Source organism: Paenibacillus xylanilyticus, from assembly GCF_009664365.1.
Lineage (GTDB): Bacteria > Bacillota > Bacilli > Paenibacillales > Paenibacillaceae > Paenibacillus > Paenibacillus xylanilyticus_A.
Genome location: NZ_CP044310.1, coordinates 4,152,672 through 4,210,342, shown reverse-complemented (window position 1 = coordinate 4,210,342; position 57,671 = coordinate 4,152,672). Strand labels below are relative to the sequence as shown.

Genomic DNA, 57,671 nt, shown 5'->3' with positions numbered 1-57,671 from the left:
GCTGGGAATTGGTACCTTTGATGTGTGCACTGGAAGTACCCGTTAAGGGTGCCCTGCCGCAATGCATTCGTTTCATGGTGCATGTGAACACAACCAAAGACCAACATGAAATCAATCATGTGTACCTGAATGGTGCACAATCCCTGCGGCCTGATTTGGCTGCACCTTCGAATTCATAATAAATAGAGTGGTTGTCAAACCATTCTGAATGCTGTATAGTGAGAACCAGTTGAGTAGAGTATGAGTTGAGCTGAGAGCAGCTGAGATAGTGGAGTATATAGCAGAGTCCAGCGGGTGGTAGCCGGAGTAACAAGGTCGGCCAACTGATTCGCGGTACGTCGTGCTACAGGATTGATTAGAACAGGAACCTCATATTGTGAAACGTGTCCAGTGACACCGTTTTGTTTTGGTATATGCTCATTTTTGTTTGCTGAGATCCCATTTTGTTTCTGTGATGGTATGTGCAAGCGGAAGAGCTGGTGAGCCACTATTCAAGACGTGCAGGTTGGTGGATGTAGGACGTTCATTCATGAGACTGGTCTGATGATCCAGCATGGAAGTATAGGGACTTGTTATTTATGAAGCACCAAACTGTTGATTACAGCTTATAAACCCAGAACCTCTACCTGATGGTAGAGGTTTTTTTGTTATATATAACCCATGACTTTCTTCTACCTAATCTGAAAGGACGTGATCTGATGATAACGCCAAACGTTAATCAAGTACTGAAAATGTCGAATGAATATAATCTGATTCCGGTAGTCAAACGGATTTTGGCTGATATGGAAACGCCTATCCGAATTTTCCGCCGTTATGCTGAGAATGACCGGGCATTCCTGCTGGAGAGTGTGGAGGGCGGTATTCAGTGGGCAAGGTATTCTTTCATTGGTACGGATCCGTTTCTGATGATTTCGGCCAAAAAGGGTCGGATGGAAGTGGAAGAAGCTGGCCAGAAGCGCGAGCTGCCAGGCAAACCTATTGAAGAACTAAAAGCGCTGCTGCGCAAGTACCGTAGTCCCAAAGACGACGAACTGCCGCCATTTACAGGCGGAGCGATTGGTTTTTTTGGATATGATCTGCTGCAATATTATGAGAAGCTTCCAGCTCATGCGCTGGATGATCTGAATATGGATGATATTCGTTTCATGTTCTGTGACCAGATTATTGTGTTTGACCACGTGAAACAGCAGATGCTGCTTGTCGGCAACGTTCATGTCAAAGAAGGGGCAACGGATGAAGACATCCGGAAAGCTTATGAAGTGACATCAGAGAAGCTTGAGCAGGCCGCTGAGCGCTTGCAGCAGCAGGGACCCGGGGAAAACCTGAATCCGCGATCCATTCCGGGAGACGTTGATCTGGGGGATATTCGTTCCAACCTAACGAAGGAACAATTTATCGGCAATGTGGAGCAAGCCAAGGAATATATCCGTGCAGGTGATATTTTTCAGGTCGTGCTGTCGCAGCGCTTCCACATCGATACTGAGGTTTCCCCGCTTCATGTGTATCGTGTACTTCGGACCCTGAACCCATCGCCCTATATGTATTATTTGAAAATGGATGATGAAATCATTGTCGGGACCTCGCCGGAGGCTCTGGTAAAGGTGGACGGCAATCGTGTGGAGACAAGGCCAATTGCCGGCACACGTCCAAGAGGTGCAACGGAAGCGGAGGATCGAGCGCTTGCAGCCGATCTGCTGCAGGATGAGAAGGAGCGGGCGGAACATCTCATGCTGGTTGATCTGGGCCGCAACGATCTCGGCCGTGTATCGAAATTTGGCAGTGTGAAGTGTGACATGTTCATGGAGATTGAGCGTTATTCTCACGTCATGCACATGGTATCGAATGTGACGGGCGAGCTCAGAGAAGACAAGGATTTCTTCGATGCATTCCTCTCGTGTCTCCCGGCTGGAACGGTATCGGGTGCGCCGAAGCTGCGTGCGATGGAGATTATTGCCGAACTGGAAAAAGAAGCGCGCGGTGCTTACGCAGGCGCGATCGGATATCTCGGGTTCTCCGGTAACATGGATGCCTGCATTACGATTCGGACCATCATTTTCAAAAAAGGAAAAGCGTACGTGCAGGCCGGAGCAGGCATTGTATGGGACTCGGTCCCTGAAAGTGAATACGAGGAAACCGTCAACAAGGCGAAAGCATTACTTAAAGCAATCCGTACAGCGGAGGCCATGTTCCCTCCCAAAGAAAAAGATAACCACCTGACACTTGCGAATGCAGATTATTTTGTAACGCCAGCCACGGCTGTACAGAACTGAAAGAGGAGAGACCGGATATGAATATGAACCCTGTGATGAATGAAGATTCCAAGAGATCCGCATCTGCCCTAAGCCAGAACGAAGGAATGAAGGACGGACTTGCCAAAATTTTGGAGGGTAACCATCTCGAGCAATCGGAAGCACGTAACTTGATGTACTCCATCATGAGGGGTGAAGCGACTCCGGCCCAGATTGGGGGATTGCTGATGGCTCTCCGAATGAAGGGGGAAACGGTGGACGAAATCACCGGTTTCGCAGAGGCGATGCGTGGGCAGGGCGGCCGGATTCTTACTGATGGCAGCGGGCTGCTCGATACTTGCGGGACTGGCGGATCGGGGATTCACAAGTTCAATATCTCGACAGCCTCAGCCATCATTGCGGCAGCAGTTTCTGTTCGTGTGGCGAAACATGGCAATCGATCTGCTTCAGGTAAAGCTGGCAGTGCGGATGTTCTTGAAGCGTTGGGGGTTAACATTCATCTGGATGGGGAACAGGCAAGACAATGCCTGGATGAGATCGGAATTTGCTTCTGTTTCGCTCAGGTGTACCATCCGTCCATGAAACATGCGGCTGCACCACGCAAAGAGCTTGGTGTACGTACGATCTTCAATATGCTTGGTCCTCTCACTAATCCCGCAGGCGCGGATCGGCAGCTCCTTGGTCTGTATGACCGCAGTCGTACGCCAATGATTGCAGAAGTTCTCAATCGTCTCGGTCTAAAGAGAGCGCTCGTCGTTGCAAGTCATGATGGACTGGATGAGATCAGCATATCCGCACCGACTCAGGTATCTGAACTGCGTAATGGTGAAGTTCAGACGTACGACATTGACCCACGTGATATGGGGTTGTCACTCCATCCGCTGGAGACGGTTCTTGGAGGAGATGCTCTCCAGAATGCCGAAATCATAAAACGAATCTTTCACGGAGAACGGAGCGCGTATCGTGATGTCGTTCTGTTAAATGCTGGAGCGTGCATCTACCTTTCGGGTCTTGCAGAGACCATTGCGGAAGGTGTGACCATGGCCGCGAATGCTGTGGATTCCGGAAAGGCAGCGATGAAATTGGAACAGCTAATACAAACAACGGAGGCGTACAGTCATGTATCTTGATCGAATTGTAGCAACGAAACAGCAAGAGGTTGAAGTATTGGCCCAAACCTTTCAGATGGAAGAGGCATTAAAACAGATTGAAACATTGCCGGTTACCCGTGGGTTTGAACGAGCGTTATCGAAGAATCCTAATCGGAGCCTGGGACTTATTGCTGAAGTGAAAAAAGCATCACCATCCAAAGGGCTTATACGTCCTGACTTTCATCCGGTAGAGATTGCATTAGCCTATGAACGGGCAGGAGCAGATTGTATTTCCGTATTGACGGACGTCTCCTACTTTCAAGGCAGTGGAGAATATTTACAGGCCATTCATCAAGCAGTGAATATTCCTCTGTTGCGTAAGGATTTTATTATCGATGAGCGCCAGATCGCTGAAGCAAGATTGCTCGGTGCAGATGCCATTTTGTTAATTGCAAGCATCCTGTCCCCAGAGCAGATCCGTCAGTATCTGTCATTTGCCAAAAGTATAGGACTGGACGTCTTAATTGAAGTCCATGACCGAACGGAACTGGAGCAGGTACTGGAGATTCCGCAGGCAACTCTGGTTGGAATCAATAACCGTAATCTGAAGACGTTCGAAACCAGCTTAAGTACAACGCTTGATCTGATGAAGCTGATTCCGGATAGTGTAACGTTAATCAGTGAGAGTGGAATTGACGGTCCAGAGCGTTTAGGATCACTAATAGAGGCCGGAGTACAAGGGATCCTCGTCGGTGAGCATCTGATGCGCAAGGATGATGTGGAAGCAGCCGTTTACGAATTGATGGGGCCAAGAGGATGAATAAACTCATGAATGACGGTATAGGCGGCAGAGACAACAGGACGCCTAGAGAATCGGCAGCGGCCGTAAAAATTTGTGGACTTCAGGACGTTGAAGTGCTAAAATCGATGATAAACTTGCCGATTGATTACATTGGTGTTGTCTTTGCCGAGTCCCGTCGCCAAATTGATGCGCATAAGGCTGCCGAGTTAAGAACGGTCCTCATGGACTGGAATACATCTCATCGTCCGAAACTGGCAGGAGTATTTGTGAATCCTTCAATCACAGCGCTGGAGAGTGTCATGGAAGCAGCTCACCTGGATGTTATTCAGCTGCATGGACAGGAGTCTCCGGAATTTTGCGGACTGGTGAAGCAGCGTTTCGGAACCGAGGTGTTCAAGGCTCTTTCTTTTCCCAAAGATGAAACAGCTGCAGAAGTGAACGATACGGCCAAGAAGGCACTTGATCCCTATCAAAACGTTGTGGATGCCATATTACTGGATACCTACGATCCGTTATACGGAGGAGGTTCCGGCAAGACGTTTGCGTGGGATCGTATTCCCGCTTATGCCGAATGGGCCATTCAACATGGAATTGCTCTGTTCGTAGCAGGGGGGCTGCATCCGGATAATGTAGAGCAACTGATACAGACCTATGCACCAGACGGCGTCGATGTATCCAGCGGCGTAGAGTCTGACGGCGTGAAAGATATTGCAAAAATCACAGCATTTATAGAAAGGGTGAAGCAGGCATGACACATCAATTGCCGGATCAAAACGGGCGATTCGGTCCCTTCGGAGGCCGCTTTGTTCCTGAGACATTAATGAACGCTCTAATCGAATTGGAAGAGGCGTATGATCGTTACTCTCAAGACGAGGAATTCAATAAGGAATTAAATTATCTGCTAAGTGAGTATTCCGGACGGGAGACGCCGCTGTATCATGCGGAACAGCTGTCTCGCCATCTGGGAGGACCGAAGATCTATCTGAAGCGGGAAGATTTGAATCATACCGGTGCACATAAAATTAACAATGCGATCGGACAAGGCTTGCTTGCCAAACGTATGGGTAAAAAGAAAGTCATCGCCGAAACGGGTGCCGGACAGCATGGCGTCGCAACGGCAACCGTTGCTGCACTGCTTGGTCTTGAATGTAAAGTGTTCATGGGCGAAGAAGATACAGAGCGTCAACAACTGAACGTATTCCGGATGAAGCTGCTGGGGGCGGAAGTGATTCCGGTGACGTCGGGCACACGGACACTGAAGGATGCAGGGAATGAGGCTCTTCGTTACTGGGTCAGCAACGTGGAGGATACATTCTATGTGCTTGGATCAGTCGTTGGTCCTCATCCATATCCGATGATGGTGCGTAACTTTCAACGAGTCATTGGGGATGAGACGCGCAGACAGATCCAGGAGATCGAAGGGCGTCTTCCTGATGTGATCGTTGCCGCTGTCGGTGGCGGAAGTAATGCAATTGGCATGTTCTACCCGTTTATCGGGGATCAGGATGTGAAGCTGGTTGGTGTTGAAGCTGCCGGCAAAGGTGTGGACACTGAATTCCACGCAGCGACGATGAGTAAAGGGACACATGGTGTATTTCAGGGTTCCATGAGTTATTTGCTTCAGGATGAGTATGGACAGGTCCAACCTGCACATTCCATCTCGGCGGGTCTGGATTACCCAGGCGTTGGTCCGGAGCATTCCTATCTGAAGGACATTGAACGTGCGAAGTATGTACCGATTACGGATCAGGAGGCGCTGGATGCTCTGCAGCTGCTCAGCCGTACAGAAGGTATCATTCCTGCACTGGAATCTGCACATGCTGTGGCTCAAGTCGTTAAGCTTGCACCTGAACTTACAGCAGACGATATTGTTGTCATCTGTCTGTCCGGTCGGGGAGACAAAGATGTTGAATCCATTATGAAATATACAGGAGGGAACTTGTCATGAATCGGATGGACCAGACCTTCCTGCGTTTAAAGGAACAAAATCGTACAGCACTTATTCCGTTTCTGACCGTTGGTGACCCCGATGTGGAGACGACAATTGATATTATCAAGGAGCTTGAACAGGCAGGAGCTGACATCCTGGAGCTTGGGGTTCCCTATTCCGATCCGCTTGCGGATGGCCCTGTCATCCAGCGTGCATCCGAGCGTGCGCTGAAAAGCCAAATATCTATTCGTACCTGCATGGAAACAGCGGCCAAGGCACGCGAGGCTGGGGTACAGCTTCCGTTTGTTCTCTTTACGTACTACAACCCTGTACTGCAAACGGGACTGGATTTGTTCTTTGATGAACTTGTGAAACACGATATTAGCGGCATGATTATTCCGGATCTTCCCATTGAGGAAGCAGAAGAGATGCGCCGCAGGGCGGACGCTGCAGGCGTACATCTGGTTCCGCTGGTAGCTCCTACGTCCAACGCGCGGATTGAGCGTATCGTTAATGGAGCGAGAGGCTTTATCTACTGCGTATCTTCGCTAGGAGTAACGGGGGAAAGAGCCTCCTTCTTTGACGGAGTAGAGCGTTTTATTGAGACTGTGAAAAGTTTGACAGATATTCCGGTAGCCGTAGGATTCGGCATTTCGAGCCATGAGCAAGTAGAGCGTTTTTCCCGCATCTGCGACGGAGTGGTTGTCGGGAGTGCCATTGTTCGCCAGGTGGAAGAAGCCATTCCTCTTCTTGGGAATCCGGATACCCGTGAGGCAGGGCTGTTGCAAATTCGCAACTTTGTGGCACAATTAAAAGGATAGGGAGATAACGACGTGTTATTGCCCTGCATGTTTCGGCATGTAACTTATAACTTAACTACAGGAGGCGGTCGGGTTGAAACCGAAATCCCAGATTGTCAATCTGCCTGTGTACCAACCGGGCAAACCGATTGAAGAAGTGAAACGTGAACTGGGGCTTGAGCAAGTGATCAAGCTGGCCTCCAACGAAAATCCATATGGCAGCTCTCCTGCCGTACTGGAAGCCATTACGAAAGAGGTGGCCCATGTTAGTCTGTATCCTGACGGCAGCGCCGTTGAGCTGACAGGCGTGCTGGCAAAGCATTTGGGCGTGGAACGAAACAACATTATTTTTGGCTGCGGATCAGACGAGATTATTGCATTAATTACCCGTGCCTTCTTCCTTCCAGGCGATGAGACAATCATGGCGGATCAGACGTTCTCCGTGTACAAAAGCAATGCAGACATTGAGGGCGCAGTGACAATTGAAGTTCCGCTTCAAGATGGGACGCATGACCTGTCCTCCATGCTCGCGGAAATTAGTGATAAAACCAAAGTCATCTGGGTATGTAATCCGAATAACCCTACAGGGACTATTATCTCTGAACAGGAACTTGTAGCATTTATGGATCGGGTACCGGCTCATGTAATGGTTGTGGTGGATGAGGCCTATTATGAGTTTGTAACGGATGCGGCTTATCCACAAACCATTTCCATGCTGGATCGTTATCCGAACCTGGTCATTTTACGGACATTCTCCAAAATCTATGGCCTTGCTTCACTGCGAATTGGATATGGCATTGCACGTCCGGAGGTCATCGACCTGATTAACCGTGTGCGTGAACCGTTCAACACATCGCGCTTTGGCCAGGTGGCAGCAACGGCTGCACTTTTGGACCAACCATTTGTTCAGGAATGTGCGAAGCAGAATGCATCTGAACGTGATTACCTGCAAAACGAGTTTACCCGTCTTGGATTGCCGTTCTTCGCGTCGCAAGGAAACTTCATCTTGGTCGATTTGGATATGCCATCTAAGGATGCGTTCCAATCCTTGCTCAAACAAGGGATCATTGTCCGCCCTGGATTCCAGGTCTATCCAACATACATCCGTGTGTCTGTAGGCAAACCAGAACAGAACCGTGCTTTTGTGACGGCATTGGAGAACACGCTGGCTGAGAAGGCGACAACAAGCCACTAAAACCGGCGATGAAAGAGTGAGGTCTCATGAAATTAAAAATTGCAATGATTGGTGTGGGGCTCATTGGAGGTTCTCTCGCGCTTTGCTTCAAAGGCAAGCCGGGAGTAACTGTAATGGGCTATGCACATCTACCTGAATTGAAAGAAAAGTACATAGCGAGTGGTGTAGTGGACGACGCTACACTCTCTCTGGAAGAAGCGGTGCAGGATGCCGACTTTATTTTTTTGTGCGTTCCGGTAGGTTTGCTTGAATCATATTTTCAACAATTGGCGAAGCTGCCCTTGAAAAAGGGATGCATCATCACGGATGTTGGCAGCACCAAAGCTTCGATTGCGGCTTGTGCTGAGCATGTACGCATGACCGATGCCTACTTCATTGGCGGTCATCCGATGGCCGGATCTGAGCGTGCAGGTGTTGACGCGGCTTCGGCAGTACTTTTCGAGAACGCGTACTATGTGCTGACTCCGTCTGCACATGTTCCGGAAGAGGCATATGCCCGATTATCCGAGCTTCTGGCGTATACGCGGGCACAGATCGTCAGAGTTGAGCCATTATTACATGATGATATTGTGGGAGCTATCAGTCATTTGCCACATGTCATCGCGGTAGCGCTCGTGAATCAGGTGCGTGAATATAATGAATCGAATCCCCTGTATAAAATGCTGGCGGCAGGCGGGTTCCGTGATATTACACGTATTGCTTCCAGTGATGCGATTGTATGGCGTGATATCCTGCTGAGCAATCGTGAAGTACTCCTTGGTCTATTGAAGGACTGGAACAGCCAGATGGCTGCTTTTACGGATATGCTGGAGAACGAGAATGGCCCAGGAATCGAAGATGCATTCCGTCAGGCCCGTGAATTCCGCAGCGTATTGCCTGAACGGCGTAAAGGCATGATCTCGCCGCTGTTTGACCTGTATACAGACGTTCAGGATGCTCCAGGAATGATTGGTAAGATTGCAACAGAGCTCGGGACACATGATATCAACTTGAGCAACCTGGAGATTATTGAGAACCGGGTCGATGTGCCAGGCATCATGCGTTTGTCATTCCGACAGGAAGAGGATATGGAACGTGCGAAGTCTTTATTGGACTCCCTGGGATATCAGGTCTGGGTATGAGGGTGAAAAAAAGAGGGCGAGAGCCCTCTTTTTTTGTGTTGATAAACAGTTGTTACGATACGTCCTTAAAGAAGGGCAAAAAAAAGACCGCTTACATAAGCGGCCATTGCTCACGTGGAGCAATACAGTTATTGGATAGGAGTGGAGAGAAACCATACTGTACTTTTATTATATGTATACGTTTTCATTTTGTCAACACTTTATAAAAAAATGTTAAACCAAATTATAACTTACGTAAATTCAGGAAATAAAATCCTCCAAAAAAGAAGCTGAAATAAAAAGATTAAAATTTTGAAACCTTTTTGAATCTCTCTGCGTCTAATGAGTGTGCAATGTGCAATTTTGCCAATTAGATTCTTATGTAGTCATACTCGTGAAATAAGACGCATAAGAATGACAGGTCGGGCTTTTGTAAATCGTAAAGAATTTGCCAGGAGGCTGCTGACCGTTGTACAATAAATACTGTTAATGTAGAAACGTTGGGGAAATTGCCATTACATAGGGGAATTTGGCGTAGAGGCCTGATATGGCTTTACGCTGTTTTATGCGGTGAGAACCGCAACTTTTTTGTGCCTGTTCGGTAATACATGGATAGAGTCGAACGGGGAGAAGCACATGGATGGGCGAGGAGGGGTCGCACTCAAATGACGGATTCCCAGTTGATTCGAGAGATCAAGGAAGGTAAACTGGAGTTATATTCCGAGCTGATGCGTCGTTATCAGCGTAAAATACTGGCTTTCGTATATCATATGTTGAAAAGTTCCAATATGGAGCTGCTTGCGGAAGATCTCTGTTCTGAGACTTTCTATAAGGCGTTCCGCAGTTTACACTCATTCCGCGAGGTGGATGCCTCATTCTCGACGTGGTTATATACCATTGCCAGAAATACGGTACTGAGTGAGCTGCGCAAACAGCGCAGTGGCAGTGTTCCTCTAGAAGAGAGCGGGGTTGTACCTATTGCTCCTTCCGAGAACGCTCCAGAGCATGCTGTACTGCGCAGTGAGCGGGTCATGCTGGTTAGAGATGCCATTAACAACTTACCGGAGAAGCAGCGTTCTGCCATCATACTCCGTGAATATGATCAACTAGACTACCAGGAGATTGCGAATATTCTTGGGCAGAGCGTCAGTTCTGTAAAATCGTTATTGTTCAGAGCAAGATCAAGCGTAAAAACCCAATTGGAACCTTATTTCTTCGAACCGGTGTACGAGCCATATGAAGGGATGAAGAACAGATGAATTGCAATGAAGCCCAGGACTTGTTTGCACTGATCTGGGACTTGCCGGCAAATCATCCGCAGCGGCTTGCTTTTCATGCACATCTGGATGGTTGTGAGGAGTGCTCCCAGCAGTTTGAAGTTTGGGAAGAAGCCCAAGTGCTGCTGCACAGCATACCGGTACCGGTGACAGAGCAGCAGGCAGAGAGAGTCAATCGCAACGTAATGGACCGCATTTATGCGGAGTCCCCGTGGCTTTTGCCTGAAGAGGCAAAAGTGAATCGATTCTCTGCTGCGATCCGCAAACACATGACGTTGTGGATTGCTGCGTTTCTGGCCATTTTTTTATGCAGTTTCTTATACGTGGCGATGTTTAAGTCTGGGGTATCAGAAGCTGAACAGCAAAGCGTCGTTTCTACGGGGATTCTCGAAACAGCCGTTGCTGGAAGCGATCTGACTGCTTCAGGTATGTATCAGTACGACATGCCTGGGGCCGACAGAGGAAGCATTATTGAACCCTTTGTCGTAAGCATGGGACCTACGTATCCGGGATACTGGATGGCCTTGTCACTACTTGCCATTGGCATGGCTTTGTTTTCGCTGGGGCGGATGCATCGAACGACCAACAAACGTAAACAAGGTGCGCGTGCGTAGTTAAACAGACGTTCGCCGTATAGAAAAGAGGGATGAGATGCGAATTGGGCTTATTCGTCATGGTCTTACCGATTGGAACGCTGCAGGGCGTATCCAAGGGCAGACAGACATACCTTTGAATGCCGAAGGGCGTCAGCAGGCAGAACGTCTGGGACACCGTCTGTTGACAGAGGATTATCAATGGGACTATATCATTACCAGTGGTCTATCACGGGCCCAGGAGACAGGAGAGATTATCTCTGGATTGCTGGACGTGCCTATGCTTGAGCCGGATGCGCGTTTGAAAGAAAGAGGTTTCGGTCAGATCGAGGGTTTGACCTCGGAAGAACGAATCACCCGCTGGGGAATGGACTGGGAGACGCTGGATCTGGGGCAGGAGCAGATTATGGATATACAGACTCGCGCTTTAGCGTTTCTCGAAGATTTGTGGGCTGCATATCAGGACAAAAATGTTTTGATTGTAACTCATGGCGCTTTTCTCGCAAACCTGTTGTCTGCCTTGTTCAAAGACCGCTATACGGAACGAATTGGAAACCTGTCACTTACGATCCTGGAAAAAGAACAGGATGACTGGAGTCCCTTGTTATATAATTGCACACGACATCTATCATTGGATGCGGCTAAACAATCTGAGTAATTGGACTCAGGTTGTTTTTTTTGTTTTGAAACAGCGAAACTGTCGTTTGCTATCATTCTGTGCCTCTCATTTTTCTTCTGAGCAGACAAGTTCGGGCATAGGATGAATAAAAAGATAAAAGATTTGGTAAATGAGGTTTAGATCATGGGAATTCCGTCAAACATGTTTACAAAACCAAACTACTCCGGCCCCGAATCAGTAGCCTAATAGTAGTTAACGGCGAGGCGATGGACCCATGAATCTAGCGGATATGCTAACTTTTGCCGATATCGGCCAGCTTAATCGAATAGCGGACTATTACCAGTGTGAGTGCAAACCTAATTCCAAACATGAACTCATCCAGAGTATTCTCACAACGTTGGGCAGTAGACGATTTTTTGAGCAACAGGTCAGCGAACTTAATGTGGCGCATCTGCGTTTCCTGAACAACCTGCTATTTGATCCTCGGCAGTACTTTGGCATGGAGGAGCTTGTCGCCATTGCCCGTCAATCGATGGACAAAAAAGAAAGCGAGTCCGGCGCCAGTCCGCGAGATCTTATCGTTCGGTTCACCAAGAGCGGATGGTTATTCAATGGGACAACTCAGCATACGAAGTACCTGTACCAGGTACCCCAGGATCTGAAAATGAGGTTCCGGGATGTGTTATCCGCTCACCTGAAGGCAGGTATTACAACGACAAATGAACCACCGATGTACCGAGATGAATACCATCTGCTGGTAGACGATCTGAAGTTGTTCCTGCAATTTGTGCAGCAGCATGAAATTACTTTGAACGCAGAAGGCATGATGTACCGACGTTCTCAGCAGCAGGTGATGGACCATCTTCATGTCAGTGAAACATTGGTAGGAAAAGCGGGATGGAGGTTTGGCTACGGTCGTTCCTTCAAGGATTACCCTGACCGGTTTGCATTGCTATATGACTATGCATTCCATCATCGGCTTGTTCAAGAAGAACAGGGGCTGCTGAAATTGACTGCAGCTGGCGAGGAAAAACGGGGTGCAGAGAATACAGCCGAGATGATACAGCTATTTCGGTTTTGGTTAAGACTTTATAAAGGTGCTATTCCAAACTTGTCCTCCATTGTGTATTGGACAGGAGAATGTGCGCCTGGGTGGTCCACCGCAGAGTCCCTGTTCCGACAAATTGGCCCGTTAATCCAGCCGTTTTATTACGACACACCGGAGACGATCTATGAAACGAGAGTTGTAAAAATGATGCTGCATCTGGGGATGCTTCGCATCGGAGAGCAGGAGGGTGAGAGTACCGTGCAAATGACAGCATGGGGCTTGCGGCTCGCTGCAACCTGCCGATCGCTGTCAGGTGACACGACTCCTCTGGTGTTTGACATTTAGGGGACAAGTTGCTAAAATCACTCCCAAATTAAGGAGTGATACTGATATGATAATCCCATTCAAGGGTCAAGAACCACAGCTTCATTCTTCGGTGTATGTAGCTGAAGGGGCCAAACTTATAGGTGACCTGAAGTTAGGTGCAGATTCTACGGTCTGGTTCAATGCCGTATTACGTGCAGATCTGGCGCCAATATGGATCGGACAACGTTGTAACATTCAGGACAATGCTGTTGGACATGTAAATACGAATCAACCTTTGATTCTGGGAGATGACGTTTCAGTGGGACATGCCGCGATTATTCATGGTTGTCACATTGGAACAGGCTCACTGATCGGTATGGGAGCCATCCTTCTCAATGGAGCCGAAATTGGTGAATACACACTGATTGGGGCCGGTTCTGTTGTAACTGAAAATACTAAAATTCCGCCCTATACCCTGGCTCTGGGAACACCAGCCAAAGTGATCCGTGAATTGACGGATGCCGACCTTGAGCGGATGTCGAGGACTTCACTTGGTTATGTTGCCAAAGGTAAGGAATATAGGAGCTCTTAAATCCGTTTTGGAGGTGCATCCTATTGGATAAAATGAAAGTTACGTATGAAGTCATGTTGGGGCTGGCTGCTGAGATGGTGTGGGACGAAGCGCTTCGTAAACAGCGTAGCGAGAAGCTGTATATGGAAATCGACAAGGCGTTGGCTACCGGAGACGAAGTAGCTTTCCGGAGTCTGACGGATGAACTGAAAACCATAAACTGATTAACTGATGATTAAACCATATAAGAAGGAAATGCGTGATTACGCATTTCCTTTTGTGTTTTTACGGAGAGATTTTACGAATAACTCTATAGATTTACATCGTTTGCTCATATATAATATGGGAATAAAATGGATAGAGAGGGGAAATAGGGAATTGAAATTCAGTGAGATGACTCAAGACAGCTGGGCTGAACTGCAACTCTATCTGGATACATGCCTTATTCCATTCACCGGTCTTACGGGAAATCATTCGCCGGCTGAAGCCACGGAAGCACTAGAGAGGCTTAGAGATTTTCTGGATCTAATTGAAGTCCCGTTTAAAGGGAGGGTCATGACATATCCAGCGTTCCATTTCGCTTTTCCGGAAATGTCAATGGCATTAAACACCATATGCGAGCAAATGAAGCGTTCAGGATTCAAATATGTGGTGATAATGACATCAGATGGTTTTTTGGAAAAAGATAAAATCTCATCTGCAGATCTGGTTTTTAATCGTTCTCAACTGGTTGAGGAAATGGATGAAGCGAAAATAGCAGGGTATGTCGGGGAAAAAGTACGCGAGATGTGGAAAAATTAACATCTGGCTGGAAATGTGACAATTTATCAACACTTTTTTAATAACGCTTACAATTGAAGCTTAAAAATGTGTGACAAATTCTTGACGGTGTTCTAGGGCTACTATATGATTATGTATGTTCTAGTAAGTCGTGGAATTTCTGATAATGAAAACGTATGAGAGAGTTGGTTGAAAAGGGGGGTGGAGACAGTATGAGCAGTGAGCATGACCAGCACGAAGCCTCGAACAAACCACCAAGCCGGATGGAGATGTCGCGCAGGCAGTTTTTAACGTATACGCTTGGTGGAGCTACAGCCTATATGGCCGCCGGTGCGATTCTTCCCATGGTCCGTTTTGCGGTGGACCCAATTTTGCAGCACAAGGGAGAAGGCACTTCTGTCAAAGTAGCTGAGATCAGCAAAATTACTAATGAACCTCAAGAGTTCACATTTGAACTGCAGCAGCAAGATGGTTGGTACCTGAGTAATGCTTCGCTTGTGGCATGGATTCGTAAGGATGAGCAGGGTAAAATTTATGCGCTCTCACCGATCTGTAAACATTTGGGTTGTACAGTCGGCTGGAACAGTGACAAAAATTATCCTGATGAGTATCATTGCCCCTGCCATGGCGCGCACTATGACAAGGAAGGAAAAAATCTTGCCGTAGCCCCGAAACCGCTGGATGAATATGTGGTCAAGGAGGAACAGGGCTGGGTATACCTGGGCGAGATTGTTCCGAACACCCGAGTGAAATAGGAGGCGTGAACGCAGATGTTTAAAAATGTCTATGACTGGATTGACGAGCGTCTCGATATCACGCCAATCTGGAGGGACGTTGCGGATCATGAAGTTCCAGAGCACGTAAACCCGGCTCACCACTTTTCCGCATTCGTCTACTGCTTTGGTGGCTTGACGTTCTTTATTACCGTAATTCAGATTCTCTCAGGAATGTTTCTTACGATGTATTACGTACCTGATATTATCAATGCTTATGCCAGTGTCGAGTATCTGCAGACCAAGGTAGCTTTTGGCCAAATTGTGCGCGGCATGCACCACTGGGGAGCCAGTCTGGTAATCGTAATGATGTTTTTACATACGATGCGTGTATTCTTTACAGGCTCTTATAAAGCGCCCCGTGAGATGAACTGGGTTGTCGGCATGTTGATCTTTTTCGTCATGCTGGGTCTTGGATTGACCGGGTACCTGCTGCCATGGGATAACAAAGCCTACTTTGCAACCAAAGTTACCCTGGAAATTGCCAATACCGTCCCATGGCTCGGACCTATTATTAAAGAATTCCTTCAGGGTGGAACCATTGTAGGTGCACAGACGCTAACACGATTCTTTGCCCTGCACGTCTTCTTCCTTCCCGCTGTGCTTCTGGTGCTTCTGGTCGGACACTTCATCATGATCCGCAGACAGGGCATTTCGGGACCACTATAACTTGAGAAGGGAGGAATCGCAATGGCTCACGGACACAAGCCTGATGATCAGGAGAAGATCATTTTTGTCGGTGATTCACGCGTCCGAAAAGGGGCGGGTTTCATTACCCCACCGGACTATACAGCGTATCCAGGCAAATCAGAAGCATTTATACCTAACTTTCTGCTGAAAGAATGGATGGTTGGTGTTGTGGTGCTGGTGGGTATCCTGGTACTGACCATCTCTGAACCTGCGCCGCTTGGTTATCCGGCCAATCCAAGTGCATCCGTTATTCCGATGCCAGACTGGTATTTCCTATTTCTGTATCAATATCTGAAATATCCTTATGCGTCAGGCGACTATGTCCTGCTCGGTGTACTGGGTGTCAGCGGGGTGGCTTTTGGAGCGTTACTGCTTGCCCCGTTCTTGGATACAGGCAAGGAACGACGGTTTTACAAACGTCCAATTGCATCATCACTCATGGTTCTGTCCATCCTTTCTGTATTCTATCTCACGAATGTGGCTTGGACACACTACAAGCACGAGCTTGAAGCGACGGGCCAGAAGCCTGAACACATTCAGCGTGAGGAAGAGGCTCTGGAGAAGCATGAACAAGGTCTGCCGACGTCCAATGCACCGGGCCAACAACAAGAAGTGGCCATCGTTGAGAAGGATGATCCTGCAATGGAAACGTTTAAGAAGGCAGGTTGTGTGGCGTGTCATGCTGCAGATATGAAGGGTGCTGGTGGTCCATCCCTTCGCGGCGTTGGTGACAAACACAGCCAGGAAGAGATCTTAACGATTATCAAAGAAGGATACAACAGCATGCAGCCTCAGTATGACAACGCCATCGCCCAAGGACTGACCGACGACGATATCAATCACCTGGCGGAATGGCTTGCGAAACAGAAGGCAGAACAGTAAAATCAAATTAAGCCAAAAACCTGACTGTTGTTGCGGTCAGGTTTTTTTGAGTGTTTAACCAATTAACGTTTCTTAAAGACAATAGAAAGTATAAGAAGGAAGGGGCAGCGAACGTGTCTTTATCGTTTTTCTGGAGCCGGGAGTTTCTGACCAATCGGTATTTTCTGTGGCTTCTGTTTTGGTGTAATGCAGTGGGTACCGTGTATGGGTACATATGGTACGGAGATCAGCTGAAATTAACACTGGAGGAACAGCCCCTATGGCAGGTTGTATTTGTTCCGGACAGTCCCACAGCGAGTTTGTTTTTTACCCTTGGTCTTCTATGGATTCTATATAAACCTAAGTCTGTGGTGCTCAACCGAATCGGACATGTGATTCAAGCTCTCGCTGTGGTTACATCGGTGAAATATGGGGTCTGGGCTGTTTCCATTATTTTTGCGGGTTGGATGCAGGGTGGTTCCCCGCATTGGCAGGACTGGATGCTGATCGCCTCACACAGTGCCATGGCCATTGAAGCGTTGATTTATGTCAGGTTCTTTGGTTTCAGATGGTTAGCGCTGCTGATTGCCAGTCTATGGACGTTATTGAATGATACGATGGACTATACATATAATATTTTCCCTTGGCTGCCTAGCGCTCTCTACCAGCATCTGGATGGCGTGCGCAATTTCACTTTCGGGCTTACCCTGGTTAGCATTCTGTGCGCGTGGCTGGCATTAAGACAGGCGAAACGAGCCTGACTTTGCAAGCTTGTTCTAAGTGGCCGTGCCCGGCCATACATTGGTATGGGGGGGATGTCCATGAAGAGAATGTTCTGGAACAAAACCGGATTATGGGTAGTATCGTTCATGGCGCTGTTGTTTTGGACGAACTTGTCATACAGTGTATCTGCGCAAAGTGGAGGGAATGAAGGGGAAGCGGATCAACAAGCCCTTGTCAACAGTTCCATTCAGCAGCTTAATCAGGAAGCGACATCGCTCTACAGGCATGCCTTGGATCATAATATCGAAGAAGTCAGAAACGGTATTATGCGGATTAGCGAACGGCTGGAGCATATTTCGTTTGAGGGTCAGACGACGGTCGAAGGCATTCATGCCTTATCCGAAACGATTGTGGAAGTAAAACAAGCAGCCGTTCGCGTCAAAAGTGATGATACCGGTCTTCAGCAGGCTTCTGCCAAACTAAGGCTCGCTGCTGACAGTCTTGCAAATCCAGCCAAACCCTTATGGCTCCAATATTATAAAATTGTAAAAGATGACCTTCAGGCCATATCCACTGCTGTGAGTCAGCATGAGAAAGCTGCAGTACTCACGAACCGATATGCTTTGCTTGAGGAGCATTATGAAACCATTCGACCGGCAGCGATGATTCGTCGTGAACCCTATGAGATTGCTCAGCTGGACGCCTGGTTATCCCATACCAAAGGGTTGACTGGAGCTAAACAGCCAGATATCACACAGCTGCAAAGCATGATATCCCAAGGCGAAGAATTGGTGAATCAATTGTTTGGTCGCGAGAAGGATGAGAGTGCCTTTGTTCCATTTGTTCAGGGGCCGAACCGGAGAGCAGCAGGATTATTCATTACATCTGTGATTGTGGCCGCACTAACGTACGCAGGGTATCGTAAATATCGTGCACAGCAGCAAGGCATCTTTCCATTCCGGCGCTGATCATCAACTTCAAACCAAAGAACCTCTATACCGCAAGGAAGCGAACAGGCTTGTCCTTGGATTAGAGGTTTTTTTTGCATATATTTCAGTTGGTTTTTAGGATTCCTTGAAGCCTTCTCCATGGACGTCATGAACATCGCTGATGATAACAAAGGCACGGGGATCAACAGATCTGACAATGGTTTGCAGTCGCCTGAATTCCTGACGTGAAATAACGCAGTAAGCAACATGTTTGGCTTGTTTGGAGTAGGCGCCAATGGCTGGAATCAGAGTTACACCGCGGTCCATTTCCCGGGTAATCAGGTCGGCAATTTCGGGAGCGTGGTCACTAATAATCATGAATGCCCGAGCCGAATAAGCCCCTTCCTGAATGAAGTCAATGACCTTGGAAGCGATAAAGACAGCAACCAGCGTATAGAGTATTTTTTCTTTTGGAATGTAGATTAGTGAAATGCCGATAATAATAAAATCGATACCGAGCAAAATTCGGCCCATGCTCCATCCATATTTTCGATTGAGAATCCGTGCAATGATATCTGAACCACCTGTCGTACCGCCTGAGCGGAATACGATACCCAAACCAGCCCCGAGAGTGACACCTGCATACAGAGCTGCCAGCAGGAGATCATTCTCCGTGTGCAGAGGCTCAATCCATCCCGAGTGAATCATTTTCTCAAACAACCACAGAAACGCCGTAAGGGCACCAATACCCACCCCTGTATAGACCATCTGCCTGCCGCCCAATATCTTGAGCCCGATCAGAAATAACGGGACGTTGATAACAAGGGTCGTTAGAGACGGAGAGAGGCCAAACGCATAATTGAGCAGTACGGTAACCCCGGTGACGCCGCCCTCCATTAGTTGATTCGGGATAATGAAGTACAGCAGTCCAAAAGCATACAATGCAGTACCTAGCAGAATAGGGAGAACCAGTTTGATTTGAATCCAAGTTTTGGCAGTGCTCATTAGATCCCTCTCCATATGTAAATTAATGATGAAGCAATACTTGCCATCTTAGTATACCTATTTATTGATTCTTTAAAAATGATTTGTGCCTTAGGATGGTGGAAGTCAAACTAAATAACTGATATATTAGGAACAAATACGACACAATTTCAAAAGGAGAATCCGTTCTCATGGAGAAAAGCATCGCAGAAATGCAGCGCGAGGTTGACCTCTACATTTCCCAGTTCAAAGAAGGCTACTTCAGTCCGCTGGCCATGCTGGCGCGTATGTCGGAAGAGGTGGGAGAGCTAGCTCGGGAAGTCAATCACGAGTTCGGTGAAAAGCCGAAGAAGGCTTCTGAAGCAGACAATTCCATTGAGCTGGAGCTTGGGGATATTTTGTTTATCACGATTTGTTTTGCCAACTCGCTCGGGATTGACCTGGCGCAGGCACACGACAAAGTCATGCATAAATTTAATACACGCGATGCAAATCGGTGGACTCCAAAAAACACCGATTAGGCGTAGATTACATATGCTGTACCATCACCCGATTGGGGAGGGACAGCTTGGATGATGAAGCCGGAAGATTATATGCAGCAGGCTTACCGCTGTATTTTGCAAAATGATTTTGAGCAAGCGATCCGTTGGTTTGAATCGGCTATTCTTGCTTACCCGGAACATGCGGAGCTTCACTACCGCTGTTCCATTACACATGCCCGCAGCCAGCACCTTGGTCCGGCACTGGAACATGCCCGCAAGGCAGCTGAGCTGTCCAGTGGCACTGAAGAATATGTTCTGCATCTGCAGACATTGGAAGCCAAACAGCTAAGTACACAGGCGAAGGCTCTGCTGGAACAGGCAGGCAGCGGCTCACACGAACGTTATGTTTCGGCTGCTGCTCTGCTGAATGAAGCGGTTAAGCTTGATCCGCTGTCTGTCGAAGCGCATGTGATGCTTGCACTGGCCTATAGCGATTTGAATGAATTTGATCGTGCAATCAAGGCTATTCGTGATGCGATATCGCTGGATCCGCAGAACGCACAATTGCATCAAATGGACCAACAAATCAAGCAGCGTAAGAATTCTATTCAATAAGAAATTCATTTCATCTGAAGCGAAAGCTGACGAAATGAATTTTCTAGTGACTGAACCAACATACAGTGAGGAGATGCAGCCAAGATGAGTGAAGTAATAAGAGTTGCCGTAATCGGAGCGGCTGGCCGAATGGGCCGGGAAGTGGTGAAGCTGGTTCTTCAAGACCCGGAACTGGAGCTTGCTGCCGCGGTTAACCGCTCCGGCGCAGGTATTGATGCCGGAACCCTGGTCGGTCTTCCGGAATGCGGAGTGCTTGTAACCGACGATATCGAAATGGCTTTTGCAGAGACGAAACCGCAGGTCATGGTTGATTTTACAATACCTCAATATGCTTTTGCTCATACAGAACTTGCGATCCGTTATGGAGTCAGACCCGTTATGGGAGTTACCGGCTTCACGACGGAGCAGATTGAACAACTGGACAAGCAGTGTCAGGACAAAGGGATCGGAGGTCTGATTGCCCCGAACTTCTCCATTGGTGCCATTTTGATGATGAGATTCGCAGCACAAGCGGCCAAACATATGCCTAACGTTGAAATCATTGAGTACCATGGGGATCAAAAACTGGATGCGCCTTCAGGAACAGCAATTAAAACGGCTGAGCTGATTGCAGCCAACCGTGAGGAAATCCGTCAGGGCAACCCTAATGAAGAGGAAACCATTGAAGGCTCCCGCGGAGGCTATTATAACGGCTTCCGGATTCACAGTGTTCGTTTACCAGGCGTATTTGCTCAGCAGGAAGTGGTATTTGGCGATTTTGGCCAAACGCTCAAAATTCGTCATGATTCATACGAACGTGCAGGTTACATGCCCGGTGTAAAAATCGGTGTACAGAAGGTTATGGAATATACAGGACTCATCTATGGATTTGATCACTTTATCGACTAAAGGAGATTGTCATGTTGAAAATTGCATTTATTGCCCATGATCGCAAAAAAGAAGAGATGGTAAACTTTGTTACAGCTTATGAACCGGTGTTTACAGATCACCAATTGTATTCGACAGGCACCACTGGACTTCGTATTATGGAAGGGACTTCCTTGAAGATTCACCGGTTTGAATCAGGTCCGCTTGGAGGAGACCAGCAGATTGGTGCTTTGGTAGCGCAGAATGAGATGGATCTGATTATTTTCCTGCGTGATCCGCTGATGGCTCAGCCACACGAACCGGATATTAATGCATTGCTACGTTTGTGTGATGTACAGGGCATTCCGCTCGCAACCAACATTGCAACGGCTGAAATTCTGGTTAAGGCATTGGATCGCGGCGATTTTGCATGGAGAGAGCTTGTGCATAAATATAAACCAGAAGCTGGAGTCACAACAGGTGATTCCGAATGAGTCTTGATATTCTGATTTTCGGTGCACACGCAGACGATGCAGAGATTGGAATGGCGGGAACAATCGCCAAACATACTGCAGCTGGAATGAAGGTGGGCGTGTGTGATCTGACAAAAGCAGAAATGTCGTCCAACGGGACTGTAGAGCGCAGAGCCGAGGAAGCGGAGGAAGCCTCCCGCGTCCTCGGTCTTTCGTGTCGAACCAATTTGGGCTTGCCAGATCGTGGTTTATACATAACCCCTGAGCATATACAGGCAGTGACGGCCGAGATTCGCAGGCATGCCCCGAAAATTGTATTTGCACCCTATTGGGAAGATCGTCATCCGGATCATGTCATGTGCAGCAAGCTTGTGCAGGAAGCGGTATTCAATGCCAAGCTGCGTAATTATATGCCGGACATGCCTGCCACCCAAGTGAAGGAGCTGTATTTTTACTTCATTAACGATATGGGACCGGTGGATTTGATTGTCGATATTACGGAACACTATGAGCAAAAGGAAAAATCGCTGCTCAGTTATCGTTCCCAATTTGAAATAGGGGCAGGAACGGTGTCTACTCCGTTGAATCAGGGGTATATCGAACGCGTAAGAGCTCGGGACTCCCTGCTGGGTCAGCGGAGTTTGATTTCTTTCGCAGAAGGGTTTGCGAGTATTACACCTTATGTCGTTGGGCAGTTTGGCACAGCAGCTAGGTAATACGTTGCTGTGCAAGCTCTTAGACTAATATTAATAAAATTTCCGTTGCATTACATCAACTCGCACACGCGGGAGATTAAAGGAGCGTCCACCGGATGGATCAAAAGCTAAAGATTGGTATCACCTGTTATCCGTCCCTCGGAGGGTCTGGCGTTGTCGCAACGGAGCTCGGCAAATTGCTTGCCGAACAGGGTCACCAGGTTCATTTTATTGCGAATAGTATTCCGTTCCGACTGGGTACTTTTCAGAAAAATATTTTTTACCATGAAGTTGAAGTGAACGATTATTATGTATTTCGCTATCCACCATACGACCTGTCCTTGGCAACCAAGATGGCTCAAGTGGCCAAAGCCCAGCAGCTTGATTTGCTGCATGTGCATTATGCAGTTCCGCACGCAGTATGTGCTTTCCTGGCCAAACAGATGGTGGGCGACGATCTAAAGGTTGTCACGACTCTGCATGGTACAGACATTACCGTACTGGCACAGGATGAATCCCTGAAAGATCTCATTCGGCTTGCAATCAACGAAAGTGATGCGGTAACCGCGGTTTCACAGGATTTGATTCGAGAAACGGTTGAGCTTCTGGACATTCAGCGTCCCATTGATTTGACATATAATTTTATTGATAAACGAATTTATTATCCTCGGGATGCGGCAAGTCTGCGCAGGGATTTTGCGGCTCCAAACGAGAAAATATTGATGCATATCTCCAACTTCCGCCCGGTGAAGCGGACACAGGACGTTGTTGAAGTTTTCCGTCAGGTTCAGGAGCAGGTTCCAGCCAAATTGCTGTTTGTTGGAGAGGGACCGGATTTGCCTAAAATTCAATGGAAAATTAATGAATTGGGCCTGAATGACAAAGTTCATTTCCTGGGTAAACAGGATGACATTGCACAAGTCATTTCCATGGCAGATATCCTTATGCTTCCTTCGGAGAAAGAGAGCTTCGGACTTGTGGCCCTGGAAGCGATGGCCTGCGGTGTGCCGACCGTTGGATCACAGGCAGGAGGAATTCCTGAACTCGTATTACACGGGAAAACCGGGTATTTATCACCGATCGGCGATACACAGTCCATGGCTGAGAACGCCATTCGCTTGTTGACCGACGATCGACTGGCAGCAGATTTCAGAGAAGCCTGTCTTCATAGGGCACATCATGATTTTTGCAATGATGCCATCCGTCATGAATATGAACAAATATACTATCGCGTACTGGGACGAGAAGTTCCCAATCTAAAACCCGTTTGCGGTTGAACTTCTATTGATTCGATAGAAGCAGCGATACAGAATGATCAAGCAACAGGCAAGCAATGAGGTGATTGGTTTGGTGCAATGGACAAGGGTTGATCTCGAGATGGCTGAGCAGAGTGAACAGGTGCTGCTCAAGTTGAATGAAGAGGGCTATGATGCTTTTTGGGTTGGTGGCTGTGTTCGGGATGAACTGCTGGGTCGCAGTGTAGATGATATGGATATAACAACCTCGGCATCTCCGGAACAAGTGATGGAACTGTTTGCAGACTGTATTCCGACAGGACTCCAGCACGGGACGGTTACTGTACGTTCAGGGGGGTATTACTTCGAAGTCACAACTTTCCGTACGGAATCGGAATACAAAGACAATCGAAGACCGTCTGAAGTCCAGTTCGTCAAGGATATCAAAGAAGATTTGCAGCGTCGCGATTTTACGATGAATGCCTTGGCCATGGATAGAAGAGGGACAATCGTTGATCCTTTTGGTGGACAAGTGGATATTCGTGAAGAACGAGTCAGATGTGTGGGCGCAGCGAGTGAGCGGTTCGGCGAGGATGCGCTTCGCATACTTCGGTGTGTCCGGTTTGCTTCGGTTTTTGACTTCAGCATTGCCTATAACACGTGGAAGGGTCTCATGAGGCAGAGAGACTTGCTGCAGCATATTGCCATGGAGCGTGTCCGTACCGAAATGGTGAAGATGATGGCTGGTCCTCATCCGCTGCGAGGTTTGGATTTGCTGCTGCACAGTAAAATACTGGAATATATCAAGGCTCCGGTGCAAGGCAGCCGATTCAATAGGAATCTACTACTCCGAATCGGGGAACTGAAAGAACATGATGCTTTACTGCGCTGGTCGCTCCTGCTGATTGCAGGTCAATATAAGAAGGATGAAGCTGACGCTTTACTACGCAAATGGACGTTTTCCAACGATGATCGTTTGCGCATTACCGGGGTTTTACAGTTTGATGAGTTAATGAAGACGGTTGTGCAGAACTATAAGGATCAAATGTTATTGCGAGCGGAGTGGATTAGTGCTGAACTGACGTGCGGACGTCAAGCCGCTGCGGATTGGCTCAAGATTCAACGTATACTCCCCGCTGGCCATCTCCTATCCGCTTCAGCAGAGGCTTCATACCAAGCAATTCTTGCTAACGCAGCGGAGTGGAGTCGATCCATGCCGGTTCATGAGCTGAAGGAACTCCATATTACCGGAGAAAATGTTCTAGGACTACTCGAGCGCAAGGGCGGGCCTTGGCTGGGCCGGTTGATGAAGCATTTGTTACGTGAAACAGCGATTGGAAATATAGCGAATCAGCATGAAGCGCTGACCGCTGAAGTGAAACGGGTGGCTGCAGATGACCAAGCATGAAGAACTGTTACATATGCTCATGAATGCAGATGGACGATTTGTATCAGGGGAAGAGATCAGCCGGAACCTGTCCATTAGCAGAACAGCAGTCTGGAAACATGTGAACAAGCTGCGCGATCTCGGATACGAATTTGAGGCTGTCTCCCGCAAAGGGTACCGCCTTCTTACGAGACCTGACAGTATTGATGCAGCAGGCCTTCAACTGGCTCTGCAAACGTCTGTCTTTGGCCGTAAAGCACTCATCCTAAGTTCAACCTTATCTACGCAAGGCGATGTTCAGCAAATGGCCGAGCAGGGTCAGGCAGAAGGTGCGGTAGTTCTTGCCGAGGAACAAACAGGTGGACGGGGAAGATTCGGGCGTAAATGGTTCTCACCTCCTGGCAAAGGGATCTGGATGAGCATACTGCTGCGTCCCGAGCAGCCGCTTCGAAATACGCCACAGCTGACACTACTGACGGGGGTAGCGGTCTGCCGAGCAGTAAGGGCCCATACGGGGGCCGATGCGGGCATCAAATGGCCGAATGATCTTCTGATTAACGGTCGCAAAATGTGTGGCATCCTGCTTGAGTCAGCAGTAGAAGATCATGAACTGCGATACTGCATTGCAGGTATTGGGGTAGATGTGAATTTTGATCTTACGGATTATCCGGAGGATCTGACGTCCATAGCGACTTCAATCAAAGTCGAGACCGGACAGCAGGTGGATCGAACGAAGTTGGCTGCTGCCATATTGAATGAGATGGAACATCTTTACCTTTTGTATCAAAGGGAAGGTTTCGGTGTAATCGCGTCATTGTGGGAAGCTCTATCCGTCTCGATTCATCGGGAAGTGAAGGTTTCGAACCCGCAGGGAGATATTGAAGGAACAGCCATTGGACTAGATCCTTCAGGGGCTTTGATTGTAGAGAAGAGAGATGGCGAGCGCATAACCGTGGTATCGGGAGAAATATCCTTGATCGATTAAGGAAATTGTCGAATTTCCACTAAAATAATGAACATAACACGTGAAGTTTGGGCTGATCTTTGGTATACTGTGTTCGTGAGGCGATATCGGCTATTGCAGACCGAATTGCACTCCGGCAACAGTATGCCTGATTGGCTTGATCATGAACAGATGCATAGCAAAATGGAAAATGTGTTAAGTGAGTTGTTGGATTCTGCTCTGAGCCGAAGAGGACCGAGACAGAAGGGACGATCGCAAGTGACTCTTTTTTGACTTTTCGGGACTTTTTAGTGGAAAACTAAAAGGTTTTTTTGTTGCGTTCTGAATTGAAAAGGAGAAAGGAGCCATAAAGAAAATGGCTAACAAACAAGCATTGAATATTGTGAAAATGAAAAAATACAAGCAGGATGGCGTGCCGCTCAGCATGATTACTGCTTACGATTATCCCACGGCTCTGCTTGCGGAAGAAGCAGGCATTGACATGATTTTGGTCGGGGATTCGCTCGGCAATGTAGTGCTGGGTTATGATTCCACCCTGCCTGTGACGATAGACGATATGGTATATCATACCCGCTCCGTTGTGAGGGGTGCAGGAAGTACATTCATCGTAGCGGATATGCCGTTCATGACCTATCACGGCAGCGTGGATGAAACACTGAAGGGTGTTCGTCGTTTGATGCAGGAAGGTCATGCGCATGCAGTCAAAATGGAAGGCGGCGTGGAGATCGCCGATACCGTTAAGGCTGTAGTGCAAGCCGGCGTACCGGTTCTGGGACACATCGGACTGACACCGCAATCGGTGAATCAGATCGGGGGATATCGGATCCAGGGTAAGGATGCAGCAGATGCCAGAAGACTAATGGATGAAGCGAAGGCACTCGAAGCTGCGGGAGCCTTCGGTATTGTGCTTGAACTCGTTACCGAAGAAGTGGCCAGAGCTATTTCGGAGGAACTGTCCATTCCCACAATTGGTATAGGCGCAGGACGTGGATGTGACGGTCAGGTTTTGGTATTCCATGATGTGGTTCAGTATGCCTCTCCTTACATGCCGAAACGCTTTGTCAAAACATACGGCGATGTGGGTACGCTGATTCGTAATAGTATTGGAGCTTATGTCAAGGAAGTCAAAGACCGTTCCTTCCCTGCGGAGGAGCATGTATTTACTGCTGCAGACGGCGTTGTAGAGCAGCTGTATGGACATCGCAAAGAAAAGGTGGAGAGCAACTCATGAAAGTGATTCGGACCATCACAGAGCTTAGACAGGAAATTGGTTTGAAGCGTCAAGCTGTACAATCCAGAGAGTCTATTGTAGGTTTGGTGCCTACGATGGGTTATCTTCATGATGGTCATGCAAGCCTGATGCATGCCGCCAAACAGCAAAGTGATATTGTCGTATTAAGTATTTTTGTAAATCCGATTCAGTTTGGGCCAAATGAAGACTTTGACAGCTACCCTCGGGATGAAGCCAGGGATGTGGAGACGGCCCGTGCGCAGGGAGTGGATATCGTATTTATTCCCTCGGTTGAAGAGATGTATCCACAGCAGACACAAACAACAGTATCCGTGTCGAGTTTGACTGACCGGCTGTGCGGGGCTTCCCGTCCAGGACACTTTGACGGAGTAACAACAGTGGTATCGAAGTTGTTTAACATCGTGCAGCCACAGCGAGCATTTTTCGGAATGAAAGACGCACAGCAAGTCGCAGTCATCCAGCAAATGGTCAATGATCTGAACATGCCTGTTGAGATTGTTCCATGTCCGATTGTACGTGAGCAGGATGGCTTGGCACTTAGTTCACGTAATGTCTATTTGAGTGCTGAAGATCGCCAGGAAGCTCTGGTCCTGTCCAAGGCGCTGCGTGCAGCTCAAGAAGCAGTGGATACAAGTGCTGACATGACTGCTGCAGATATACGGCGTATTCTGCGTGAGAACATCGGGCGTTCGTCCCGTGCTGTTATTGATTATGCCGAGATTCAAGCTTTTCCAAGTCTGGTGCCGCTTGCTGATCAGGAAAAAGTGCATGGACGAGATGATATCCTGATTGCGTTGGCTGTGAAATTCGGCAAAACGAGACTGATTGATAATACAAGATTGCAAAGAGCGGAGGTACTGTCCCATGTTTAGAACATTGATGAAATCCAAAATTCACCGTGCCACCGTTACGGAAGCCAACCTGAATTATGTGGGGAGCATTACCATTGATGAAGATCTGATGGAAACGTCTGATCTGATGGAAAATGAAAAAGTACAAATTGTAAACAACAACAATGGTGCGCGGCTCGAGACCTATGTCATTCCCGGACCACGCGGCAGCGGAGTAATCTGTCTGAATGGTGCAGCTGCACGGCTTGTGCAGCCAGGAGACACGGTTATTATCATTTCATATGCAATGATGTCTCAGGAAGAAGCAAATACACACAAACCTACGGTGGTCTTTGTGGACGGTCAAAACAAACCTGTGCAGACCATGAAGCAGGAAGTTCACGCGACAATTATGTAATCCGCTGGTAAGGGGAATGAAATCGGTCCACCTTGCAAAAAATGAGTACAGGTCACGCACTAATCCATTTTTTCAAGGGTGGGGATGCATCGATGTTCCAGCATGTTTTCGCCGAAATGAACGACATGTTAGATGAAATTATCAAGCGCTACCCTTCCGCTGAAGGTCTGAACAAACAGGAACTGCTGCAAAAGTGGAACTTGCTGAAGCGGATGAGTGACGGGATGATTGATGAGTGGCTGATGTTTGAGGAGAAGATGAGTCAATTCAGGGATATGGAACAGCCGGTGGCACTCCAACCGGAACAGGAAGCCGTCACGGCTCTGCCTGAGATCCACTTGGAATCCTTTAGTCGTGGTCAGGGATACTTCAAGTTACAGATGTATCCGCAGGCGATTATGCAATTTTCACAAATTATTGCCGAATATCCGGACAGTGCACTGACTCGGTACTATCTGGGACTTGCGCATATGAACCTCAACCAAACCGCGGAAGCGGGAAGTCACCTGCGGCTCATCGTGCACCTGAATGGTTCTCCGAGGCTGAAGGGGTTAGCCTGTAATGCCCTGGGCTGCCTTGAAGCCAAGATGGCGAATCCCAAAGGAGCATGTTCCTTGTTTGCTCAGGCACTCCAGCATGACCCGACGTTGACCGAACCGTTGTATAATATGGAAGCCTGCAGGCTGAACAGCGGACAACTGCAATATGGAATAAGCTGACCGTACTTAAAGTTCAAGTGCAGTGCAGCGGCATCAAGACGGTGTTTTCTCCTTTAAGAACATGGAGGGAACACCGCCTTTTTTGTCAGTTAATTTTCAAATGCCCGTTTTTTTGCTATGCTGTAACATAGACTGGAATGGAAGGGACTTGTACATTGCAATGAAATTTGCCGTATTGGATTTCGAAACAACCGGCACGCAGTCCGACGGTGAGATTATACAAGCCGGACTTGCCATCATAGATCATGACTACAGCATAACTCAAATATATAGTTCTTATGTAAACCCTGGTGTGCCTATTCCTCCGTTTATTACGGGATTAACCGGGATTACTGACGAAGACGTGGCGGACGCTCCTTCACTTGAAGAAATGATGATGGAGATGGTTCCGCTGCTCGACGATGTTGTCCTTGTGGGACACAACGTGGCTTTTGATTTTCATTTCCTTCAGAATGCGCTTGACCGATGCGGCTACCTGCCGTTCACCGGACGTATTCTGGATACCATTGATTTTCTCAAAATCTCATTTCCTTCACTTGGTTCTTATCAATTGGGGTATGTATCTTCCGAATTCGGATTCCAGCATGACCGGCCTCATCAGGCAGACAGTGACGCCCTGGCAACGGCCTATGTGCTCCTGAAGTGTCTGGACGAACTGCGTCAACTGCCATTGATTACGATTCAGCGTCTCAGCGACCTGTTTGCACCTGAGGACAGTGATCTGGGCTGGTTCTTCGACGGCATGCGCAGTGAGAAGGAAGCAGAGCCCATACAGGATCTGGATGGACATACGTATTACCGCCAATTGGCCTTGAATGTAAGTGACTGGACCGAGATCGGTGCTCCGCGCGATGAACGGGAAGCTAACCCACTTGAAGGTGTAAGTTTTGAGCAGTACATGGATCAGGTACGGGCCAATCTGCAGGATACACTGGATCACTATGAAGAACGCGAGGCACAGACACAGATGTTCAGCAGTGTAAGGCAAGCGCTGGACGAGGAAAAGCATTTGTTAATTGAAGCAGGTACGGGTACGGGGAAATCCCTCGGGTACTTGCTGCCCGCCATATATGAAAGTGTGAAGCAGGAACGAAAAGTAATGGTTAGCACGCATACCATCAACCTGCAGGAACAGCTTCGGGAGAGGGATATTCCGCTGCTGACCAAAGTGGTGCCTTTTCCGTTTAAGGCCGCCGTGTTCAAAGGTCGGGGACACTACCTGTGTCTACGGAAGTTTGAGCACAAGATCAACAAGCGTGAGTTTGCTACACCAAAAGAAGATTATTTTACAGCCGCTCAAATGATTGTGTGGCTCACCCAGACAGAGACTGGAGATGACGAGGAGCTTAACCTCAGTGCACGCGGTGGGGACTTCTGGGAAACAGTACAGAGCGAATCGGAATCGTGCCTTGGACGTTCTTGTCCGTGGTTCAGGAAGTGCTTCTACCACCGGGCGAAGCATGAAGCAGGATTGTCCGATATTGTCATTACGAATCATTCCAAATTGTTTACGGATGTAAAAGCCGCTCATCAGCTGCTCCCTGCTTACGAAAGTCTTGTTATTGATGAGGCTCACCATCTCGAGGATGTGGCGGGTAAGCACTTGGGTCTTCACATGAAATACTTCACGTTGGTTCATACCCTGACCCGATTGTTTAAGGATAGTCGGAACGGTCAGCTTCCCATGCTGCGTACACAGCTGGCCGGGCATGAAAATTCGGTGCAGTGGGGCTCGGTCATTGACCAGATGTTCCCGCTTGCTGTTGAAGTCAAAGAGATGTGGGATCGTTTGAGCGATGCCTTGTTTAGCCTTCTGCCTGAGCGGAGTGATGCTTCTCCGGGGGAAACGGGGCAATTTTCCCTCAGACTGAAGCCTTCAATGAAACCGGCGAAGTGGCAGGAGCTGCAGGATTATGAAAACCAGATTTATGTTACACTGGGGGACTTGATCCGCAAGGGAGACAAGCTGCTTCTTGAAGTGAAAGAAGACCAGGACGACTATCAATCGGATAGCTTGATCACGGACATTACAGGTCTGCTTAAGGATTTGGCGACGCTCAAAGAAAACCTTCGTTTCTTCATGCGAATGGATGATGCCAAAACCGTATACTGGATGGAGGCAAGCGGCCAATTCCGCAGCAAATCACTGCAGCTGTATGCCGTTCCTGTCGATGTCAGTGCACAGTTGAAGGACATGTTCTTCGATAAAAAGAAAAGCGTTGTCCTTACTTCGGCTACGCTCTCGGTCGATAAGTCATTTCAGTTCATGATTGAACAGCTTGGCTTGCAGGAAGCAGCCGATAATAACCGTTTGCTGACGTCCATGCTGCCGTCGCCATTCCGTTATAGGGATCAAGCTTTGCTGGTCATCCCTCGTGATTTCCCAAGCGTAAAAGGCAGTGTGGGGGATGCACACTTTGTCGACATGCTTGTACGATCTCTGGCCGAAACGGCTATTGCGACAAGGGGCCGCATGATGGTGCTCTTTACTTCATACCGAATGCTGCGCCAGGTTTACGACCCATTAAAAGAAGCGCTGTCGGGTAACGATATTTCGCTGCTCGGTCAAGGCGTGGATAGTGGCAGTCGTTCCAAGTTAACACGCAGGTTCCAGGATGCAAAAGCAACCGTTCTGCTGGGCACCAGCAGTTTCTGGGAAGGGGTAGATATCCCTGGCGAGGCGCTAACCTGTCTGGCCATTGTGAGATTGCCCTTCCAGCCACCGAATCATCCGCTTGTCGAGGCGAAGAGTGAACTGCTGCAGGAACAGAAAAAGAATCCGTTTATGAAGCTGTCTGTTCCACAGGCCGTCATTCGTTTCAAGCAGGGATTCGGCAGGCTTGTACGTACGGCCAAGGATCGGGGCATTGTCATCGTTTACGATACAAGGGTAATTGAGTCATATTACGGAAAGTATTTCCTATATTCATTACCCGGTCCCAAAATGGAACATATGCTGACTGAACAGATGGTTCCACGGATTAGCGAATGGCTGGAAACACCAGCACAGGATGAAACTACGGCGAATTAGGGATGACTTCGTTGCGTAATAAGGGCTTCTCGCTGTAAACTTTATTAGAGTGTGATTCATTCTTGTAGCACTTTTAACTTTATATTTCATAAGGCATCTTGCATAATTTCATTCGGAGACGAAAACGGTTATGCGGGATGCTACATTTTTATTTATCTATCGTGGCCTTGGTAAGGGGGAGTATGTAATGAAATCAGATAAAATTTCGGAAGCTGTGGTACGCAGATTGCCTGTTTACTTACGTTATTTGAGTGAACTGCATCAACGTGAGGTAGGCACGGTGTCATCACAGGAACTGGGACTACGCCTGGATCTTAATCCTGCGCAGATTCGCAAAGACCTTGCATACTTTGGGGACTTCGGTCGCAAAGGCATTGGATACGACGTCTCGTATCTCATTGAGAAAATCCGTCATATTTTGAAAATTGATCAGCAAATTAATGTTGCTCTGGTCGGGGCTGGTAACTTGGGACATGCATTGTCCAACTACAATGCCTATCTGAAAGACAACATGAAAATTGTTGCTGTTTTCGATGCATACGGTCCTAAGATCGGCAGTCAGATTAACAGCCTGAAGGTTCAGCCCATGAATGAACTAACGGATTCGGTCAAAAAAGATAATATTCGTATTGGCATCATTACCGTTCCGGATACCGAAGCTCAGAACGTAGCCGATCAGCTCGTGGAATCCGGCATTGAAGCGATTCTGAACTTTGCACCAACCATCTTGAAAACACCACCGCACGTCCGTATTCATCATGCTGATTTTACAACGGATCTGCTTAGCCTGGCTTATTATCTGGAGAACGGAAAGGACGACGAGGAAGATGACGACAAATAGATGGGTAATTCATAACGGCAAATTTGCTGTAAACAGTGGTACGGAATGGACTGTGGTTCAAGGGTATATGGTCGTTGAAGACGACAAGATTGTGCATATTGGTGAGACACTGCCGGATGGAGATGAGAGCCTGCCAAAGGTTGATGGCAAAGGACTGGTCTTTTTGCCGGGTCTGATCAATACGCATGGTCACGCAGCCATGTCGCTTCTGAGAGGTCACGGGGACGATCTGGCCCTGCAAGTATGGCTTCAGGAGAAAATGTGGCCTATGGAGGCGAAAATGACGTCTGAGGACGTGTATTGGGGCACATCCCTTTCTGTATTAGAAATGCTGAAAGGCGGAACGACGGCATTCCTGGATATGTATGATCATATGGACCAGGTGGCAAAAGTGGTTGAACAATCCGGTATTCGTGCCGCATTGGCACGTGGTGTCATTGGTCTGTGTTCCGAAGAAGAGCAAATGCGCAAACTGCAGGAATCTGCTTCGTTTGCACGTGAGTGGAACGGACAGGCTGGTGGTCGAATTACGACGATCATCTCACCGCATGCTCCGTATACTTGCCCTCCGGATTACATAGAGAAGCTGGTACAGGTTGCACATGATCTGGATCTGCCGCTGCATACCCATATGTCGGAAACCCTTCGCGAAGTCGAACAGAATGTAACGGATTATGGCCTGCGTCCGGTGGCACATCTGGAAAAGCTCGGTTTCTTCTCTCGTCCTTCTCTCGTAGCTCACGCCGTACATTTGAATGATGAGGAGATTGAAATTCTGGCACGCCATGATGTAGCGGTCTCTCACAATCCGGGAAGCAACCTGAAGCTTGCTTCGGGTGTTGCGCGTGTTCCGGATCTGCTGAAAGCTGGAGTAACCGTATCTCTGGGAACAGACGGGCCTGCAAGCAACAACAACCTGGATATGTTTGAAGAGATGAGACTGGCTGCTTTGATTCATAAGGGCGTATCCGGTGACCCAACAGCGGTTCCAGCGGGAGAGGCACTGCTGCTTGGAACGGGGTATGGTGCCAAATCCATCTTCCTGAACAATACGGGAGCACTTCAAGTAGGCATGAAGGCTGATTTCATTGCGCTAAATATTGAACAAGCACACTTCTATCCGCATACGGATCTGATCTCACATACCATTTACTCGGCTTCGGCCAAGGATGTGGAGCATGTATGGGTTGACGGCCAACAGCTGGTGAAACATGGTGAATGTCTTACTATGGATGAAGAGCGCATTCTGCGCGAGTCTCAACTTGCATTTGACGGACTGCTCGCCCGTTAATTTCAGAATAGCAGCAGCGTCATAGGGGAAAGGAAGTTCGGCTTTTGAAAAGAAAAAAGAAATGGATCTGGATCTCGCTGCTTATCCTGGTTTTGATTTTGTTTGGACTACAGCGATTCTACGTCTATGTTACCCAGGACCAGCGCAACGAAGAAGCGCTAGCTATTCAGGCGGCGCAGGAGCAGCTCGGGATCACTTCTTATGAGGATCTACGAAAATACGTCTGGGGTCAAAAAGAAGGCGAGGATAACATTTACTGGACGATGATGGCCAAAAATAAAGACAATCAGGACATCGCCGTCTGGGTTAAGTTTGATGCAACCAATAAACCGGTCACAGGAAGCAATGCTGTGCACAGTGAATTGCTGCAGAACGGGTTATCGGAAGCACAAGTTCGCAATCGATTCAGCTCAGAAGTACCGGGCGGAGAGATCAAACGAATTATGCCTGGAGTCGTCAATGGTGTCTATGTATGGCAAGTTTATTACAATGATGATACGCACAACTATTATCGATTCTATCGCTTCAGCAATGGAGAACAGGTTGATTTGGTCTATACGATTCCAAACAGTTAAATATATTCAGAGATTCTTTAGGTAAAATCTTCAAAGAACCGGCAGACGGAACCCCGCCTGATCCGGTTTTTTGGCGTATCTCGAAAAATATTCTGGATTTGAATAGTTAAAATTAATAATTTATTCATATTTTCGCCTTCGAAATTGTATATACGATGTGATATACTCAAATATGTATTCAAGGTTACATCAAACAGGAATAAAACCTGTTGGGCAAATCACAGGTCATTCGTACACAATTCATAATATGCCTATAAACCATAGGATGGGCCAAAATTTGGGAGGGGAAACTCACTTGAAGCTAAAAGTATTGCCTATTGCTTTAACTGCCGTCATTTCAGCCGTTGTGTTGTTTGGAGGTTGGTTTGTGTATCGTCAGGTGGCCATGCAGAATCCGATTGAAAAAATGGTAACCCAGTATGAAGGGGTTAATGATGTTCAGTTAACTATTAACCGCAATGATGTACAATTGAAACTTGATTTGCAGCCAAATGTAGATTTGGGCAGATTGGTTCAATATATTCAGAAAGAAGGACAGACCCTGATCGGCTCGCGCTCATTGAAACTTGATGTCGTTGATCATTCGAATGAAGCCCTGGAGAACTGGTGGGGCGATGCGATGTTTACCGTTGCTCAGGCGATGGAGAACAAGCAGTACACCGAAATTACACCAACATTATCCAAGATGGCAACCAATGGTATTCAAGTGAATACAGCCATGGATGACAATAACGTATATGTAAGTCTTAGAGACGGAGATGCCAGCAAGTTTATTATTCTGCCGCGTGTACCCGGCCAGATAGGAGTGTGGCCTAATGCCTAAATGGACGAAGGAAGTTGCCATTGGTTTTGTCCCCGTGTTGATTATCTTTCTCGCTTTTATTGGTGTGAATATCTTTCCGATTCTGATCGCAGCTGCGGTTGTGGGCGGATTGCTGCTTATGATGCAGATGCGTGGTGGCATTACGGTCGGAGCGGGGCAGGAACGTAAGCGTAAGAAAAAAGGACCTACCAAGCTGACGTTTGAAGAAATTGGCGGCCAGGATAGTGCCAAGCAGGAGCTCCGGGAAGCTCTAGATTTTCTCATCAAGCATGAAGAAATTCAGAAGTTCGGGATTCGCCCATTGAAGGGGATCCTGCTTACAGGCCCTCCGGGAACAGGGAAAACCCTGATGGCTAAAGCAGCTGCGCATTATACCGATTCCGTATTCGTTGCCGCTTCAGGCAGTGAGTTTGTAGAAATGTACGTCGGCGTAGGTGCAGGAAGAATCCGTGATTTGTTTCGTGATGCCAGAACACGTGCAGCCAAAGAGAACAAAGAGAACGCCATTATCTTTATCGATGAGATTGATGTTATTGGTGGTAAGCGTGAAGGCGGGCAGCAGCGTGAGTATGACCAGACGCTCAATCAGCTGTTGACGGAAATGGACGGAATTTATACATCCGATACACCTCGCATTCTAGTTATTGCAGCAACAAACCGTAAAGAAATGCTGGACAGCGCCTTAACTCGTCCGGGACGTTTTGACCGTCATATTCAGGTGGACCTGCCTGACAAGAAAGGCAGAAAACATATTCTAGAGCTCCACGCGGTAAATAAACCTCTTATGGAGGGTGTAAGCCTGGAGAAAACAGCAGAGGAATCCTACGGCTTCTCAGGTGCACAGCTGGAAAGTGTAATGAATGAAGCAGCAATCTACGCCATGAGAGATGGACTGCTCAATATTGAACAGCGTCACTTGTCTCTGGCGATTGATAAAGTCATGATGGGTGAGAAGACAGATCGTGAATCCAGTGTTGAAGAGAAAAAACGTGTAGCCATTCACGAATTGGGACATGCCATCATGGCAGAGCTTGTACGTCCTGGCAGCGTAAGCCAGGTTGCTCTCAGCCCGCGTGGACAGGCACTCGGTTATGTACGTCACAATCCGCAGCAGGAGCAATTCCTATACACCAAGCGCTTTCTGGAAGAACAGATCATGATTGCACTTGGCGGTGCAGCAGCCGAAGAAATGTACTATGGCGGTCGCAGTACCGGTTCACGCAATGACTTTGAACAGGCGACCAATGTTGTACAGACCATGATGGCTTCCGGTTTGACCTCGCTTGGTATTGTAAACATGGATATGGTTACAACAGAAGAGCTCATGCGCGAAAATAAAATGATTCTGCAGGATCTGATGGATCAGACCAAACGTCTGCTCGAAGAACAACGGACAATTTTCGACAATTCATTAGATACGCTGATGAGAGAAGAAGTTTTGTCTGGGGAGCAATTTCGTTGTCAATTTCGTGACAGCGCCCTTTTACCGGCATAATTTATTTATGCCGGTTATTTTTTTTTACTTTTCACTCGTGCTAAGATATTATTATATGTTGGGTCGAAATTTGTAATTTTCGGCGAACAGGGTACAATAGAGAAATAGAGAACCGAAAGGATGGAGCAGAACCATGTTTTTTAAAAAAATAGGAGTTGTCGGCGGCGGCACCATGGGACAAGGCATTTCCCAAATGCTTGCAGCCAAAGGACTTGATGTGCTTCTGGTGGAGCACACAGCGGAGAAGCTTAACCATGCATATGACATGATTGAAACAAACCTCGATAAGCAATTAGAGAAATGGGCTATTACCAAAGCCGAGAAAAAATTGATTTTATCCCGTATTACCAAAGTAGCTCATCTGGCAGAACTGGGATCATGCGATATGGTTATCGAAACGATCTCGGAAGACCTGGAAGCCAAAAAGGCGGTATTTAGCCAATTGGATCAGGTTTGTCCAAGCAACGTTATTCTTGCAAGTAACACATCCACGCTGAGTTTGACCGAGCTTGCAAGCTCGACCAAATACCCAGAGCGTGTTATTGGTATGCACTTTATTCACCCGGTTTCCCGGGTTGACCTTGTAGAAATTATTCGTGGTTTGAAAACATCGGATTCCACTTTCGATGAAACAAGAAGATTTGTGGAAGAGGTTGTAGACAAAAAAGGTGTAATGATCTATGAATCCCCTGGATTCGTTACGTCCAGACTGATCTGCTTGCTGATCAATGAAGCTCTTCATGTTCTTCAAGAAGGCGTTGCTTCTGCTGAAGATATTGATGATGCAATGCGTATCGGATACAACTTCCAGCATGGCCCGCTTGAAATGGCTGACCGTTTCGGATTGGACTCCGTTGAAGCTGCACTAGAAAGAATGTTCCGTGAATTCGGAGAGCTCAAATATCGTCCTTCTACTGTATTGAAGAAAATGGTACGTGCAGGACATCTTGGTGTTAAGACGGGCGAAGGATTCTTCAAGTACGACAAGGATGGTGACCGGCTGTGAAAATACTCGTAATCAACGCGGGGAGCTCCTCGCTTAAATATCAATTGTATGACATGACAGATGAGTCCGTACTCGCTAAAGGACTGGTTGAACGGATCGGGATGGATTCCTCCATTCTTACGCACAAACCGACTGGCCGTGAGGATGTTACTGAAGTCAGTGAAATTTTGGAGCATACTACGGCAATTCGTAAAGTTATCGATATTTTGACAGATAAAGAAAATGGCGTGCTTGGTTCAGTCGATGAGATTCAGGCTGTTGGACACCGTGTCGTTCACGGCGGGGAAGCCTTTAAGGAATCCGCACTCGTTGACGATGCAGCGAAGGCTGAAATTCGCCGCTTGTTCGATTTGGCACCACTTCACAACCCAGCAGCAATGATGGGTATTCGTGCGGCTGAGCTTAATATGCCAGGTGTACCTCAGGTCATGGTATTTGATACAGCATTCCATCAGACGATGCCTGAGAAAGCATATCTTTACGCGATTCCGCGTGTACTGTACAAAAAATACAAAGTGCGTCGTTACGGTGCCCATGGTACTTCCCATGACTACGTAAGCAAGACTGCAGCTGAGTATGTAGGCCGTCCAGTAGAAGATCTCAAAATCATCACTTGCCACGTTGGTAATGGTGGTAGCGTAACGGCAGTAAAAGGTGGCGTATCCGTAGATACATCCATGGGTATGACTCCGCTTGAAGGTCTGATGATGGGAACGCGCAGTGGTGACCTTGACCCGGCGATCGTGCCTTACGTAATGAACAAGGAAGAACTGAGCGTAAGCGAAGTGAACTCCATGTTGAACAAACATAGCGGACTGCTTGCCATCTCGGGCATCAGCAGTGACATGCGTGAGATTACGGAAGGAATGGAGAACGGTGATGCGAACTCCACCCTTGCATTCGAAATGTACGAATATCGTTTGCGTAAATACATCGGTTCGTATGCAGCAGCAATGAACGGTGTGGATGTGATTGTATTTACAGCAGGTGTGGGCGAGAACTCCGTCGTTCTTCGTCAAAAAGTATGCGAACAGCTGACTTACCTGGGTGTGGAAGTGGATGAAGCTCTTAATGCCATCCGTTCCGGCGAACCACGCCGAATCACAACAGCAAACTCCAAGGTTGAGGTTCTCGTTGTACCTACCAATGAAGAATTGGTGATTGCACGTGATACACACCGAATCGTATTGAATTCTAAGTAATCTAATTGTAAAGTGAATATAGCATGTCAAGGAAGTGCAGGGGACAGGCTGAGGCCTGCCCGCTGCATTTTCAAATTTAGGAACCAAGGGGAGATATGGGCATGAGTACGGATTGTGTAATTCGTAATGTGAATGAGCATGTGGGCGAAACCGTGAAGATCGGTGCCTGGATTAATAACAAACGTTCCAGCGGTAAAATTCAATTTTTGCAGCTGCGCGATGGAACCGGATATATTCAAGGGGTTGTCGTAAAGAGTGAAGTTAGCGAAGAGGTATGGAATGATGCCAAAAGCCTCACGCAAGAAAGTTCCTTGTATGTAACGGGAATTATTCGTGAAGAACCGCGCAGCGCATCCGGATATGAAATGACGGTTACGGGCGTGGAGATCATTCATTTGACTGAAAACTATCCGATTACACCGAAAGAGCATGGTGTGGATTTCTTGATGGATCATCGTCATCTATGGCTGCGTTCTACGAAGCAGCGTGCTGTGATGGTGATTCGTGCAGAGATTATTCGTGCTGTTCAGCAGTTTTTTGATGGTAACGGATTCACTCAGGTTGACCCTCCGATTCTGACACCTTCATCCGCTGAGGGAACCACTAACCTGTTCCACATCAAATACTTTGATGAGGATGCTTATCTTACTCAAAGTGGTCAATTGTACATGGAAGCTGCGGCAATGGCGCTGGGTAAAGTATATTCCTTCGGACCAACATTCCGTGCCGAGAAATCCAAAACTCGCCGCCATCTGATCGAGTTCTGGATGATTGAGCCGGAAATGGCGTTTGTGGATCACGAAGAAAGCTTGCGAGTACAAGAGAAATTTATTGCACACGTGGTTCAATCTGTCGTGAAAAACTGCCGTGCCGAACTGGAATCCATCGGACGTGACGTATCCAAACTAGAAGGAATCGTAGCTCCATTCCCGCGTATTACGTATGATGAGGCGATTGAGTTCTTGAATGGACAAGGCTTCGATATTCCTTGGGGAGAAGATTTCGGTGCTCCTCACGAGACAGCGATTGCGGAGAAGTATAATACGCCTGTATTCATTACGCATTACCCGGCTGGCATTAAGGCATTTTACATGAAACCGGACCCGAATCGCCCAGAAGTGGTTCTCTGCGCGGACATGATCGCACCTGAGGGTTACGGTGAAATCATTGGCGGATCCCAACGTATCGATGATCCCGAGTTGATGCAGCAGCGCTTTGAAGAGCACAAGCTGTCTGACGAGGCGTATCAATGGTACCTGGATCTGCGTAAATACGGATCGGTACCTCACTCCGGATTCGGTCTGGGATTGGAGCGGACAGTAGCATGGATCTGCGGGTTGGATCATGTACGTGAGACAATTGCATTCCCGCGTATGCTCTACCGTCTGTACCCTTAATGATTAATCGCGAGACTATGGAAGAAACCGGCTCCAAAGCGTGGCTCAGTGGCGTAGCTTACGGGTTAACGTCTGGGACAGCACAGCTCCCGTATGCTTTGTTGCGTTTTTATCACCAACTCGGATTATCAGATGCCGAAGTGCTTCTGCTGATTCAATTGCTCGGCTACCGTCAGGCAGAATTCAATGAGTTTCCTACCCTGGAAGAGCTCGCGGGACGAATGGGACTTGCCCCCGAAGGCATCGCCAGAATGCTCCAGCGGTTAATGCGGGATGGATATATATCCATTGATGAGCATCGGGACGAAGAGCGGGATATTCAGTATGAGCGTTACGATCTGCATGGATTGTATGCCAAACTCGCAACATGTGTTGCTGAAGATGCAGCAGCCGCAAGGCAGCAGCAAATGAGCATGACAGCACGTCTTAATTCGAACAGTGTTCAAATAGAAGAGGAAGAACGTAATATGTTTTCCATCTTCGAGAAAGAATTTGGTCGTCCGCTTTCACCGATGGAATGCGAAACAATCTCCAGCTGGCTGGATCAGGACCGTTATCAGGAAGAACTGATATTGATGGCCCTGAAGGAAGCGGTATTTGCCGGTAAAGTACATTTCCGCTATATTGACCGCATCTTGCTGGAGTGGAGCCGCAACCGGGTGAAGAATGTTCAGGACGCGAAGGCATACACGCAGCGTTTTCGCAGCGGTGGGCGCTAGTCTGAGTGCAAAGGAAAATCAAGGAACAGGCCAGAAACATTCTGAGCCTGTTTTTTGATGCTGGAAGGAAATAAGGATGTTTACAATGAAGTGATTGATGAACTCATCATCTATTCAGGCACAGTTATGATAAGAATTTTTAAAAAATTTAAATAAATATGCAGGGGCAGCCCAGAACGTTGTCGTCTATTGTAGTGGAGAGGAGGGGAGAGTCATTGACGAAGCGCGCTTAATCGAACAAATCCGTCAAGGAGATGCATCCAAATTTCGCTTGTTGATCGATAAGTACAGCCAGCATGTATATCATGTGGCATATTCCGTACTCAGGAACGATCAGGAGGCGCAGGATGCAGCTCAGGAGGCGTTCATTCAGATGTATAAATCTCTCCCCGAGTACCGTTCCGAAGGCTTCAAAACGTGGCTTACCCGAATTGCCTTTCACAAAGCCATTGATGCAAAACGCAAGCTGGGCCGGCGAAGCAGTGAAGATCTGGGTGGAGAAGAACGAATAATCAATCTGCCTGGAAGCGAGGAAGATATTTTGGCCCGGCTCGTTCGGGAAGAGCGCAAGGAAACCTTGCGTGAACGAATCAATCAACTGCCTGCCCAGCATAGGGACATTATTACTGCGTATTACTTAAGCGAAAAAAATTATGAGCAGATCGCACATGATGCCCAGGTGGCTGTCAAAACCGTGGAATCCCGTTTGTACCGTGCCCGGCAGTGGATCAGAAGTCATTGGAAGGAGGATGAGTGGCGTGAGTAAAAACGAGATGTACAGTGTACAGGACTGGACGGACTATATCGAAGGACGAGTTACCGGTGACCAGGCTGTTACCATGGAAAAGGCTATCATTGAAGATCCGGAAGCCATGGATAACTACCTGGAAGCGATGGGGATTCATCAAGCATGGCCACAACTGGAGAACCCGGCCCACTTTGCCGATTCCATCATGGAGCGTATTACGGATCTGAACCCGTCAGGAAGCAAGCGCAAATCACGATCAGGACGAAGCAGACGCTGGCTGGAGCACAAGGTGTTTCATTATGCTGTAGCGGCTTGCCTGACGCTGATCTTTCTCTCCTCCGGAGTATTTGATAAGGTAGCGCCCTATCACAAGTTCAATGACGGCGAGCAGCGGGGATCTTTTACACAAAAATGGACGGAAGCCGCCACCAATTGGCTGGATAACTTCAAGCCTAAACCATAAATCATACGCATTGCCTGAAAAGAAAGGATGACGACTGTGCAATCAGATCGCAACAAAATATTTGCATTTTTATTAAATGTGATCCCGGGTCTTGGTTTTCTCTATTGGGGTCGAACCGCTAAGGCGATGATTTACCCGTTACTTGTGTTTGGCTCTTTGATTGGTGCCTTCATGTTGATGGTGGTTACAAATGAAAATGATCTCATGATTTTCGGAGCACTCGCTGCCTTTTTCTTCTGGTGCATCAACATGCTGGACATCATCATTGTTCTGCTGCGTACCCCTTCTGCACGCAATGCTCATTACAGGGGCTACGAGGCTCAATATGGTCAATATGCAGGAGGTCCGTACGAACAGGGCTATCCGAATCCAAATGGCGTTATGGAGCCAATGGATGGGGAAGAGATGCATCAGCATTCTGCCCATGGCTATGGTATTCCTGAGGGTACATACGGCCAACCTATGTATCGCAAAGGCAGTGAAGGTGAACGCTTCTTTACCATATTACTGTCGTTCATCCCTGGTCTGGGGCATCTTCATCTGGGGCTGCTGCATCGGGGACTATCGTTTCTGATCGCATTCTTTGGTTCCTTCGCGATGATGGTCTTTGTTGCATCCATTACCAATGAAGAGACCTTTCTGATGTTTCTGCTTATACTGCCTGTTATTTGGGTTTACTGCATGTTTGACGCTGTCCAGCATGCACATCGAAAGCAGGCAGGGGAAGTATTGCAGGACCGGACGTTGTTCGAAGAATTGGAAATGGGCAGAGCATCAGGACGTCGGAGCAAGGTGTTAGCTACCCTTTTGTCAGCTTTTCCAGGGGCAGGTCATTTGTATTTGGGCCTTCAGAAGCGAGGAATGCAATTAATGTTCCTGTTCCTCGGCAGCATTTATATTTTGGACCTGCTGCATTTATCGGTCTTTCTGTTCATGATTCCATTGGTTTGGTTCTACAGCTTCTTTGATGGGCTGCAGTGTTCAAGCCGATATGGCCGGGAGCCGCTGACGGATCAACCGATATTTAAGGATTGGGCTAGACATCAGCGTCTGATTGGTTTCGGAATTGCAGCACTTGGCGTGTATTATCTGGCAATCCGGCTTGTCATTCCACAACTGAACGAAATGTTCCCAAATCTGTTTATGACGTATGAAATCCGTTCCTATGTGAACACGGTGATTGTTTCGCTATTGCTTATTTTTGGCGGATTGAAGCTGCTCTTTGGCAAGCAGCGTGCAATTGCGAACCATAGCGGATTAAACGGAAAAGAAGACGATTCGGCTAATCTGTTCCTGTTCAAGGATCGGGATAATTGATTATAAGTTAAGGTTAATTCCGTGCTAGCAGGAGCACCAAACCCAAAAAAAACACGCTATGACTGATTGTTCAGCTCATAGCGTGTTTTTGATTTGCTCCTGAATAACAGTGAGAAAATGATGGCTATTTCGAAATGCCTTTCAGCAGCAGCTGACGATACATCACTTCGAACAGAAACTCGAATGCTTCCAGATGCCTTTTGGCTTCAAATGCATCTTTGCCCCAGGCATAAATACCATGATTGCGCAGTAAAATTCCCGGCACTTTTGAGTCAAGCATACCTGGAACCAGTTCAGCAATGGATGGAATATCAGCAAAGTTAGGCAGTACCGGCACACGAATCTCGGCATTTTCTTCCCAAATGTTAAAAGCTTTGATCAGTTCGATGCCTTGGATCGGCACATGACCTTCTCCGCCAAAGAACTCGCTGATCAGGTTGTTAAATACAGTGTGTACATGGAATACAGCCCCGCAGCCAGTCAAACGATAGATTTCACAATGAATCAGCGTTTCTGCACTTGGTTTCAGGGTTGTTGTTTCGATTGCTTTACCATGCTTGTCCACAAACAGGAAATCTTCCGGCGTGCGAAGCGATTTATCCTTGCCTGAAGCCGTAACGGCAAAATAAAATTGCTCGGGATCAAACTCTCCCACACGCATCGACAGGTTGCCGCTTGTTCCAGGGAACCAGTTGCGGCTGGCAAAGAGGGCTTTAATATCAGCAAGTTCCTCCAGCACCTGACGTTTGTGTTCCAATGTAATCTTCTCAAACCCCATTTTTACAGCACTCCTTGTGTTTGCTTCTGTTTCATGTCTTCCATAATATCGTAAAAGGTAGCAAAGGGCACATGGTCTACACCAAGTTCTATGCACTTGTCCGTCAGGATGGAACGGGAGTACACCAGATCGGCAATTTTGGCACCTTCAAAATCGGTTAGACTGTCTCCGATCAGAATGCGATTATATTGTTCTTCCGGGAATGTGCGGATTACCGTCGTTTTGCACATACCACAGCCGTTCTCACAAGGGGGCTGACATGGATTAGGCCATTCAATGCGAATGAAATCACCTGTAAAGTCTGCACCGTTACAATAGACGTGATCTTGTGGAATGTTAAAGGGAGCAAGCAGTGGTTCGATAAAAAAGTCCATCCCGCCACTGGTCACATTGAATTCAATGCCTTCGTTCCGAACATATTCCAGAAACTCGCCAAATCCCTCGCGGATGCCCGCTTGTCCAAGCACAAATTCAACAATTTCATCCTTTTGCGATGCAGGCAGCAGAGCAAACATGGCTCCGACCCCTTCACGCAGGGTAATGTTTTGATCCACCGTATCTTTCATGATCGCCTCAAAACCTTCAGGCTTAAAGTGCTTCATGATCGCGACAATATTGTCCGAAAGGGTAATCGTGCCATCAAAATCACAGAATATGACCGTTTTCTTGTCACTTCTCATCGTTCTCCACCCCACAGGTCCAGGGCACTTTTCAACTCGGGGTGCTCAGATGCATACTCTGCGAGCGGAATTCCACGCTGTGCCGCCTCAATAGCTTGCAAGAATGCACGCCCACCTGCCTCAGTACCCATTGGATGTCCGTGGATACCTCCACCGGCATTCACGATAACATCCGTGCCAAAATCACGGAGAATTAAGGGCACAAGACCTGGATGAATCCCAGCGGATGGAACCGGCATGCTGGTTCTGACCGGGAGCTCTTTGGAGAGCAGCTGCTCCGTAATGGCCATATTTTCTTCTTTTGGCATAGTCACCGATCCGTAAGGCGAAGGGAAGAGAACGAGATCCGCTCCGGCAAGACGCATCAGTTGACCCAGCAGCACCGAAGCGGATATTCCGTAATGCGGTGAAGGGTACAGTGCGCCAGCAAGGGCGGGATGCGCCATGATTGGCACATTAATGTCCGGATCACTTGTAAGCTCGTGCAGAACGTCATATCCGTACGACAAAACGTTAAACAACAGGGCATTGGCACCCGCATCAATCGCTCGTTCAGCCTGCTTCTTCAAGCGCGAAGTTGGGCCGGTCAGGTTGGCCGCATACAGCAATTTCTTGCCAGTCTCCTGGCGGGCCTGCTCCGCAGCCTTCATGCAAACCTCGACTCTTTTCTCAATAGGTGTCAGCTTATTTTCAAACAGAATTTCGTCATCCTTGATCAGATCAACTCCGCCAAGAGCCTGACGAATAAACTGTTCGCGCAGCTCATCTGCATCCAGACCAATGACCGATTTGAAGATGCTCATTAACAAAGGACGATCATGAACACCAAGCAGGTCACGAACCCCATTCAGTCCAAATTTCGGACCAGGGAATGCACTCAGGAATCCGTCCGAGAAGCCCAGTCTTGTCAGCTTGATCCGGCCATCCATCGAAATTTTGCCGAAGACGGTGACGAGTAGAGCCGGAATATCGCGGCTGAAGTTTACATCCGGATATCCGATTGTAATATCTGCATATCGTTCTCCTGGAGCCATGCCCTCATGTTCATGTACCTCTACGCTTATCACTTCGCCAAGATGTTTCTGCATGGCTTCACGCTTGGCTTGCGGCAATTCAGTCCAACTGCCAACAGTCATGCCGACCGCAATGGATTCAGCCTTTTTGCGAAAATCTGCACGATCATCATGCAGACGATATGTGGCAGTACACATGTTGTTCATTTTAAATCTCCTTCCAAAGCAGCTCCCATCTCCCGTGAGCGCTCTGCGCAGCGGTTGACGGCTGCAATCACATTTTCGAAGAAATCGCCCTCATCCAGTGTTTTGAGTGCTGCCTGTGTGGCGCCTCCAGGTGAGGTCACATCACTGCGAAGCTTCATGGGCTCCGCTCCCGTTTGCTGAACCATTCTCGCCGCACCAAGTACAGTCTGAACAGTCAGGTCGCGGGATTGCTGGCTGGACAGCCCGCCGCGGATCCCCGCCGCAATCATGGCTTCCATCAAATAGTATACATAAGCCGGGCCGCTTCCGGAAATACCCGTGAGCACTTCCAGTTTCTCTTCCGGAACAATGGTGACAATGCCTACCGCTTCAAACATCGTCATGACCGTACTGCGCTGCTCATCGGTAATTTCGGCGGAGAAGGCAAGTCCTGTTGCACCAAGTCCAATCGTACTGGATGTATTCGGCATGGATCGAGCGATCGGTTGTTTGCGGCCGAGCAGGGTCTGCATCGTGCGGATGGATAATCCGGCGATGACAGAGACGATAAGCTGGTCCGGTGACAGGAGGGGACCAAGCTCACGAAGAGCTGCCGCAGCGTCTTTTGGTTTCATGGCAAGTACAATAACGGGAGAAGCGGAGAGCACTTCTGATGATTGGGAGGCTGTTCCTGTACGAACGGCATAACGAGTACTCAGCTCTTCCTGACGTTTCTGGTTGCTCCGGTTCAGCATCGTAATATCCTGCGGGCGTACAACGAGGCGGGAGATCAGTCCGCGCACAATGGCTTCTGCCATGGCACCTGCTCCGTGGAAAGTAATCTTTTGTTGTAATAACGTCTGTTGTTCTTGACTCATGGTTATCGTTCCTCCTATATGGCTGTAGCTGCGATATTATTGCCGAATTTGTCCATTGCCGGTAACGCGGTATTTGGTAGAAGTAAGGGCAGGCAGTCCCATTGGACCACGAGCATGCAGCTTCTGTGTGCTAATTCCTATTTCGGCTCCATAACCGAACTCGAATCCGTCCGTGAAGCGTGTGGAAGCATTGTGATAAACTGCGGCAGCATCCACATCATGCAAAAAGCGTTCGGCATTAGCTGTATCACGGGTAACGATGCATTCGGAATGTTTGGTACCATAAGCTGCAATATGCTCCATGGCTTCTTCCAGACCCTGCACAACTCGTATATTCAAAATATAGTCATTATACTCTGTACCGTAGTCTTCTTCTGTAACGGGAAGTGCAGTAGGGACCAGACGACGAGTCGTGTCACAACCCTTCAACACAACGTTTGCCTCACGGAATTGTTCGGCCAAGGCAGGCAAATGCTGTTCTGCATAAGCAGCATGAAGCAGCAGGGTTTCCATGGAATTACATACGGATGGGCGCTGTGCTTTTGCGTTGATCGCAATTTCTGCTGCCATGACGGGATCCGCCGTTTCATCCACATACGTATGGCAAATGCCTGCGCCTGTTTCGATAACGGGTACCGTTGCATTGGCCACCACGTTGCGAATCAGTGAAGCACCGCCTCTTGGAATAATGACGTCCAGTAGTCCATTCAACTTGAGCATTTCATCGACGGAAGAGCGGTTAGCGTCTTCCACGAGCTGCAGCGCATCCGGCGGCAGGTCTGTTTTGGCTAGTGCCTGATGGAGTACTTCTACAATACGACGATTGGAAGAGAGGGCAGAAGAACCCCCGCGCAGCAGAACGGCATTGCCGGTCTTGAGGCATAGCCCTGCTGCATCAACCGTAACGTTAGGACGGGCCTCATAGATAATGCCAATCAGGCCAATCGGCACCCTTAATTTTTCAATGTGGAGTCCATCTGGACGCGTGAATGATTCCAGTACTTCACCAACAGGATCTGGGAGTTCAACAATCTGACGCAATCCCTCTGCAATTCCCGCGATACGCTCGTTGTTCAAAGCGAGACGATCAAGCATGGATTCTGGCGTCCCTTGGTCTCTGCCACGTTCGAGATCTTCTGCATTGGCGGTAATAATGGATTCCGATTCCGTAATAAGCGCATCCGCCATGGCAAGCAAGGCTTTATTTTTCTGGTCTGTACTCAAACGGTTCAACTGTGGAACAGACGATTGAGCTTTGTTGGCTTTTTGTCTTACTTCACTCATCTGAAATTCCTCCTTCATTTATGCAACTCCATGTCTCTAACATATACAACCCATTACTTGTTATTTTAACGTAATCCATTCGTCTCGATGGATGACCTCAAGCCGGTGGATGGCATTCAGGGTTTTCATGACTTCTCCACTTGGCAAACCTGCGATAAGGCGAAGCTGATCATCATCATAATTGACAATGCCTCGGCCAAGTAGTGTTTCGTCCATACCCATGACCTCGACAACGTCACCTGCGTGGAATGTGCCAAGCACACGTTTGACGCCTACAGGCAGCAAACTATGACCGCCGTGAACAAGAGCTTCTTCGGCACCAGCATCCACGACAACTGTACCGAGAGGAGTTGACATGAAGCCTAACCATTGTTTCTTGCGCGAGAGTGCGGCCAGACGAGTTTCGAAATAGGTCCCCTTGCCGCAGCCCTCCACCGCGTTTTGCAAGTCGCCGGGTTCCTTGACGCTGCCCACAAAGACAGGGACGCCTCCGCGTGTTGCCACTTTGGCTGCATCGACTTTGGACCGCATGCCACCTGTACCGACCGATGAACCTGAACCACCGGCATACGCATAGATTTCTTCTGTAATTTCAGGGATTCGATCATAACGAACAGCACTTGGATCCTTGCGGGGGTCTGCCGTATAGAGTCCGTTGGTATCCGTGAGAATAACAAGATGCTGGGCTTTTACCAAATTGGCAACGAGCGCAGAGAGCAGATCGTTATCTCCGAATTTCAACTCGTCTACTGAAACCGTATCATTCTCGTTGAAAATGGGAATGACGCGTTGTCTGAGCAGCTCTTCCACGGTCATGCCTGCATTTCCCATCCGTTTCCGACTGTGAAAATCGGTTCTGGTTAGCAAAATTTGTGCTGTAGTAACGCGGTGCGCTGCAAAAGCCTGTTGATATGCCTGCATCAACAATGCCTGACCTACTGCGGCAGCCGCTTGCTTCTCATACAGCATTTTGGGACGCTGAGGGTAACCAATTTCACGGAATCCGGCAGCAACGGCTCCGGAAGTGACCAGGAGAACTTCATGGCCCTGTTCATAGAGCGAAGCGATCTCACTGGCGTAAAATGATATGGAACTGCGGTCAAGGCCGCCTTCCTCAGTGGTAAGCGAACTGCTCCCAATCTTGACTACTATTCGTGAAGACATGCTTTCACTTCCTTAAACATAATGAATGAGATACGAATGGACTGTTATCCAGGTACAAAAAAAACTCCCGTCCTTTGTTGTAAAAAGGACGAAAGTTTGTTACTTCCGCGGTACCACCTTTATTGATGAATGCATCATCCGGCTCTCGCCCTGTAACAGAAGGCACTGTCCTGCATAAACAGGCCGCTCAGGGGTAGGTTTCGGAGAGAAGCCGCGGTAAATTCTTGCAGCCCGGTGGAATTTACTCTCTGGGCGCGGCTTGTTCTCTCGTACTGGTCCCGTCATCACGTTTCGTTCGATATTTGTTAATAACATACCATGGAAACTTGGCAGATGCAAAGGGGTATGCGGCCTTTAATTACTTAAACAAGTTCAGCTTGCCAATCCTTCTGGCAGCTTCCTCCAATCGCTTCTCGTCACTCAGCAAGCCTGCGCGGACGTAGCCTTCTCCATGTGTGCCAAACCCGATACCCGGTGCAACAGCGACTTTGGCTTCCCGAAGCAGTAAATCTGCAAATTCGGCTGAGGTAAATCCGGAAGGAACAGGCAGCCAGCTGAAGAAAGACCCCCCGGGCTTCGAAGCCTGCCATCCGATGGAGGAAAGTGCTTCATATAATGCATTACGGCGGGATTCATACCGCGCAACCAGATCGGTAACACATTGTTGGGAGGAGGTCAGGGCTGCAGCTGCCGCTGCCTGAATGCCGCCAAATAGGCTAACGTAAATGTGATCCTGGAGCAGATTGATTTTGGAGATAATCTCCGCATTACCCAGGGCGAAGCCTACCCGCCAGCCTGCCATATTGTAGGTTTTGGATAATGTATAGAATTCAATTCCGACTTCCTTGGCGCCAGGCGCTTGCAGGAAACTGACCGGACGATGTCCGTCAAACCCAATCGCACCATATGCGAAGTCGCTGGCAACGACAATCTTGTTCCGTATCGCGAATTCCACGGTATCTTCATAGAATGACAGCGGGGCAGTCGCGGATGTTGGATTGTTGGGATAGTTTAAATACATCAGCTTGGCCTTATTGCGAATTTCATCCGAGATGGCCTCATAATCAGGAAGGAATGCATTCGACTCCAAAAGAGGCATAAAGGACATTTGCGCTTTGGCAAGGGCCACCCCGGACCAGTAATCCGGATAACCTGGATCAGGAACGAGACATACGTCCCCGGGATTAAGCAGCACTTGCGGCAGCTGTACAAGCCCCGTTTTCCCACCGAACAAAATCGCAACTTCAGTCTCCGGATCCAGGTCAACGTTGTAATCTTCTTTATAACGTTTGGCGATGGCTTCCTTCAGGAAGGCATGTCCACTAAAAGGTGAATATTTATGATAAAGCGGATTTTCGGCAGACTCCTGCAATGTTTTTACGATATGCGGTGGTGTAGGAGTGTCCGGGTTCCCCTGACCAAGATTAATCACGTCGTGACCACTTGCAATTTCACGGTTCACATTTTGCACTAGTGTTGCAAAAAATTGTGTTGGCAGCTGTGTCATGACGTCTGAGGTAGGTATATCAAAGGCGGAACGACCCGAATTTTGCTGTAAATTACTCATTAATTTCATCACTCCGGTTCATAAAAGTGGGAATAGTATTCATTAATTTATCACGCTAATCCCGAGCTGTATAGAGGGGATAAGTGATTTGAAGTCTTTTTTATCTACCGTGTAAACGGGTTTTTGTACAAAATCGAATGGATCAGATTCGTGTTTGTCCATTGTCGAAGAATATGCTTTATCTTATGATCGTATACGATAATGATAATCAATATCATTGAGAGATCGCTTATTTAACTAGGGGGAAAGAAAAAATGAAACAAAATGGCTTTCGTGTGATGAGCACGACATTCATGATTGCAGCGTTATCCGCACTGCTGCTTGCTTGCGGCAATTCGTCCACTAACGGTTCAGGTGACGGAGAGACAACTGCTGCGGCAACATCCAATGACTCGCAGGCAGCAGCAGAGAATACCGGGCAAGAAGAGGTGGCGGAGGCAGACAACACGAGTGAAACGAAAAAATTTAAAGACTGGACCGGGCACGAAGTGGAAGTTCCAACCCATCCGCAGCGTGTCATATACCACGGCGAGGTTACTGGGGATCTTTTGGTTCTCGGGGTAGTTCCTGTAGGTATTCTTAAAAATGAAGGTACGGTATACGATGATCAGGTGGCAAATGCAGAAGATGTTGGTTTCCCAATCAGTGTTGAAAAGTCGCTATCACTCAATCCGGACCTGATCATATTCTCGAATGATGATGAAACCCAATACGAGCAGATTTCGAAAGTTGCTCCAACGGTGACGTTCAACTCCTTCTGGCCACTCGAAGAACGGATGCGATTCCTGGGAGATTTGCTCGGCAAAAAACAGGAGGCTGAGGACTGGCTTGCCGCTCATGCCAAGGCAACAGAGGATATGTGGAGTCAGCTGCGTGCAAAGGGGCTGAAGGAAGACGAAACCGCATCGGTATTTACCATGTATCCAGGTAATCGATTGTTCGTGATGGCGGGTGCAGGATTGCCCCAGCTGCTCTACGGACCTGGTGGTATGAAGCCCACCCCTGAAATCCAAAAGGTACTGGATGAAGAAGTAGGATTTGTTGAAATATCACAGGAAAAAATGGCAGAGTTCGCTGGAGACCGCATATTTATTTTGAATGCAGTAGATCAAGGGGCACAGCAATCAACGGAAGAATTGATGAATAGCGTGGTGTGGAATAACCTGCCTGCAGTCAAGGAGGGCAAGGTTTATCGATTTGATATCGTCAAAGCATCGAGCGATGCTACATCAAGAGAGTGGCTTTTGCAGGAATTGCCGAGACAGATGATTCATTAAAAGACCATTTCATATCCTGAGCAGGGCCTTCAGCGTATCGTTGAGGGCTCTTATTAATGTTTCTGATCGTGAATCAGTGTCTTTTGTATATATGCTGGAATAATGAGGCTTTGCGGCGTATAATCAGAATAGATTAATGATAACCATTCTCATTTACAGTAAATATGAGGTGAAACGGTAGTGCAGCAAATGATCGCAAACGGTAATCCCTTATTTTTCTCCGCATTCCTGTTCCGTTATGTTCATATCAGGCGTCATATCGAGACTTCTGAAAAGGTTATGCTTGAAGTCAGCTGTGAACGGCATACGCTGCTGTTCTGTGAACAGGGTGAAGGCCGCATATATATCGGATCTGAGTTACATCCATTTATCTCCGGCAAGATATACCCCATGGCACCAGGAGAGAATTATCAGTTGGAGCATAACCGTTCTGGTGAGCTGAGATATATGGTGCTTCATTTCGATGCTGTGCACATGGTAACAGGGGATCCGGAACTTTACACACGTTCTTTATTTGAAGAAAGGGACAGGATGAACGACTTTTCACCCGGCACGTTATTCGGCATGCTGGATTTGTTGGAATCGGCTGCCCTCTATCAAACGGATGCGGAATATAGCCGGTTAAATGTACATTTTCAAAAATTGATGGAACTAGTGCTGTCCCGCTATACACTGCCCAAAACAGAACAAAGCCCGGATGTCAGGGTACAGAGCACCATTCAATACGTGGACGAGCATTACGCTCAGGATATAAGTGTACAAAAATTAGCGAGGCTAGCGAATCTTCGACCAGCTCAATTTACAGCTTTGTTTAGGCAAATTACAGGCCGTAAGCCTCTTGAATACCTGAACCATGTACGCATTGAACAGGCGAAGGAATGGCTGTCTCTTTCCGATGAACCTCTGCGCGATATTGCTGGTCGTGTAGGTTTCCGGGATGAGTACTATTTCAGCAGACGCTTCAGGCAGCACACCGGACTGGCTCCCCGGCAATATGATCGATCCCTTCAACGACATACGCTTGTTCAAGATTGGGCTGGACATGAAGTAATCATTCCTGGACACCCTGAGCGGATTCTATACTATGGAGATTCGGCAGGGGACTTACTTGCGTTAGGGCTTCCCGTGCTTGATGGCAAAGCTTATGATGTGTTACCTTCCATTGATTTGGAATGGACCGTGCAGAAGCAGCCGGATCTGATTTTGCTGGATAGCACAAATGAACAGTTATACCAGCGGCTTTCCCGTATTGCCCCTACTTTGATATACAATTCCCATGCGAGCCTGGAAGAACGCATTCGCAAAGTGGGAAGCTGGTTTGGCATGGAGCTGGATGCAGAGACATGGATAGGATCGTATCACAGGAGAACCGAGGAGATGTGGAGCAGCATAAAACCATGGATTCAGCTTGGCGAAACGGCTTCGGTACTTGTGCATCATCGAGGTGCCCGCTTGTTTGTCATGGGCAATATCGGACTGGCTCCGTTTTTGTATCACCCTCAGGGGTTTACGCCTGTAAGCAAAGTGCAGGAAGCTCTAGCTGCCGGGAGGGCCTACAAGGAGATTTCAACAGAGTCGATAAGCCAGTATGCGGGGGACCATATTTTTGTCATGCTGCCAGAGAGCGATGCGGCCAGGGCAGCAACGGAGAAGCTGTTTGAAAGTGATGAGTGGAAGGAGCTGCCCGCTGTAAAAAAAGGAAAAGTGTACACGTTGGATGAGCAGGTGTGGAATATGGGAGACGCCTTATCGTACAGCCGATTGCAGAGCCAGTTCCCTGAATTGCTGAAACGAACTGACCCATCCTCTATAATCGTTAACTAGCAGCGATTGAAGTCATAAATAAGGTTGATAAAAACGTTGATAAAAACGTTGTTGCAGGCTTCGCGCGGATCAAGCTATGATAACAAGTATTACAGTTCGGAGGAGTGCACGTCATGACAAAACAACCATTGGGGGAAATGCGTGTTGCCCTGATTCAGGGTGACATTCAGCTTGGTAATCCTGAAGCCAATCATCAACATATGCAGACTCTGCTTGAGCAAGCAGTTGAACAATATCCGGATCTGGGGCTGGCCGTACTGCCGGAAATGTGGAATACAGGTTACGCTTTGGAGCAAATCCATGAGCTCGCTGACCCGGAAGGGCAAAAATCACGGGAGTGGTTATCGGCATTTGCCGAGAAGCATCAGATTTCAATTGTCGGTGGATCCATAGCAGAGAAGCGAAATGGACAAATTTTTAATACCATGTATGCCTACAACAGGGAAGGTAAGCAGGTTTCACGTTATGATAAATTGCATTTATTCCGCCTGATGGATGAGGAGAAATATTTGCAGCCTGGAGCAGATCCTGAAATTTTCGAACTGGAGAACGGTCTGACCGCAGGGGCGTCCATCTGTTATGATATCCGTTTTCCAGAACTAGCCCGTACGCTTGCATTGAACGGTGCCAGAGCATTGATTGTCCCTGCAGAATGGCCGAATCCACGTTTGCACCACTGGCGCACACTGCTGACAGCACGAGCGATTGAAAATCAGATGTATGTCATTGCGTGCAACCGGGTCGGTAAAGGGGGAGATACCGAATTTTTTGGACACTCTCTTATTATTGATCCTTGGGGGGAAATCGTGTCTGAGGGAGGAGAAGGGGAAGAGATCGTGACCGGACTCATTCGTCCTTCCCTTGTTGATGAAGTGCGGGGACGCATCCCTGTTTTTGAAGACCGCAGACCTGGTATTTATTTTGGTGCAAAATAATAAAAAAAATAATTCCAGTAAAGTGTTTATTCTTCCAGGAGGCGGGTAATGATAACTATCCCGTCACCAAGGAGGATGATCAATCAATGGACAACCATGTGAAAGATACGCTCAGGAGACTGGAACAGGAAAACACAAGGGAAGATCACTTGAGGCCATTCTTAGAGAATGGAGCAGGAGGGCTATCACCGCCTGAACAAACCGTTCAGGACGAAGGCCGACTGGTCAATCAACAGAACAGGCTGACGAGTGAACGTAATTTGCGAAAATAACCAACAAGTCATGAATATCTCTTATGTACGTTTCTACGTTAACTTTAGATCATGATATCAGCAACATTGTGATGTAACGATGTACTGCGATTTCATGCAAGAACTTGATCCTGCTTATGCGGGAGAAGAGTATAGAACAAAGGCTTGACCCATTTGGGTCAAGCCTTTGTTTATTTTGTAACCTTTGAAATGACTAATTTACAGAGGCAGGATTCTCATAGTCTCCTTCGGAAAGCTTGGCAACCGTCTGTTTAAATGTCTCAATAAAAGCTTCTGCTGCTTTGGACAGTACACGTCCCTGACGGTAAGCGACCACAAGAGTACGACTTGGGACAGGTTCAGCAAGTGGTACATAGACAGGCACAAACTCACTGCGTGGTGCCCTGGCTATAAAGCGTGGAACAAGGGTGATGCCCATGCCTGTTGCTACAAGGGATTGTACGGTTTCAATGTTATTGCTCTCAAATACGACACTCGGATCGAATCCTGCCTGCTGGCACAGATCAAAGGTCAGCTTGCGGAAGCCTTGTCCTTTTTTCAATACAACAAACGACTCGTCCCGAAGCTCCTCCATATGCACAGGAATCGGATGATCCGGATTGCCTCTGACGGCAAGGGGGTGCTGAGGAGGTACGGCCAGATCGATTCGCTCTTCGCCGATGGCAACGTATGACAGGCTTGGTTCCTGCAAGGGCAAGGAGAGCAGGCTGAGATCAGCTTTGCCGCTGGCTGTCAGCTTCTCCAGCGTTAGACCGGCGTCTTCAAGCAATGTAACCTCGATATCCGGATAGGCTTGCTGGTAAGCGGGGAGTACATGCGGCAGAAGGTGGGAACCGGTAATCGGCATGCTGCCCACAACGACTTTGCCTTTGCGCAGCTGGGAGATATCTGACATTTCCTGTCTGAGCAACTCCACAGCATCTACAATTTTTTGGGCTTGCTCCACAAAGGTGACCCCAGCATGGGTCAACTCTACCGTGCTGGTATTACGCTGAAAGAGCAAAACGCCAAGCTCTTTTTCAAGTTTAGACAATTGCTGACTGAGCGAAGGCTGAGCAATATGAAGTTTCTCTGCCGCCCGGGAGAAATTTCGTTCTGCAGCAATCTGCAGCGTATATTGAAGTTGTCTGAATTCCATAAGCACTTGTCATTCCTTTCGTTATGCCACCATTATATCATCATGGATAAATAAATCATTTTTCTGTAATGAATATAGATAAAAAGCATTGACACTCGTGGTGAAGCAACGTAGTATAAGCAGTACATGATAATGATAATTGTTATCAATTAAGAGTCGCTGTGGATACAGTGGTTTATTGTCGTTTAACTCATTATAGGTCAAACCTATTACATCTATAGATATTATATCTTGGAACAATGAAGGACAGGGTGATATATTTATGTCATTCAAGAGCTTCACCGTTTAGACAAAAACAGAGGCTCTTCCAAGGACCGAACTTATGATGAGGTGAAAATGATGAGTAAAAAAACGATGTTTGAGAAAATTTGGGAAAACCACGTAATTCATCAGGAAGAAGGAAAACCGAGCATTCTGTATATCGATCTTCACCTTGTACACGAGGTAACTTCTCCACAAGCATTTGAAGGCCTGCGTTTGTCAGGACGCAAGGTACGTCGCCCGGAATTAACGTTTGCGACAATGGATCA

Annotated in this window: 60 protein-coding genes (2 of these 60 cut by a window edge); 51 read left to right on the top strand and 9 right to left on the bottom strand. The window is 47.9% G+C overall.

The genetic code is table 11. The features are described from left to right. From aroH to F4V51_RS18470, 21 genes are all read left to right on the top strand, one after another. Positions 1–179: the 3' end of a chorismate mutase gene (gene aroH, locus F4V51_RS18570; RefSeq protein WP_110759002.1), read on the top strand. The gene continues 199 nt to the left of window position 1, outside the view; the window shows 179 of its 378 coding nt (coding positions 200–378); its start codon lies off the left edge, out of view; its stop codon occupies positions 177–179. Between the two features lie 519 nt (positions 180–698). Continuing rightward, positions 699–2,270, top strand: coding sequence for an anthranilate synthase component I (gene trpE, locus F4V51_RS18565; RefSeq protein WP_153979182.1), 1,572 nt, complete (start codon positions 699–701; stop codon positions 2,268–2,270). A gap of 35 nt (positions 2,271–2,305) precedes the next feature. After that, the gene (gene trpD, locus F4V51_RS18560; protein ID WP_153980765.1) at positions 2,306–3,379 is read left to right on the top strand and encodes an anthranilate phosphoribosyltransferase; all 1,074 of its coding nucleotides are present in this window, start codon (positions 2,306–2,308) and stop codon (positions 3,377–3,379) included. Beyond that, positions 3,369–4,160 carry an indole-3-glycerol phosphate synthase TrpC gene (gene trpC / locus F4V51_RS18555; protein WP_153979181.1) on the top strand — a complete coding sequence of 264 codons (792 nt, stop codon included), beginning with the start codon at positions 3,369–3,371 and terminating at the stop codon, positions 4,158–4,160. The genes trpD and trpC overlap by 11 nt, the downstream gene beginning before the upstream one ends. Positions 4,161–4,168: 8 nt before the next feature. Beyond that, on the top strand, positions 4,169–4,894 hold the full coding sequence (locus F4V51_RS18550; protein WP_153979180.1) for a phosphoribosylanthranilate isomerase: 726 nt from the start codon (positions 4,169–4,171) through the stop codon (positions 4,892–4,894). Next, positions 4,891–6,090, top strand: coding sequence for a tryptophan synthase subunit beta (gene trpB / locus F4V51_RS18545; protein ID WP_095292853.1), 1,200 nt, complete (start codon positions 4,891–4,893; stop codon positions 6,088–6,090). The genes F4V51_RS18550 and trpB overlap by 4 nt, the downstream gene beginning before the upstream one ends. Next, positions 6,087–6,893, top strand: coding sequence for a tryptophan synthase subunit alpha (trpA, locus tag F4V51_RS18540; protein ID WP_095292851.1), 807 nt, complete (start codon positions 6,087–6,089; stop codon positions 6,891–6,893). The genes trpB and trpA overlap by 4 nt, the downstream gene beginning before the upstream one ends. Positions 6,894–6,966: 73 nt before the next feature. Next, positions 6,967–8,067: a histidinol-phosphate transaminase gene (gene hisC / locus F4V51_RS18535; RefSeq protein WP_153979179.1), complete on the top strand. Its 1,101-nt coding sequence runs from the start codon at positions 6,967–6,969 to the stop codon at positions 8,065–8,067. A 26-nt stretch (positions 8,068–8,093) separates the two neighbouring features. Then, on the top strand, positions 8,094–9,188 hold the full coding sequence (locus F4V51_RS18530; RefSeq protein WP_153979178.1) for a prephenate dehydrogenase: 1,095 nt from the start codon (positions 8,094–8,096) through the stop codon (positions 9,186–9,188). A gap of 644 nt (positions 9,189–9,832) precedes the next feature. Continuing rightward, complete coding sequence (locus tag F4V51_RS18525; protein ID WP_153979177.1) at positions 9,833–10,426, top strand: RNA polymerase sigma factor; 594 nt, start codon at positions 9,833–9,835, stop codon at positions 10,424–10,426. Further along, the gene (locus F4V51_RS18520; protein WP_153979176.1) at positions 10,423–11,058 is read left to right on the top strand and encodes an anti-sigma factor family protein; all 636 of its coding nucleotides are present in this window, start codon (positions 10,423–10,425) and stop codon (positions 11,056–11,058) included. The genes F4V51_RS18525 and F4V51_RS18520 overlap by 4 nt, the downstream gene beginning before the upstream one ends. 37 nt (positions 11,059–11,095) lie before the next feature. Next, on the top strand, positions 11,096–11,695 hold the full coding sequence (locus F4V51_RS18515) for a histidine phosphatase family protein (protein ID WP_153979175.1): 600 nt from the start codon (positions 11,096–11,098) through the stop codon (positions 11,693–11,695). Between the two features lie 235 nt (positions 11,696–11,930). Then, positions 11,931–13,049 (top strand): hypothetical protein, encoded by a 1,119-nt coding sequence (locus F4V51_RS18510; RefSeq protein WP_153979174.1) that lies wholly within the window; start codon positions 11,931–11,933, stop codon positions 13,047–13,049. 46 nt (positions 13,050–13,095) lie between these two features. Next, complete coding sequence (locus tag F4V51_RS18505) at positions 13,096–13,602, top strand: gamma carbonic anhydrase family protein (protein WP_153979173.1); 507 nt, start codon at positions 13,096–13,098, stop codon at positions 13,600–13,602. A gap of 23 nt (positions 13,603–13,625) precedes the next feature. After that, positions 13,626–13,805, top strand: coding sequence for an IDEAL domain-containing protein (locus tag F4V51_RS18500; protein WP_095292837.1), 180 nt, complete (start codon positions 13,626–13,628; stop codon positions 13,803–13,805). A 154-nt stretch (positions 13,806–13,959) separates the two neighbouring features. Further along, a complete protein-coding gene (locus F4V51_RS18495) occupies positions 13,960–14,382 on the top strand; it encodes a DUF2487 family protein (RefSeq protein WP_153979172.1) in 423 nt (140 codons plus the stop codon). Between the two features lie 191 nt (positions 14,383–14,573). Beyond that, the gene (locus tag F4V51_RS18490; RefSeq protein WP_095361914.1) at positions 14,574–15,116 is read left to right on the top strand and encodes a QcrA and Rieske domain-containing protein; all 543 of its coding nucleotides are present in this window, start codon (positions 14,574–14,576) and stop codon (positions 15,114–15,116) included. A 15-nt stretch (positions 15,117–15,131) separates the two neighbouring features. Next, complete coding sequence (qcrB, locus tag F4V51_RS18485) at positions 15,132–15,803, top strand: menaquinol-cytochrome c reductase cytochrome b subunit (protein ID WP_017687726.1); 672 nt, start codon at positions 15,132–15,134, stop codon at positions 15,801–15,803. A 21-nt stretch (positions 15,804–15,824) separates the two neighbouring features. Beyond that, positions 15,825–16,706: a menaquinol-cytochrome c reductase cytochrome b/c subunit gene (locus tag F4V51_RS18480; RefSeq protein WP_153979171.1), complete on the top strand. Its 882-nt coding sequence runs from the start codon at positions 15,825–15,827 to the stop codon at positions 16,704–16,706. Positions 16,707–16,819: 113 nt separating this feature from the next. Further along, positions 16,820–17,446: a DUF1405 domain-containing protein gene (locus F4V51_RS18475; protein ID WP_153979170.1), complete on the top strand. Its 627-nt coding sequence runs from the start codon at positions 16,820–16,822 to the stop codon at positions 17,444–17,446. Between the two features lie 60 nt (positions 17,447–17,506). Next, a complete protein-coding gene (locus F4V51_RS18470; protein ID WP_162009956.1) occupies positions 17,507–18,376 on the top strand; it encodes a sporulation protein YpjB in 870 nt (289 codons plus the stop codon). A gap of 96 nt (positions 18,377–18,472) precedes the next feature. Here the strand turns inward: F4V51_RS18470 and F4V51_RS18465 are convergent, their stop codons facing one another. Next, on the bottom strand, positions 18,473–19,342 hold the full coding sequence (locus F4V51_RS18465) for a YitT family protein (protein ID WP_153979168.1): 870 nt from the start codon (positions 19,340–19,342) through the stop codon (positions 18,473–18,475). Between the two features lie 170 nt (positions 19,343–19,512). Here F4V51_RS18465 and F4V51_RS18460 point away from each other — a divergent pair, with 170 nt between their 5' ends. The 25 genes from F4V51_RS18460 (at position 19,513) to F4V51_RS18340 (ending at position 44,145) form a co-directional block, all read left to right on the top strand. After that, positions 19,513–19,842: a nucleotide pyrophosphohydrolase gene (locus F4V51_RS18460; RefSeq protein ID WP_056696770.1), complete on the top strand. Its 330-nt coding sequence runs from the start codon at positions 19,513–19,515 to the stop codon at positions 19,840–19,842. A 51-nt stretch (positions 19,843–19,893) separates the two neighbouring features. Then, positions 19,894–20,418: a tetratricopeptide repeat protein gene (locus F4V51_RS18455; protein WP_153979167.1), complete on the top strand. Its 525-nt coding sequence runs from the start codon at positions 19,894–19,896 to the stop codon at positions 20,416–20,418. Positions 20,419–20,502: 84 nt separating this feature from the next. Further along, entirely contained in the window at positions 20,503–21,306 is an 804-nt protein-coding gene (gene dapB, locus F4V51_RS18450) for a 4-hydroxy-tetrahydrodipicolinate reductase (protein WP_095292823.1), read from the top strand. Between the two features lie 11 nt (positions 21,307–21,317). After that, positions 21,318–21,758 carry a methylglyoxal synthase gene (gene mgsA / locus F4V51_RS18445; protein WP_095292821.1) on the top strand — a complete coding sequence of 147 codons (441 nt, stop codon included), beginning with the start codon at positions 21,318–21,320 and terminating at the stop codon, positions 21,756–21,758. Continuing rightward, positions 21,755–22,453: a bacillithiol biosynthesis deacetylase BshB1 gene (gene bshB1, locus F4V51_RS18440; protein WP_153979166.1), complete on the top strand. Its 699-nt coding sequence runs from the start codon at positions 21,755–21,757 to the stop codon at positions 22,451–22,453. The genes mgsA and bshB1 overlap by 4 nt, the downstream gene beginning before the upstream one ends. Before the next feature lie 95 nt (positions 22,454–22,548). Next, complete coding sequence (bshA, locus tag F4V51_RS18435) at positions 22,549–23,709, top strand: N-acetyl-alpha-D-glucosaminyl L-malate synthase BshA (protein ID WP_095292817.1); 1,161 nt, start codon at positions 22,549–22,551, stop codon at positions 23,707–23,709. 34 nt (positions 23,710–23,743) lie between these two features. Next, on the top strand, positions 23,744–25,075 hold the full coding sequence (locus tag F4V51_RS18430; protein ID WP_153979165.1) for a CCA tRNA nucleotidyltransferase: 1,332 nt from the start codon (positions 23,744–23,746) through the stop codon (positions 25,073–25,075). Next, on the top strand, positions 25,062–26,039 hold the full coding sequence (locus tag F4V51_RS18425) for a biotin--[acetyl-CoA-carboxylase] ligase (protein WP_153979164.1): 978 nt from the start codon (positions 25,062–25,064) through the stop codon (positions 26,037–26,039). The genes F4V51_RS18430 and F4V51_RS18425 overlap by 14 nt, the downstream gene beginning before the upstream one ends. A gap of 334 nt (positions 26,040–26,373) precedes the next feature. Continuing rightward, on the top strand, positions 26,374–27,249 hold the full coding sequence (gene panB, locus F4V51_RS18420) for a 3-methyl-2-oxobutanoate hydroxymethyltransferase (protein ID WP_127540457.1): 876 nt from the start codon (positions 26,374–26,376) through the stop codon (positions 27,247–27,249). Next, positions 27,246–28,142, top strand: coding sequence for a pantoate--beta-alanine ligase (gene panC / locus F4V51_RS18415; RefSeq protein WP_153979163.1), 897 nt, complete (start codon positions 27,246–27,248; stop codon positions 28,140–28,142). The genes panB and panC overlap by 4 nt, the downstream gene beginning before the upstream one ends. Beyond that, positions 28,135–28,518 carry an aspartate 1-decarboxylase gene (panD, locus tag F4V51_RS18410; RefSeq protein WP_095292807.1) on the top strand — a complete coding sequence of 128 codons (384 nt, stop codon included), beginning with the start codon at positions 28,135–28,137 and terminating at the stop codon, positions 28,516–28,518. The genes panC and panD overlap by 8 nt, the downstream gene beginning before the upstream one ends. A gap of 92 nt (positions 28,519–28,610) precedes the next feature. Continuing rightward, positions 28,611–29,237, top strand: a complete 627-nt coding sequence (locus F4V51_RS18405) for a tetratricopeptide repeat protein (protein WP_153979162.1) — start codon at positions 28,611–28,613, stop codon at positions 29,235–29,237. 160 nt (positions 29,238–29,397) lie between these two features. Continuing rightward, entirely contained in the window at positions 29,398–32,268 is a 2,871-nt protein-coding gene (dinG, locus tag F4V51_RS18400; RefSeq protein WP_153979161.1) for an ATP-dependent DNA helicase DinG, read from the top strand. Positions 32,269–32,455: 187 nt separating this feature from the next. Then, positions 32,456–33,109, top strand: coding sequence for a redox-sensing transcriptional repressor Rex (locus F4V51_RS18395; protein ID WP_095292800.1), 654 nt, complete (start codon positions 32,456–32,458; stop codon positions 33,107–33,109). Continuing rightward, positions 33,096–34,400 carry an amidohydrolase gene (locus F4V51_RS18390; protein WP_153979160.1) on the top strand — a complete coding sequence of 435 codons (1,305 nt, stop codon included), beginning with the start codon at positions 33,096–33,098 and terminating at the stop codon, positions 34,398–34,400. The genes F4V51_RS18395 and F4V51_RS18390 overlap by 14 nt, the downstream gene beginning before the upstream one ends. A 44-nt stretch (positions 34,401–34,444) precedes the next feature. After that, positions 34,445–34,975: a hypothetical protein gene (locus F4V51_RS18385; protein ID WP_127540336.1), complete on the top strand. Its 531-nt coding sequence runs from the start codon at positions 34,445–34,447 to the stop codon at positions 34,973–34,975. Between the two features lie 295 nt (positions 34,976–35,270). Continuing rightward, entirely contained in the window at positions 35,271–35,798 is a 528-nt protein-coding gene (locus F4V51_RS18380; protein ID WP_095292793.1) for a hypothetical protein, read from the top strand. Continuing rightward, positions 35,791–37,293, top strand: a complete 1,503-nt coding sequence (locus F4V51_RS18375; protein ID WP_095292791.1) for an AAA family ATPase — start codon at positions 35,791–35,793, stop codon at positions 37,291–37,293. Before F4V51_RS18380 ends, F4V51_RS18375 begins: the two co-directional genes overlap by 8 nt. A gap of 133 nt (positions 37,294–37,426) precedes the next feature. Then, positions 37,427–38,299 (top strand): 3-hydroxyacyl-CoA dehydrogenase family protein, encoded by an 873-nt coding sequence (locus tag F4V51_RS18370; RefSeq protein ID WP_095292788.1) that lies wholly within the window; start codon positions 37,427–37,429, stop codon positions 38,297–38,299. Further along, complete coding sequence (locus F4V51_RS18365) at positions 38,296–39,501, top strand: acetate/propionate family kinase (RefSeq protein ID WP_095292787.1); 1,206 nt, start codon at positions 38,296–38,298, stop codon at positions 39,499–39,501. The genes F4V51_RS18370 and F4V51_RS18365 overlap by 4 nt, the downstream gene beginning before the upstream one ends. Positions 39,502–39,602: 101 nt before the next feature. Next, positions 39,603–40,898: an asparagine--tRNA ligase gene (asnS, locus tag F4V51_RS18360; RefSeq protein WP_095292784.1), complete on the top strand. Its 1,296-nt coding sequence runs from the start codon at positions 39,603–39,605 to the stop codon at positions 40,896–40,898. Between the two features lie 17 nt (positions 40,899–40,915). Beyond that, positions 40,916–41,617, top strand: coding sequence for a DnaD domain-containing protein (locus tag F4V51_RS18355; protein WP_153979159.1), 702 nt, complete (start codon positions 40,916–40,918; stop codon positions 41,615–41,617). Between the two features lie 271 nt (positions 41,618–41,888). Beyond that, positions 41,889–42,383 (top strand): RNA polymerase sigma factor, encoded by a 495-nt coding sequence (locus F4V51_RS18350; protein WP_227779808.1) that lies wholly within the window; start codon positions 41,889–41,891, stop codon positions 42,381–42,383. Beyond that, entirely contained in the window at positions 42,376–42,828 is a 453-nt protein-coding gene (locus tag F4V51_RS18345) for a hypothetical protein (RefSeq protein WP_153979158.1), read from the top strand. Before F4V51_RS18350 ends, F4V51_RS18345 begins: the two co-directional genes overlap by 8 nt. Positions 42,829–42,855: 27 nt before the next feature. After that, complete coding sequence (locus tag F4V51_RS18340) at positions 42,856–44,145, top strand: multi-tm2 domain protein (RefSeq protein ID WP_153979157.1); 1,290 nt, start codon at positions 42,856–42,858, stop codon at positions 44,143–44,145. 124 nt (positions 44,146–44,269) lie between these two features. Here the strand turns inward: F4V51_RS18340 and F4V51_RS18335 are convergent, their stop codons facing one another. The 7 genes from F4V51_RS18335 to F4V51_RS18305 form a co-directional block, all read right to left on the bottom strand. Beyond that, the gene (locus F4V51_RS18335; RefSeq protein WP_153979156.1) at positions 44,270–44,923 is read right to left on the bottom strand and encodes a methylthioribulose 1-phosphate dehydratase; all 654 of its coding nucleotides are present in this window, start codon (positions 44,921–44,923) and stop codon (positions 44,270–44,272) included. A gap of 2 nt (positions 44,924–44,925) precedes the next feature. Next, the gene (locus F4V51_RS18330; protein ID WP_153979155.1) at positions 44,926–45,603 is read right to left on the bottom strand and encodes a 2-hydroxy-3-keto-5-methylthiopentenyl-1-phosphate phosphatase; all 678 of its coding nucleotides are present in this window, start codon (positions 45,601–45,603) and stop codon (positions 44,926–44,928) included. Then, complete coding sequence (locus tag F4V51_RS18325) at positions 45,600–46,823, bottom strand: 2,3-diketo-5-methylthiopentyl-1-phosphate enolase (protein ID WP_183521595.1); 1,224 nt, start codon at positions 46,821–46,823, stop codon at positions 45,600–45,602. The genes F4V51_RS18330 and F4V51_RS18325 overlap by 4 nt, the downstream gene beginning before the upstream one ends. Then, positions 46,820–47,680 (bottom strand): pyrroline-5-carboxylate reductase, encoded by an 861-nt coding sequence (proC, locus tag F4V51_RS18320; protein ID WP_193724059.1) that lies wholly within the window; start codon positions 47,678–47,680, stop codon positions 46,820–46,822. Before proC ends, F4V51_RS18325 begins: the two co-directional genes overlap by 4 nt. Before the next feature lie 36 nt (positions 47,681–47,716). After that, on the bottom strand, positions 47,717–48,964 hold the full coding sequence (locus tag F4V51_RS18315; RefSeq protein WP_153979153.1) for a glutamate-5-semialdehyde dehydrogenase: 1,248 nt from the start codon (positions 48,962–48,964) through the stop codon (positions 47,717–47,719). 60 nt (positions 48,965–49,024) lie between these two features. Then, on the bottom strand, positions 49,025–50,128 hold the full coding sequence (gene proB, locus F4V51_RS18310; RefSeq protein WP_153979152.1) for a glutamate 5-kinase: 1,104 nt from the start codon (positions 50,126–50,128) through the stop codon (positions 49,025–49,027). Positions 50,129–50,486: 358 nt separating this feature from the next. Beyond that, positions 50,487–51,695, bottom strand: coding sequence for a pyridoxal phosphate-dependent aminotransferase (locus F4V51_RS18305; protein WP_153979151.1), 1,209 nt, complete (start codon positions 51,693–51,695; stop codon positions 50,487–50,489). A gap of 254 nt (positions 51,696–51,949) precedes the next feature. Between F4V51_RS18305 and F4V51_RS18300 the strand changes: the two genes are divergently transcribed. The 4 genes from F4V51_RS18300 (at position 51,950) to F4V51_RS18285 (ending at position 56,003) form a co-directional block, all read left to right on the top strand. Continuing rightward, positions 51,950–52,972, top strand: coding sequence for an ABC transporter substrate-binding protein (locus F4V51_RS18300; RefSeq protein WP_153979150.1), 1,023 nt, complete (start codon positions 51,950–51,952; stop codon positions 52,970–52,972). 189 nt (positions 52,973–53,161) lie between these two features. Next, positions 53,162–54,796 (top strand): AraC family transcriptional regulator, encoded by a 1,635-nt coding sequence (locus F4V51_RS18295; RefSeq protein WP_236146819.1) that lies wholly within the window; start codon positions 53,162–53,164, stop codon positions 54,794–54,796. Positions 54,797–54,909: 113 nt separating this feature from the next. Continuing rightward, positions 54,910–55,731 (top strand): carbon-nitrogen family hydrolase, encoded by an 822-nt coding sequence (locus tag F4V51_RS18290; RefSeq protein WP_153979148.1) that lies wholly within the window; start codon positions 54,910–54,912, stop codon positions 55,729–55,731. An 86-nt stretch (positions 55,732–55,817) separates the two neighbouring features. Next, a complete protein-coding gene (locus F4V51_RS18285) occupies positions 55,818–56,003 on the top strand; it encodes a hypothetical protein (RefSeq protein WP_095361880.1) in 186 nt (61 codons plus the stop codon). 193 nt (positions 56,004–56,196) lie between these two features. Here F4V51_RS18285 and F4V51_RS18280 read toward each other — a convergent pair whose 3' ends face one another. Continuing rightward, positions 56,197–57,141 carry a LysR family transcriptional regulator gene (locus tag F4V51_RS18280; RefSeq protein WP_153979147.1) on the bottom strand — a complete coding sequence of 315 codons (945 nt, stop codon included), beginning with the start codon at positions 57,139–57,141 and terminating at the stop codon, positions 56,197–56,199. A gap of 339 nt (positions 57,142–57,480) precedes the next feature. Here F4V51_RS18280 and leuC point away from each other — a divergent pair, with 339 nt between their 5' ends. Continuing rightward, positions 57,481–57,671, top strand: partial view of a 3-isopropylmalate dehydratase large subunit gene (gene leuC, locus F4V51_RS18275; protein WP_153980763.1) — the 5' end (the start) only. Its footprint extends 1,231 nt past the window's final position; only the first 191 of its 1,422 coding nucleotides appear in the window; its start codon is at positions 57,481–57,483; its stop codon lies off the right edge, out of view.

Bases quoted from the DNA above. Each gene is read 5' to 3' on its own strand.
- F4V51_RS18530 (WP_153979178.1), top strand. From the start codon at position 8,094: ATGAAATTAAAAATTGCAATGATTGGTGTGGGGCTCATTGGAGGTTCT.
- mgsA (WP_095292821.1), top strand. From the start codon at position 21,318: ATGTTGAAAATTGCATTTATTGCCCATGATCGCAAAAAAGAAGAGATG.
- bshA (WP_095292817.1), top strand. From the start codon at position 22,549: ATGGATCAAAAGCTAAAGATTGGTATCACCTGTTATCCGTCCCTCGGA.
- F4V51_RS18335 (WP_153979156.1), bottom strand. From the start codon at position 44,923: ATGGGGTTTGAGAAGATTACATTGGAACACAAACGTCAGGTGCTGGAG.
- F4V51_RS18405 (WP_153979162.1), top strand. From the start codon at position 28,611: ATGTTCCAGCATGTTTTCGCCGAAATGAACGACATGTTAGATGAAATT.
- F4V51_RS18525 (WP_153979177.1), top strand. From the start codon at position 9,833: ATGACGGATTCCCAGTTGATTCGAGAGATCAAGGAAGGTAAACTGGAG.
- F4V51_RS18455 (WP_153979167.1), top strand. From the start codon at position 19,894: ATGATGAAGCCGGAAGATTATATGCAGCAGGCTTACCGCTGTATTTTG.
- F4V51_RS18510 (WP_153979174.1), top strand. From the start codon at position 11,931: ATGAATCTAGCGGATATGCTAACTTTTGCCGATATCGGCCAGCTTAAT.
- F4V51_RS18330 (WP_153979155.1), bottom strand. From the start codon at position 45,603: ATGAGAAGTGACAAGAAAACGGTCATATTCTGTGATTTTGATGGCACG.
- F4V51_RS18465 (WP_153979168.1), bottom strand. From the start codon at position 19,342: ATGAGCACTGCCAAAACTTGGATTCAAATCAAACTGGTTCTCCCTATT.
- qcrB (WP_017687726.1), top strand. From the start codon at position 15,132: ATGTTTAAAAATGTCTATGACTGGATTGACGAGCGTCTCGATATCACG.
- F4V51_RS18290 (WP_153979148.1), top strand. From the start codon at position 54,910: ATGACAAAACAACCATTGGGGGAAATGCGTGTTGCCCTGATTCAGGGT.
- F4V51_RS18375 (WP_095292791.1), top strand. From the start codon at position 35,791: ATGCCTAAATGGACGAAGGAAGTTGCCATTGGTTTTGTCCCCGTGTTG.
- asnS (WP_095292784.1), top strand. From the start codon at position 39,603: ATGAGTACGGATTGTGTAATTCGTAATGTGAATGAGCATGTGGGCGAA.
- trpC (WP_153979181.1), top strand. From the start codon at position 3,369: ATGTATCTTGATCGAATTGTAGCAACGAAACAGCAAGAGGTTGAAGTA.
- F4V51_RS18460 (WP_056696770.1), top strand. From the start codon at position 19,513: ATGGAGAAAAGCATCGCAGAAATGCAGCGCGAGGTTGACCTCTACATT.
- F4V51_RS18295 (WP_236146819.1), top strand. From the start codon at position 53,162: ATGATCGCAAACGGTAATCCCTTATTTTTCTCCGCATTCCTGTTCCGT.
- trpD (WP_153980765.1), top strand. From the start codon at position 2,306: ATGAATGAAGATTCCAAGAGATCCGCATCTGCCCTAAGCCAGAACGAA.
- proC (WP_193724059.1), bottom strand. From the start codon at position 47,680: ATGAGTCAAGAACAACAGACGTTATTACAACAAAAGATTACTTTCCAC.
- F4V51_RS18370 (WP_095292788.1), top strand. From the start codon at position 37,427: ATGTTTTTTAAAAAAATAGGAGTTGTCGGCGGCGGCACCATGGGACAA.
- F4V51_RS18430 (WP_153979165.1), top strand. From the start codon at position 23,744: ATGATCAAGCAACAGGCAAGCAATGAGGTGATTGGTTTGGTGCAATGG.
- F4V51_RS18355 (WP_153979159.1), top strand. From the start codon at position 40,916: ATGGAAGAAACCGGCTCCAAAGCGTGGCTCAGTGGCGTAGCTTACGGG.
- F4V51_RS18515 (WP_153979175.1), top strand. From the start codon at position 11,096: ATGCGAATTGGGCTTATTCGTCATGGTCTTACCGATTGGAACGCTGCA.
- panB (WP_127540457.1), top strand. From the start codon at position 26,374: ATGGCTAACAAACAAGCATTGAATATTGTGAAAATGAAAAAATACAAG.
- F4V51_RS18390 (WP_153979160.1), top strand. From the start codon at position 33,096: ATGACGACAAATAGATGGGTAATTCATAACGGCAAATTTGCTGTAAAC.
- F4V51_RS18520 (WP_153979176.1), top strand. From the start codon at position 10,423: ATGAATTGCAATGAAGCCCAGGACTTGTTTGCACTGATCTGGGACTTG.
- F4V51_RS18480 (WP_153979171.1), top strand. From the start codon at position 15,825: ATGGCTCACGGACACAAGCCTGATGATCAGGAGAAGATCATTTTTGTC.
- panC (WP_153979163.1), top strand. From the start codon at position 27,246: ATGAAAGTGATTCGGACCATCACAGAGCTTAGACAGGAAATTGGTTTG.
- panD (WP_095292807.1), top strand. From the start codon at position 28,135: ATGTTTAGAACATTGATGAAATCCAAAATTCACCGTGCCACCGTTACG.
- F4V51_RS18285 (WP_095361880.1), top strand. From the start codon at position 55,818: ATGGACAACCATGTGAAAGATACGCTCAGGAGACTGGAACAGGAAAAC.
- F4V51_RS18395 (WP_095292800.1), top strand. From the start codon at position 32,456: ATGAAATCAGATAAAATTTCGGAAGCTGTGGTACGCAGATTGCCTGTT.
- dapB (WP_095292823.1), top strand. From the start codon at position 20,503: ATGAGTGAAGTAATAAGAGTTGCCGTAATCGGAGCGGCTGGCCGAATG.
- F4V51_RS18550 (WP_153979180.1), top strand. From the start codon at position 4,169: ATGAATGACGGTATAGGCGGCAGAGACAACAGGACGCCTAGAGAATCG.
- trpB (WP_095292853.1), top strand. From the start codon at position 4,891: ATGACACATCAATTGCCGGATCAAAACGGGCGATTCGGTCCCTTCGGA.
- F4V51_RS18325 (WP_183521595.1), bottom strand. From the start codon at position 46,823: ATGAACAACATGTGTACTGCCACATATCGTCTGCATGATGATCGTGCA.
- F4V51_RS18490 (WP_095361914.1), top strand. From the start codon at position 14,574: ATGAGCAGTGAGCATGACCAGCACGAAGCCTCGAACAAACCACCAAGC.
- F4V51_RS18300 (WP_153979150.1), top strand. From the start codon at position 51,950: ATGAAACAAAATGGCTTTCGTGTGATGAGCACGACATTCATGATTGCA.
- F4V51_RS18340 (WP_153979157.1), top strand. From the start codon at position 42,856: ATGACGACTGTGCAATCAGATCGCAACAAAATATTTGCATTTTTATTA.
- F4V51_RS18280 (WP_153979147.1), bottom strand. From the start codon at position 57,141: ATGGAATTCAGACAACTTCAATATACGCTGCAGATTGCTGCAGAACGA.
- F4V51_RS18505 (WP_153979173.1), top strand. From the start codon at position 13,096: ATGATAATCCCATTCAAGGGTCAAGAACCACAGCTTCATTCTTCGGTG.
- F4V51_RS18305 (WP_153979151.1), bottom strand. From the start codon at position 51,695: ATGAGTAATTTACAGCAAAATTCGGGTCGTTCCGCCTTTGATATACCT.
- F4V51_RS18425 (WP_153979164.1), top strand. From the start codon at position 25,062: ATGACCAAGCATGAAGAACTGTTACATATGCTCATGAATGCAGATGGA.
- F4V51_RS18315 (WP_153979153.1), bottom strand. From the start codon at position 48,964: ATGAGTGAAGTAAGACAAAAAGCCAACAAAGCTCAATCGTCTGTTCCA.
- trpA (WP_095292851.1), top strand. From the start codon at position 6,087: ATGAATCGGATGGACCAGACCTTCCTGCGTTTAAAGGAACAAAATCGT.
- dinG (WP_153979161.1), top strand. From the start codon at position 29,398: ATGAAATTTGCCGTATTGGATTTCGAAACAACCGGCACGCAGTCCGAC.
- trpE (WP_153979182.1), top strand. From the start codon at position 699: ATGATAACGCCAAACGTTAATCAAGTACTGAAAATGTCGAATGAATAT.
- proB (WP_153979152.1), bottom strand. From the start codon at position 50,128: ATGTCTTCACGAATAGTAGTCAAGATTGGGAGCAGTTCGCTTACCACT.
- bshB1 (WP_153979166.1), top strand. From the start codon at position 21,755: ATGAGTCTTGATATTCTGATTTTCGGTGCACACGCAGACGATGCAGAG.
- F4V51_RS18470 (WP_162009956.1), top strand. From the start codon at position 17,507: ATGAAGAGAATGTTCTGGAACAAAACCGGATTATGGGTAGTATCGTTC.